We start from the raw sequence: 57,486 nt of genomic DNA on the forward strand, positions 1-57,486 counted from the left end.
AGAGGAGGGGGCGTTGTTCACTCAGCGGCTGCGCTCGCCGGAAGCGATAGCGGCGTTGTCGGGGTTTATCAACAGGCATTGATATGCGATGACCGGGCCGGCCCTTTCGCGGGCAAGTCGGATCGCCGCACCGCTCGCTCCTACAGGGTATTTGTCGTGTTCGGTATTTGCGAATGCACATATCCTGTAGGAGCGAGCGGTGCGGCGATCCGACTTGCCCGCGAAGAGGCCAATCGAGACAACACATGTTCCAGATCAGAAACCAAAAAGCCCCGCCATTCATATGGCGGGGCTTTCTTTTTTCAGCAACTGATCACTCAGACGATCGGATCGCCAGCATGCAGGATCTTCATGCTGTTGCTGCCACCGATGGTGTGGTGTTCAGGAAGCGGGCGATGAGCGCTGCGTAGCTGACGCCGCTACCCCAATCGCCTAGTACCAGCACCTGCCCGTCTTTTTGCAAGGTCATAGTGTTAGCGACCGTGGAATGATTTTCGAATCGGGTTGAGCTCCAGCCTTTTCCGCGGCCAAAATCGGTATCCAATTTGCCGTTAATCAGGTAGCGCACCACCACGAACTCGGGGGTGTTGTCTTCTTGCCAAAACCTGCCTGATGCAATGATTTTTCCATCAACCAGTCCAACACCAAAAAACATCACCCCTTCTCCGAGGGATTGAAGCAGCACCTTTGCGTTATTGAATGTGGATTCAAACTCACCGTTTTCGGTGAGGCAGGCCAGCACGCCATGGCGTGGAGTTAACCCCCAACCTGCAACAAGAACACTTTTATCGGAGTACGGGGTGAGCTTTTCGAACGCGACGCCAAGGTTGTCGAATACTTTGAAACCCTTGTCTGCAAAGATCTGGTCGAAAGAGCCATCCTCATTCACACGAGCCACCATGCCATGACCTGCCAGTGTTCCGCACACGGTGATTTTTCCGTTGCGCACCAGAAAGTCGCTGATGGTGCTGTTGCCCCAGTGTTGATTGGTCACGGCGACATAGCCACTCTTGTTGAAGCCGGTATCATACGAGCCATCAGGGTTGAGCCGGATCAGTAACGCGACCCTGGCAATCCAGATCGGCATGTACATTTCCATGACCACATAGATTTTCCCCTCCGCCACCGTGCAAGGCCCCGAGGCGCCGCTGCTGGTTGTCGTCAGCGGTGTAGAGCCCAGACCAAGGCTCTCGGAAAGGTTGGCGGGCAGTTTGACCGTTAGCAGACCTTTCACACCGAAGCGTTCATCCACACGCCCGTCGAGATGAAGGCGAGCAAGTACCACCTCGCCTTTTTTCGTATCGATACCGGACAGCAGGATTCTTGTTTCACCCCCGACCGTCACAAACAGGATTTGCCGCAGATGGGTGTCCTGCATAGGGCCAAAACGTACGATTACGTACCCTTTGTTGCCAAAATCGACGTTCGGAGTGCCATCTTTGTGCAGGCAGGCAATACCTAACTTGTGAATGATGTCATCGCCGTCTGCATCGACGGCGCCGCCGACATAGATGTTGCCGTCGGGGCCTTCGACAATGCATTCGCCTGAAGTATCTCGGGCATCGAGGAAACGTAGAATCTTCTTACCGTCTTTATCGTCGCCAAATGTCGGGTCGAGATCACCGTCGGCGCGAGCGGTCAGGGCTGTGTACTGGCTCATCGTTCTATTCCTTTACTTGGAGTTTCCGGAGTGAGTTATCCATAGAGAACTGCCAATGACAGGCCGCAACAGCCAAGCGTGAGAAAACCTTGATGACAGCGATAGCAGGTGGACGGAGTCGATTAAAGGGGCTGAACGCAAGGGCGTCTACTGTCAGATCTGACAGGTAAGAAGCGGTAAACCATCTATCAGACTGCTTTTAAACAAAAAAAAGCTCCGCCATGTAAATGGCGGGGCTTTTTGCTTCAAACGGTTTCATTGGGGTCTGCCCGTTCATCGACACTGTCAACTTTGACAGTAGCGTCTCCATGTCGGTGAGGGTAATGAGAGGGAAGTTGTTTTCTGGTGCCGCTATTTTACAGCAGTGTCACTGCTACAAAATGGATTGATAACGCTGATGCTCAATGCCATGCATACCTCACTGGATTCATTCACTCCGAAGGTATTATCAGTTGATCCTCGTGGATTGGCAGTCAGGATGATTGACCACCATCGTGCGCAAACAGGCTCGCCAGCAATGTCTAGAGTCACTCGGCAGAAGCATGACTGGCATGGCCGCTTGAGCGCCTCTATCGACCCTCGACTCGGGCGTCAAGCAGAGTCGGACCCGGCAGTGAAGGATAATTTTTGCAGCCATTTCAGCTTGTCCTCGGCGACGGTTTTTTCTGAAAGTGTTGATGCAGGTTGGCGCTTGATACTGTTCAACGAAGCCGGCGAATCAATAGTTTCCTGGGACAGTCGAGGGAATTTTCGACAGCTAACACATGACACGATGAACAGGCTTGTCGCTATGACAGAAACCATGCCGAATCAACCATCGGCAGTGGTTGAGCGTTTGAGCTACGGACACTCCGATGGCGAGTCGGCCAATCGAAATCAATGCGGACGACTCATTCGGCATGACGACACCGTTGGTAGCGAATTTACATCGGAGTTCGGAATGCTGGGCGCTCCTTTGGTGCAAGCACGACGGTTCACTGATTCCGTGCTCTCCCCGGACTGGCCTTTGGATGAAGAAGAGCGAGAGACGTTGCTTGAGCAGCAGCGTTTCATAACACGTTGGGACTTGAGTGCGCTGGGTGAAACACTTCGACAGATCGACTCCCGACAAAATATCCAGCGCAATATCTTTGACCTGACGGGAAACCTGAAACAAGCGCATCTACAGATCAACAGCGCAATCGAAAAGCCTGTAGTCGAGTTCATTGGCTACAACGCAGATAACAGGATTGTGCGCGAAGTCGCTGGTAATGGCGTCATTACCACTTGCGAGTACGATGATTGTAGTGGGCGGCTTGTTCATTTGCATTGCGCAGCCAATGTTCAACGGCCATTGCAAAGTTTGCGCTATGCATACGATCCGGTCGGTAATGTGGTGGAAATAAATGACGAGGTCACGGCGCCGGTTTACTTTCGCAATCAGCGAGTCGACCACCGTTGCACCTATGGCTATGACTCACTCTACCAATTGATTTGGAGTACGGGATTCGAAGCGCTCAATGCCCGGGACTCAGCGCAGGTGGCCAACTTTCGTGAAGACTATGAATATGATGAAGCCGGAAACCTGCACACGCTGGTGCATGCCGGTGGCAACCAGTACACCCGGCGAATGGTCACTGCGACTTACAGTAATCGCAGCCTTGCGGTTTACGACGATGATGTGCCTGGCGAGCCGGAAATTACCGCTGGTTTTGACCCTAATGGCAACAGCCAAGCCTTGTTGCGCGGACAGGTGCTGGAGTGGGATGGCAGGAATCAGTTACAGCGTGTGACACCAGTGTTCAGGTCCGATGAAGAAGACGATAGCGAAGTATATGGCTATGACAGTCAAGGGCAGCGTCTGCGTAAATCCAATACCCGTCTGAGCAAGTTCGGGAGTGTGATCCGGGAGGTTCGTTACTTACCAGGCATCGAGCTGCATACGGACTCAAATACTGGCAAGGCGCACCAGAGGGTCATGTTAGTGGCAGGGCTAACCAGGGTCAGCGTGATGCATTGGGAATCGGAACCGCCCTCGGGGATGGAGTCAGAGCATTGGGGTTACAGCCTGTCAAACCACCAGGGATCCAGCACTTTTGTATTGAGTGAGACAGCGCAGGTGCTGAGTCAGGAGTGTTATTTACCTTATGGAGGAACAGCGTGGTGGGTGGATAATGGGAGCGCTCATTCCAGTTACAAGACCATTCGCTATTCAGGAAAAGAACGCGATGCCAGTGGGCTTTATTACTACGGTTTGCGCTACTACGCACACTGGTTACAACGTTGGATCAGCCCTGATCCAGCAGGAGTTATTGATGGGCCTAATCTCTATCGCTTCGTCAGAAATAATCCCGTCACTCTGTTGGATACCAATGGCCTGGCTCCTGTCAGTCTGTTGTATGGATTTGAACACGCTAGGACTAGGGTACTGCCCAACCTTGTGGCAGCGTCCCCACAGCAGAGGTTTGTACGCATAGATGAAATTAATGATGCCCTGCAAATAAATATGGAAAACGCAGCTAAGGATTTTGAGGGGCTCAATGAAATGGTCAGGGACGGAGTCGAGATTGATGATGACAACATTGATTACTTCTTAAAAACCACCCCGAGTTATGGGGCGGCGCGTGGCGATGCCAAAAAAATTCTGCAAGGTTGGTCCGACTATTTGAAAACGCATTCCGCAGCGTTTGATATCAAGCGCAAACTTCAAACCTACGAAAACACTAATGAAAAGGATGTCTCCCAATTCTGGAAAAAAAACCTTCGTGAGTCAGTGAGTGAGCAGGAGGTTCAAGACTTCACTGCGGTGCTGCGAAAGGATCCAGGGCAGTTATTTTCTCAGCGAGATACCAGTTCTATCAGGGCAGGAGATGCAGTTATCAACTGGCAATTCAGGCAATTTTCAAAACTCGCACTGGACTGGGCGACCGGTACTGCAGATCTTGGTGAGGAGGCAGGGGTGGTGTTTCTTGATATTGTTGCCCGCTCCCCCCATTTTGTTTTCAAAGAGTTCTCTGAAAGCGTTTTTATGGCCAAGAGTTACAAGGAGTCAGGAGCTGAACTGGGCAAATCCTTCAATCCAATAACGCATTCCGAACGACGCCATCTACAGCGCAATACACTGACGCTCGACTCAAATTATGCGAAACGAGTCAGGTTCGTAAATCTTGCTCAAATCAGGAAGATGGAAAATAACTAATACGCAACAAACTGCAGGTGTAAAAAAGCCCCGCCATTCACATGGCGGGGCTTTTTGTTTTCAACAACCGATCACTCAGACCATTGGATCGCCAACGTGCAGGATTTTCATCCCGTTGGTGCCGCCGGTGGTGTGGTAGCTGTCGCCCTTGGTCAGGATGACCCAGTCGCCTTTTTCCACTACGCCACGCTTGACCAGTTCGTCGATTGCCGCCTGGCTGACTTCGTTTGGAGCCAGCGAAGCCGGGTCGAACGGAATAGTGTACACGCCACGGAACATTGCGGCGCGCGCCTGAGCTTCGCGGTGTGGGGTGAACGCGTAGATCGGCACCGAGGAACGGATGCGCGACATGATCAGCGGGGTGTAGCCGCTTTCGGTCAACGCGATGATGGCCTTCACGCCCGGGAAGTGGTTGGCGGTGTACATGGTCGCCAGCGCAATGCTCTCGTCACAGCGCTGGAACTCTTTGCCGATGCGGTGGCTGGAGGTCTTGCTGGTCGGGTGCTTTTCAGCGCCGACGCAAATGCGCGCCATCGCTTGCACCGCTTCCAGCGGGTACAGACCGGCAGCACTTTCCGCCGAGAGCATCACGGCGTCGGTGTAGTCGAGCACGGCGTTGGCTACGTCGGACACTTCGGCGCGGGTAGGCATCGGGTTCTGGATCATCGACTCCATCATCTGGGTCGCCACGATCACGGCCTTGTTGTGGCGGCGAGCGTGCAGAATGATCTTCTTCTGAATGCCCACCAGCTCGGCATCGCCGATTTCCACGCCCAGGTCACCACGGGCCACCATCACGGCGTCGGACGCATTGATCAGGCCATCGAGAGTTTCGTCGTCGGCCACGGCTTCGGCGCGTTCGATCTTCGCCACCAGCCAGGCAGTACCGCCGGCCTCGTCGCGCAGCTTACGGGCGTATTCCATGTCGGCGGCATCGCGCGGGAAGGACACGGCGAGGTAGTCGACTTCCATCTCGGCAGCGAGCTTGATGTCGGCCTTGTCTTTCTCGGTCAGGGCTGGAGCGGTCAGGCCGCCGCCGCGACGGTTGATGCCTTTATGGTCGGACAGCGGGCCGCCGATGGTCACGGTGCAGTTCAGTTCGGTGGCGGTGGCGGTATCGACGCGCATCACCACGCGGCCGTCGTCGAGCAGCAGCTCGTCGCCCACGCCGCAGTCTTTGACCAGGTCCGGGTAGTCGATGCCGACCACTTGCTGGTTGCCTTCGGTCAGAGGATGGCTGGTGGAGAAGGTGAATTGATCACCGATCTTCAGCTCGATCTTCTTGTTGGCGAATTTGGCGATACGGATTTTCGGACCTTGCAGGTCACCCAGCAGGGCAACGAAGCGGCCGTGCTTGGCAGCGAGGTCACGCACCAGCTTGGCACGAGCCTTGTGCTCGTCGGGGGTGCCGTGGGAGAAGTTCAGGCGGGCGACGTCCAGGCCAGCCAGAATCAGCTGTTCGAGAACTTCCGGCGAGTTACTGGCCGGGCCAAGGGTAGCGACGATTTTGGTACGACGGACGGACATGCAAAGACTCCTGAGTTCAAGCGCTGAGTGAGGCTACTATGCTCCGTGGGTGTAGTCATTGTTCATATGCACTACTTATTCGTTTTTATCTTTAAATGAACATTCCTGAAGATTTTCGCCCACGGGTCGATACAGAGCTCAAGACAGGAGAACCCTCATGCGATTCGTGCTCATAGCCGCCCTTGCCCTCAGTGTCGTGGGCTGCACCCGTTTTTCGATGAACCATCATTTGAATAATGCCTACAGCGCTTATGACCGTGGCAATTGCGAGCAAGTGACGCTCGAACTGTCCAAAGTCGAACGCGCCAGCCGCGCGCGGCCTTATGTGTGGCCAGAAGTGTCAATGCTGCGCGGCTTGTGCCTGGAACGGCAGAAAATGTTCGTGGATGCGGCGCAAACCTACCAGTTCATTCAGGCGTCGTACCCGCAAAGCGAGTACGCCTACCGCGCCCGCGCCCGTCTGGAAACCTTGCAGTCGCTGGGTCACTACCCGCTGCGCAGTGCGGCAGCGGTGCGCCCTACGCGGTTCTGATTGCAGCGGTCATTCAACCACTGGCTCACCGGCGGTGGTGAGCTATAGTCGAATAAACCGGTTTAGAGCCTGGTTTCTAAATCGACGTAACACCTGTGATCGGCAGGCGTAAGTGGCAGCGGTTTCATGGACTGCCGCACCGGGATCGGGGAGAGCGCGTTCATTGCCTGGCCCTTGTTTGATAACGGCAGGCAGGCCCGTTCCGAAGCATTAGTGCGGCCCTGCTTAAGGGCCTTGCGTAGCGAAATCAGCATGTTCACTGACCGCCGGATCGAGCGGCATCAACTGCCGTATTTTCTGAAAGTGTTCAACAGTGTCACCGACAAACCGATTGGTTTCCTGGGCAACGTCTCTGAAGACGGGCTGATGCTCATCAGCCAGTTACCGATGATGATCGGCGCCGATTTTGATCTGCGCCTGAAAATCCCCATGGCCGATGGCTGCCAGCAGGTCATCGACCTCAAGGCCTGCTGCCTGTGGTGCCACGAAGATGCGACACCTCACCACTATGACGCCGGGTTCAGCCTGCAATGGGCACCGCCGGAGTTTGGGCAATTGGTGGAGGCGTTGAAGCAGTACTTCAGTTTTCAGCCGTTGCCGGCGTCTGCGTGAAACTTGCGGTGCATTTGTGATCGCTTTCGCGAGCAGGCCTGGCACATCCCGAACTCGGAGACTTCAAAACGCGCTGTCGGCCAGATGGAACAGAAGGGAATTGTGGGAACAAAAGTCTTACTGGCAAGTGGGTCTTACGGATCGGTGAACAGTGCTGGTCATTGATCAAAACCGACAGGCGGTAGCTATTTCTCAGGGTGTCGAGTATCTACCTGTTATTTCTGACAGTAGCCAGATGCTTTAGTAAGGAGGCTAAATAGCAACAACAATGGTGCGCTGCATTTGTTCCCGGAGCACCGCCTGCAAAAAGGAGAAACCCATGGTAACCCCTCTCGTCATGCCACCTAATGAATTCAACTTGGCGAAACCGTTTCCCTACCCGCGCGATTCATTACCTCAACCAAATACGATTGTAGCCAATCCGCTTAGACTTAGTGGATATACTCATTATGCTGGGTATCCGAATGCAGTTGCCGCAGCATTTCCCCATTATGAAGATCCAAGACAAAGCACCGTCTATCTTGTGGGTGCGCCTTATGATGTTTCGGTATTAGTAGATCCGGGTCCTATGCGGATGCATCTTTTATTCACGTGGATTCACGACCATGAGAATATAGGGGGTAAAGTGGAATTTTTTGTCGATGATATATATGTTTTGACGCCTCCATCCTAGTTTCATTCCCGCAAACTTTTCTTTCAGATATCTGCGGAACAATTGAATCTCCAGAAACATTATTTTGCGGAGTAGCCCGTAAGGAATTTTATCGCGCGTCGAGTTAGCAATACCGTTCGTCGTGACTGTCAGTTTTAACAGGTAGAAGTCGCGGTATACACAGCGTAAAAAACAACTCAAGACGACAACAGATTTGCCTTTCGCATTCCGTTCCTCCCAGCCTCGCTCGCAGGAGAAGTTCAATGAGTAATAGCCATTCCAACCCTGCCCTTGAGCAGCTTTTCAGACTTACTCTTGACACTGACGAACCCTCGGTAATGAGTCGGTGCCAGGGTTTCATTCAGGAAGGCGGGACGGTATTCGACCTATTGGACATGGGGCCACAGGGCATTGTAAAAAAGTTCGATGTGCACCTAAAGGACGTCCATGGATTCCTGAAACAGGCCACTGTCCTGGCGGTCCATGCTGCTCGCGAATTCAGTGAGTATCAGTTGGTTCTTCAAGGCCCACCCAATCCGCTCCACCATACGGGGATCAAGCCGCCAGGAGACTCGCCGACATTCGATGATCTGTTCAAGCCTGACTGGGAAAACTGCACCCCTTCGCAAAGTCCGGATGCACATAATGGCCCGTGCGCTTATCTGGTCAGGTTGTATGAGTTGGCCCGTCAGCTGGAAGCCGATGCGGGTGGCGCTCCAATTAAAATCAGCAGTCGCAGGCCTGATATCGGCACTATGTGTCTCGACCCGACAAGCCTGTATCAGGTCAAACGAACGATCTCGATCGTCAACGAAGTCATGGAATCAATCATTGAAGCCTCTGTTCCGCTTCAAGCTGATCATGTGGTTGATGATTTGATGCTGGAGTCGCGGTACCCGTTCCCCAGTATGCCGTTCGAGTGGTACTTCGTGCAGTGGAGTCAGGTACTCCAGCAATTCAATATATTGTTGGGTGAGGTGGTACGGACCATTGATCCTTCAGCTCCGTATTTCAAACAGAAAGGCGCGCACGGGGCGTCTTCCGATGTGGCGCTGCGTCAATCCAGTTGCGTGGGCCCTGTGGGGCAGCTATTGCTGACAGAGAATTTCAAGTTTCCCCAGACTAACCCTGCCGGGAACGATGATGCAGCGCCTGACGATGGCAAGCAGCGAATGATAACGCTGGGTACACCGTATGAGGATTTCATAAAAGAGAATTTCGACACAACCCCTTCAGCCATACTGGACTCAGTGCACTTTTGTCATAAAACGTCCATTGATGCCGAGGCGTTGACTGCCTTCTTTTCAATCGAAAACTACGCAACCAATCGATCAAAAAATCAGACAATTCTGAGCAATCCATCCTTCGGGCCCGCGCAATTTGGTTCTGTCTTCATCAACGATGGCCAGGATCCTGCCTTGGGTTTGAGTCCTGCAGTAAAAGGTTCGACCCGTCAGTTGACCAATACCCGCGAAAATCGCCTGGAGCGCATCAACCGAATGTTGCGTCTGGCACGTTGGCTGAAGTTGTCCCACCAACAGTGCGATCAACTGGTAGTTGCCGCCAACAGGGCCGAGCAACGACTGGACTTGCAAAGTAACGCTGATCCGAAACCCAAGCCATTGCGGATTACCAACAATACGCTGCGAGCGATTGGACTGTTTCAGGAGTTCCATAAGGAGTTCAAATGTACGGCTGAAGAATTCGCCGCGATGATTGACGAAGTGTCCCTGTTTGGTGCTGGAAAGGAACCAGCTCAGTTCGACCTTATTTTTAACGAAAAGGCTTACTTTGATGCTCCGTTGATAGTTGACGATGGTGCTTTTTTTATCGATGCGCAGACGCGTGCGGACAGGCGCACCGTCGATCAAATATGCAGTGCTTTGGGGCTGAACCAGGAAGCCTGGCGGTACTTGGCTCGAGTGGTTGCCAAAGGGCACAATTTGACCACGCAGTTGAAGCGCAGTCTGCCCATTCTTTCGTCGCTCTATCGCATCGTGAAGTTGGCTTCCTTGCTGCAAGTGACCCCAATTGAAATGGTCGCGTTGCTCGAAACCCTCAGTGATCGTGGTGCGGGCGGGGTACTTCAGAAAGTCACCGGAGAGGCGCGCATCTCGGTAAGTGGGATCACGGGAGATGGTGACATTTTAAGCGTGATGCGAGCCGCAGCAGATTGTGTTCAATGGTGCCGGGAGAATGATCTGAGCGTGCTCTTCGTCGTTCAGATGGTGTCACCTCTGACACCACCGCAATTGCCTACCGCAGCTGAAACAAGTTTGCTTGAGACATTACATAAACGTTTGCAGCCAGTGTTGTTCACAGAAGACAAGTTGCTGGAAGCCGGTGTCCCACCTAGCCAGAATTTCGAATATACGGGTTGGCTGGATTTACTGAAAGAGTTGGTCGACTCCCGCGGAATGGTGATGGCTTCTGCCGCTAATGACGGGGAGGAGTACGAGAGGCTTGCCCGCGCAGAAATCGAATTCGCGGTGAGTGAAGAAGAACTTCATCGAGATGAAGCCGAACGTGTGGTGTCGATCATTTTGGCCATACTGCTGCAAATCCAGGCTGCCCAAAGTGCCGTGGTACAGGAAACGTTGTCCGTCTATCTGGATTGTTCTCAGGATTTGACGTTGCCACTGCTCAAGTGGGTGAGTCAGGGTGGCGTTCCGCTCTTGCTCACGGAGGCAGCACGAGCCTTGAATGCCGTGACTTCAGGTGCCGATAAAGTCAGGATCGGTGACGAGGTATTGTCGTTGCTGGCGCATTTGGTGCGCCGCGCGGCAGTTGTAAAAAAACTGGACTTGAGCTCGGCGATGCTGGTCACGCTGACCACCCGTGACAACTGGAAATGGTTCGGTCTCCTGCAAGCCAAGGACCTGACGCTGCACACGATGTACAAACTGACGTTGTATCGGCGTGCAGTGATTCATACCGAGCAACCCGCCGAACGATTGCTGGACTATTTAAAGCTGGTCAACAGTTTGCCGAGCATTTTGACCGCCGAGGATCTGCGGCTGATTCGCGACTCTGCTGCGACTCAGCTGGCCCATGTGTTGAGGTGGGGGGTAAGGGAAGTTCTCGAATGTATCCTGTTTCTTCTTCCTGCCAGACCGGTTGTTCAGAGTTTTGATGTTTTGGATACGTTGCTGCGTATTCGCGGTCTGGCTGCGCGCAGCGGCCTCGATGCGAAGGCCATCATCAAGCTGGGCGAGCTAACGCCTGACAGTGGCAAGACTGCTTATCGCGCTGCGGCAGAACACATGATGGAGTCCTTGTCCGAAACCTCGGTCAAGGGGGACGACCAGTCGTTTGGCGAGTTGGGGCAAAGCAATACTGCAGAGATCAACTGTATCGGTACTCCGCTTATTGCCAATGCCGGTGAACAGGTAGCCTTGATCGAGTTGAAAGTGCGTGACTTGACCGATAAACCTTATGTAAATCTCACCGTGAGATGGAGCTGCGATCGGCCAGGTTTGCTCGATGAAGAATCCTTTACTGATCAAGACGGACGTGCCGTGGCGCGGTTCAAGGCTGGCAGCTGGATGGGAGTCGCGCATGTGAAAGCCGTCTATGGCTTGCAACAGGTAGCGATTGCCGAAGTCGTGATCGATTGTGATGAGCGATCGCTAGGGTTTGATCTGGACAGCCTTCGCGTTGACACCAGAGACTATCTGGCGGGTGGCGTTGACTTCATCCCTGTCGAAGTGAAGTTGGTAGATGATCACCATAATCCCGGTGTCGGTCGTACTGTGGAGTTTGGCGGTCTGGGCATCCTCGCCGATAAGTTGTCGGCGACAACGAATGACAAAGGGATTGCCGGGGTGCGCGTCACAAGTATGGAACCTATTGAGAAGGCGACGTTGCTTGTTCGTTACAGCACGCTCAGCCCGAAACTGATACGCAATCTAACGTTCGTTGGTCAGCCTTCCATCAGATTGTTGGTGGCCGAGAGTATGGCCGTAAAAGGGATGGAACTGATCCTGCGATGCCATGTGATTTTGTTAAGTGGAGCCGTCGCTCCCGACGTCGATGTAACGCTCAAGTACGGGGACAAGACTCTTGGCCCATTCAAGACTGATGCAAACGGAGTTGTTCGGTTCACCGTGCCCGGGTTTGAGGCATCAGGCATGCAAACATTCACCGCCGCGGTCGGAGCAAGTGAACAAGCCTTGAAACTCTACGTGGCCGATGGCGCAGTAATACACGGCCAGGCGACGGATTATCTCTATCCGGTAGCCGGAAAAGAGTCCTCTACTTTGCTGTGGGTGAAAGTGCTTGAGAAAGCGGATAATCAGGCCCGTCCTGTGCCCAATTGTTCAATTGCATGGACGGTAGAACCGATCAATGAGCCTGAAGCTGGGCGTTGGGCCTCTACCATTATCTTGACGGATGAGAATGGGCGCTCTGCCTATCCGTTCGAAGCCATGGAACCGGGAAAATACAAGGTCACCGCGCAGCGCACGGACAAAGTTGAAGAAACCGTTTCGTTCTTGCTGGATGTAGTGCCCGCCATTGATTGGCGTTATGAGTGGGTCGATCTGAGTCTGCCTGACAAACCTTGCCTGGAAGCGCCTCTGTTGTTTGTCAGAGGTCATGAATATCGCCTTGATGTTCACTTGCCAAAAGACGTGGATCTTGGAAATGCCCGCGCGATGCTGAGTTGGACAGGCGATTTTTCCGCCAAGGCACTGGGCTTGAATTTCACGCCGCTGACAGGCGCATACGTACAGATCAAATCCGATGACCTGAAGCTCAGCTGGATGATCAAGTGTGCTGATGAACGTAACGGCAGTTTCAAACTGACGTTCTTCTGCAATCGCCTTAACCAGCGCCTGGAATTACCGGGACGCCTGGATGCTCCGCCTCCTGTCCTGACCTATCCAGAAGATGGGGACCAGAAGGTTGAAGTCCAGCCACTGCTGACCGGCTTTGGTAGTGCCTACGCGGAAATAAGTGTGTTTGAAGGACGGAACAGTAAGACGCGTCTCGCTCAAACCAGTGTGAATGCCCAGGGTGATTGGTCGGTGAGGCTGGCAGAACCGGTACCTCTTGATTCCCATGTGTTCTCGGTCATGCAACGTCATTTCGATGGCAGTACAGCTTGGGCGCCGGACGCGCATGTCAAGGTGACGAATTTCATCGATAAACCACACATTATCAGTCCGCTGATGAACGCTAGGGTAGGGCCTTCGTCCTGGGTTGATGGGGTGGGTTTGCCTGGGGCGGAAATCCGATTGTTGAATAATGTGGATGACGTTGAAATTGCCAAAGGCATAGTTGCTAAGGACGGTCACTTCAGGGTGCAGTTTTCTCCACCACTCGCGAGTGGGACCTTAACGTTCAAAGCGGTATTGCGTGTGAATGATGTAACTTCTGACGCCTTGGAAAACTATCTCGTAGAGGTGGTTGATCGAGGTTGATCAAGCTGCTGCGATATTGTGTGGCCTGAATTAGGGTAATTGACTAATAGTATTTAACTGAATGCTGCGGTAGCGTTTTTTTCAAATTCCGAAGAAGGTATTTCGAAAGGGATTATAAAATGGAAAAGTCCATTATTGGTGTGCTTGATGAGTATCGCAGCGAAGCGCTGGCCGACTTTTATCGTGCAAAGGTGGCCCCCGCAAAATCTGGAATTCCAGAGCTGTCTTCGCTGGAAGATCTGTTTCAATACTTGTTGCTGGATACTCAAGTCAGCTCATTGGTGGACTCGTCCCGAGTGGCTGAAGCCATTGCTGCAATGCAGGTCTATATTGGCGCGATTTACTGCGGTATGGAGCCCGGCCACCAAAGGGACTTTTCCAAGGAAGAGTTGGAAGCCTGGCATAAGCGTTATTGCAATATTAGTGATTGGGCGGGTTATTCAACTCTTGAGTATTATGCAGAGAACTATATAAATCCGAAGATGCGCCTGAACAAAACGGCTTCCTTCAAAGCTCTGGAAGACGATCTTGCACAAGCCAGTGTGAGTAATACGGCTGTGCAGAAGGCCCTTTATGAACACCTTAAAAGGTTTGTGGAGACCTGCAATCTCGATCTGATATCTGCTTATATAGATGAAACCGAAGATGGCAGCGAGCAGTTCAAGAACGCGGTGTATTATTTTTTAGGTCGTCGTCGGGAAGAACCCTGTGGTTATTATTGGCGTAAGGCAACTGTTGAGCTAAAACAGGAAAGCAAGTATCTGCATCCGGCATGCTGGAGTGAATGGCTGCCTATTGATCTACCGCTAGGCCCTGACGTATTGGCCATCCGGCCTGTTTATTTTGCTGGACGGTTGATGGTCGTGTATGTCGAGGGCATTCGTGACCCGGATCTGCACTTTGAGAACGGTACAGTCGATCCGGGTCAGTGGCATCTGGAAATGAAACTGGCCCAGCTGGCGATCAATGGCCGTTGGTCACTTCCCACCAGTCTCGGAAAAAAGGACTTCTCGGTTGTATCCAAGGATTCCGCGCGTCTGCTGGCGGTCACTTTTGGAGGGGCGAGCAAATACGTGGATGATGTATTGGCCGTTTGCTTTACGACAACGGATGTACCTATCGAGTCGTCGAAGGACGCCATGTGGAGGGCTGACGAAGAGAAGCCAGGGTGGATGTTTGCCTCTTTGAACTCAAGGTTCGAGCCGCAAGATGCTCAGGAGGAAAGTCTCGAAGTATTGATCAATGGGCGATTTTCGAATCCCATGGCATTGCAACATCAGCTGCACATAAACGAGCGTTCCCTCGTACGCCAGTCGCTTGTTCCGGCATCGGTGTCCACAACAGGTGACTCCACACAGGAAGGATTAATCAGTAAGTACATATCGACCAATATAAGTTTAAAAAGTCGATTGGATATAGTCGGTGGGGAGGAGGTGATTACTAATGTGTTGCAGGTCCAGGGTGTGTGTGAAGTTGATAGGCCTGACTATACGTTGAATCATTTGGTGTTTGCTAATAGTGCACATGTCCTATCATTTATGACCTATTTTGAGCTTTCAAAAGTCGGGGCGAAAGGCATCAAGCTGACTTGCCATCATCAGGGTAAGATAGGCTTTGGTTTTTCTTTGTATTTAGAAAATGAAGGTGCGGAGACTGCCGATGTACTGGTATCGATTACCGAGGCTGATTTTGTCAGTACGGCGTTTGGCGTTAAGTTGATAAAAGATATTACGCTGACTCATGCTCAACTGGAAAGACTATGGATGCTGTCATCCAGTAGCGTTCGTAGCGGCGCTGGCTTTTTCATCGCTCATGGTTCGTCCAGCGCTGCCAATGAGGTGTTTTTAGGCAATTCCGTTAATAGGTTGGAGGTGCAAAAAAAACCAGAGACAGTGCAGATGGAGCTGAAAATAATTGATGGAGGCATTGTTGCGGCGGATACCTGGAAAGGCACCGTTGAATTGAATGGTTGGCGGCAGTCTGGTTGGATTGAACATAGCTGGACAGGTAATCCTGTCAACAAGAGCTTCGATATAGTATGGGGTCAAAGCAGCGACGGAGAGTATGGTCGCAATCGTTATAAGCTGGAAGTGTTGCAAGTGCCAAATACCAGTCCCGTGCCATTGATCAGCAAGCAGGGTTCCGGAGGGCAGTTTCTGGACCTGCGGCCATTGGGTACCGATCTGAAATGGGTCCAGCTTAACTCTACCTTTGGCGATAAACTTGTCGCTAAAGCGGCGATTTCCATTGACGAAGTATTGTCCAGATCCACCCAGTTTACTCACGAGCCCGCGCCTTGGGAGTCCGATCAGGCACCGAATCCATTGACCATTCCTATGGACTTCAACAGTGCCCATGGCATGTTTTATTGGGAGTTGTTTTTTCACCTGCCGTTTTTGATCGCCTATCGACTGGCTGAAGAGCGCAACTATCGAGAGTCACAAAACTGGTATCACTACATTTTTAATCCACAGCTGCGGGAGAACCGTCCTGGCGCAATGGTTAACAATGAGCGTTATTGGCTCTGTCGGCCTTTGCTGGAACCGGGAGATATCAGTTTTGTTGCCAAAGACCTGGTGGACCCCGATGCCATCGCCTTTGCAAAACGCATTCATTACCGTAAAGCGATTTTTATCGCTTATGTGCGGTGCATCATTGCCCATGCCGATTCGCTTTATCGGCATTTGACCCGCGACAGTCTGGCGGCGGCAAAACTGCAGTACGTCCGTGCTCTGTTTCTGATGGGGGATGCTCCCAAAGCGAAGGCTATGAGCCATTGGGAGCCGACTAGTGTGGACATGATTCTTGCCGGTCGTCAGGCCGGCACTCACAGTGCATTGGACAACTTCAGTCGTACCCTGGACGTACAGGTGGCAAATTTGCCGGCACGAATTTCCGGGTTAACTGATTTTTCGATTATCAGAAAAGATGTTTTCCGCCCCATAGCCAATGAAGATGTACTGGGTATCTGGAAGTACATCGACAACTGCCTTAGCAATATGCGCAATAACTTGACGATCGATGGCAAGCAGTCGTCCATCCCTCTATTTGCTGCACCGACAGACCCGAAGAAGTTGCTTCAAGCTCAGGCAGGTGGATCGTCCGGTGCATCCCGCAGTGCGGGGGGCTGGCGCAATATTCCGCACTATCGGTTCCGGGTCATGTTGAGCACGGCCCAAAACGCAGTGCAAACACTTATCAGCTTTGGCCGCGAAGTCCGACAATGCATGGAAGCGCGTGATCGAAGTTTGCTCGAGGAGCAGTTGCAAAAGCAGCAAATTGAACTGGGAGCCTACACCAGGGCGATCCAACAGGAGTCGCTGAAACAACAGGAGGAGTCGCTGAAGTCGCTGCAGGAAAGCAAGAACGTGATTGATGGGCGCATCGATCATTATCGCCAGTTGCTTGATCAGAGGGTGTCTGTGGGGGAAAGCGCGGCGCTTGAGGACCAGATGGCAGCCAGGACTGAAATGAGCGATGCGAGCCAGGCTTACATCGCAGAAGGCTACGCTAACAATGTGCCGAATATGGTGATCATGGGTGTAGCTGCGGGTACCGGCGGCGTCGTACTCGGTGGCTCATTTCGAGCAATGGGACTCATGCTGGGAGGCGCGGCGGAAAAAGAACTGATTGCCGCGGACAGGTCAGCGACCAACTCTCACTATGGACGCAGATCGGAAGAGTGGGGACTGTCGCTCACTCAAGGTGAGCGTGAAATGGAAGTGTTGGAGGTGCAAATAGAAGCACAGATGCATGCGGTCAATGCTGCGCGAGCCAGCCTGGAACATGCGGAAAAAGCCAACGCTCATGCTCAGGATGTGTACTCGTTCTATAAAACCCGTTCAACCAATGTCGAATTGTACCGCTGGCTATTGAGCCAGATGGCTGTGCTGTACTTCCAGGCATACGATGCAGTCGCCGGATTGTGCGTGAGTGCCGAAACCAGTTTTCAGTACGAAATGGGCGACTTCGATTCGCAGATCATTCGCCCCAATATGTGGATGGATAACTACTACGGCTTGTGCGCTGGCGAGTCCATGCTGTTTGACTTGATGTCGCTTGAGAAGGAGTTCCTCAGTCGAAACGAGCGTCGCCTGGAATTGATCAAGACAGTTTCTCTGCGTCAGCTGTTTGAAGCGGGCGAATTTATTAAGCCGAAAAAAGACTGGGATAACGTACTTAAAGGAATAAAAGAGACAGGGAAATTCGACTTTGAATTTACCCAGCAATTATTTGACTGCGATTATCCAGGGCACTACTGTCGCCAGATTGTCAGCGTTTCGATAACTCTCCCGGTTGTACTTGGCCCTTACAGGGATGTATGCGCAACACTGACGCAAACCGCCAGTACCACGGTGCTTAAACCAGACATTGGGATACTCGATTACTTTTATGGCGACAAGGATCAAATGCCGCCACCGTATGTTCTTTTAAATCTGCGCAGCCATCAACAAATAGGCGTCAGCCGCGGAATTGAGGATGCCGGTTTGCATCAAATGATGTTTGGTGATGAGCGCTATTTGCCCTTTGAGGGGACGGGTGCGGTATCCAGATGGCAACTGCACTTTACACGGCACGACACGCGACAGAAGGCCTTGATTGACAGCTTGACAGATATCATTGTCGAGGTTCGTTATCTGGCGAAGGCGGGAGGAAACGACTACACAAATGCAGTGATGGACCTGTTGCCCGGCTGAGTGGCCCTATCAAATTCGAAGCGTTTCGAATACTACAACAGCAGTTAACAGAGAAAGGTGAGCATCATGAGTGCAGAAAAAATCCGTGGTCGTAATCTGGTACAAAGCGGGAGGTTTCCTAGTGGCTGGGACACGAATTGGCAGCGCGTTGGTAGCGGCGGTGGGGAGGGGTGGTATGAAAGTATTTTGTACGGAAACTTTTTGATGTTGAACGGGAAAAGAGTCTACTCGCAGTCTGTTCCAACGGAATCCTTTACGGATTCGCAATTTGCGCAAGTTGAGTATTTGTTGGGCTTTCAATATGAAAACAAGGGCGATGGTCCAGGCTCGAAGGTTATTCTAAGGTTCAGTAACGGTACGGAGGATTCGATTGATTTAAGTGGGAAGAAAAAAGACTTGGTGGAGGACGAAAGCTGGAATCCTTATCTAAGGCATACCCTCACTGTGCTTCAGACTGATCAATCTTTTGCTCTTCAAATTCATGGTGCCGACATTACGGGTGCAAGAGGATTGCGGACTACCGATTTTGATATTCAGATCGAGCTGCCTCCATTTAAGTTAAAGAAACTCACCGTAGATGGCTTTGAGCATCGAAGACCGGATTGATGTGTCGATATGAGTGATATCCACCCATTCGTCCAAGTGAAAAAGCAGTCAAGGAGCTCCACTGCGTTTCCAGGCCAGGTACTGTGTCACCAATTCTGGTCCCAGCTCTCTGGGGCGGACATCTTTTACCGGAATTCCATGGGCGACCAAGCGTTCATGGAGTTCTGCTCGTGAGTTCAAATAGTCAACTGTTCCGCTGTAGTTCAGTGCTTCCGACAAGGTTTGCACCGTCATTTGTCGTGTGGTGTCGAGGACCTCTTCGCGCATGCTTGCTATCAATACGCGATGTTGCTTGCTCAGCCGTTGAACAGCGCTTATCAGTTCCTCATTGTCTTCATCCCGCAGGTTAGTGATCAATATCACCAATCCTCGGCGCTTCTGTCGGGCCATTAATTGGCTGATGGCAGCCTGATAATCAGAGGGGCGCTGGCTGCTGTCCAAATCGTAAACAGCATTGAGTAGCACGTTGAGCTGACCGGCACCTTTAACCGGAGCGAGATAGCGCGGTTGATCGCTGGCAAAGGTGCTCAGGCCCACCGCATCACCCTGGCGCAATGCCACGTAACTCAACAGCAGGCACGCATTCAGCGCATGATCGAAATGCGCCAGTTCGCCGTCGTGACTGCGCATGTGTCTTCCGCAATCGAGCATGAAAATGATCTGTTGGTCGCGCTCATCCTGATACTCCCGGGCAATCGGTGTGCGCTGCCGGGCGGTGGCTTTCCAGTCGATCTGGCGCAGGCTGTCGCCTTCGCGAAATTCCCGTAGCTGATGAAACTCCATACCCAGGCCACGTCGTTGCCGTTGGCGTACGCCGAGCTGGCTGAGCCAGTTGTCCACCGCCAGCAGTTGGCCGCCGTAGAGGCGGGCGAAGTCGGGGTAGACGCGGGTGTGGTCGGTGACGCTCAGAAGCCGTTTGCCGGACCACAGGCCCAATGGGCTGGGCAGGTTGATTTCGCAGTGATCGAAGCTGAAGTGGCCACGTTTGAGCGGACGCAGGCGATAGCCGACCTGGCTGTGCTGACCGGGCTGAAGTTCGACTGACAAAGGGAGGTTTTCGAAGTTCAGGCCGTCAGGGACGTGGTCGAAAATCTGGACCGTCAGTGGTTGGGGAAAGTTGTGCTCGACTTCCAGTCGCACTTCGCTCCAGCGACCGAGGGCCAGGCTGCCGGGCATTTGTCGTGTTATCCGGGGCGAGTGCAGGCGCGTGAGGCGCAAAGCATCGAGTATTGCCAGGGCCAGTAGCGCCAGCAATAAACCCCACTGGATCGACAACAGGCTTGAGGGCAGCGCAATGTCGAGTGCGCGCAAGGTGCCCAGCACGATGCCGATGGCCAGCAGGATTGCGAGCCAGATCAGCAGCAAACGCGAGGGTTTCACAGGCGTGGCGCCGGCACTTGATCGAGCAGTTGCCGCAGCACGTGATCGACCTCCAGCCCTTCGATATCCAGCTCCGGTGCGATGCGTACGCGATGGCGCAACACGGCAAGCGCGCAGCCCTTGATGTCATCCGGAATCACGAATTCGCCGCCGCGCAACAAGGCGCGTGCTCGTGCGCAGCGCACCAGTGCGATGGACGCCCGAGGCCCGGCGCCGAGGGTCAGGCCGGGCCAACTGCGGGTGGTGCGGGCCAGGCGCACGGCGTAGTCGAGGACCTGATCGTCCAGCGGCAAATCACTGGCGATGCGTTGCAAGGCCAGCACGTCCTTGGCTTGCAACACGGTGCGCAGTGGTTGCACATCGAGCATGTCGGCCCGGGTCGAACGGCTGACCTGACGCACCATGTTCAGCTCTTGTTCGGCGTCGGGGTAATCCATGCGCACCTTGAGCATGAAGCGGTCGAGCTCGGCTTCGGGCAGCGGGTAAGTGCCTTCCTGTTCGATGGGGTTTTGCGTGGCGAGCACCATGAACGGTTGCGCGATGGGCAGGGCGCGGCCTTCGAGGGTGACTTGCCGTTCCTGCATGGCTTCGAGCAGCGCCGCCTGGGTTTTCGCCGGGGCGCGGTTGATTTCGTCGGCGAGCAACAGGTTGGTGAACAACGGCCCTTTGCGCAGTTTGAATTGCTCGGTTTGCAGGTCGTACACCGCGTGGCCGGTGACGTCGCTGGGCATCAGGTCCGGGGTGAACTGAATGCGCGCGAATTCGCCACCGAAGCAGCGGGCGAGGGCGCGCACCAACAAGGTCTTGCCCAGCCCCGGCACGCCTTCGAGCAGCACATGACCGCCGGCAATCAACGCGGTGAGTACGTCATCGATCACCGTGTTCTGGCCGATCACGGCTTTTTGCAATTCAACTCTTATCGCTTGGGCCAGATAACTGGCGCGCTGGCGTTGCTGCTCGGCATGGCTCGGTGCGCCGGGCTCGATCTGTTCACTCATACCTTCCGGAGCCTCCCTAACTGTTAGTAACGAATTATCTTCCATAAATCAATCGCTTACCTGATCTAACGGTTTTGTATGACCTTCTGGCCAATACGCATTCCTGGTACCGGAGGCGAGAACCAACCTGGTGCGGGTATCGCAACTAAAAGCATCGGCCACATCTTGAAAGCGACCGATGCTCTAATCGACCTAGAAGGGCGATTCCTCTCCAAAAAGAATCTTGATCGCATCGGTATGACCTGGAAGGGCCTGCCTGATGTTGCTTCGAAGCTTCTCGTCAACCTCTTTGTGAAGCCGGATTTTACCAATGGCCAACGCAGTTATGAATTCCATGGAAGCATCACCCCGTTCGAAACCATGGCCCTGAACAACGCGCAAAATGATGTCGGCCATAGACGCGCTGTGCGTTTCATGGGCGCTGTAATCAAGCTCAGTGGGCAGCGCAGCTCTGAGGAACGCCCCTTGAATGATCCCATCGTCGTAGCGAGAGAATATCTCGGGAGAGAGCAGTACCTGTTGAAGTTCACCCGACTCCAGTCGCTTCGATTGATCAATTTTGGCGCTTTTTCGAGCGTTCTGCAGGATCCACACAATCGTCAGGAAAATATCTGTACATGCGGCCACAGTGACATCGTTAGCTCCGCTGACAAAGGCGAAGCCTTTTGTAAGCTTCATCTGACCCGGTTGGTAGCTGCTCGGCCAGAACGCAGCCTCGGAAAGCCCGTCAGTAGTAGCCTTATCGAAAGCCTCGATACGCGCTTTTACAACGTCAGATACGCTCTCCTCTCCAAATGAAAGCAACCGGTTGAGCAACTTCTGTTCCTGGTGCCAGTGATTGTTGCAAGCGAGGCTGGCAACCGGAATTTCGATGAAGGATTTGAAGACATACTTGCGACTTCCTTTCGGTGGCTGCGTGAGGTTCGAAGCAAGCTCATCCATCAGCTCATGCGAGCGGCCCAGTAGGGCACCTACGAGGTAAATGCGAGTACCAGCCTCTTGGGCAGACCTGAGGCGGCGACTGATGCTCAGGAGCAATGTGCCTCGTTCTGCTGCAGCGGCAACGATGATCACTGACCCGTTGAATTTGGTCTTAGGGTCGAAGGCTGAGGCGCTTACCACTTCACAGTTAAGGCCCCTTGCCTTGAGGAACGCCAAAGCATCCATGGCCATCTTCTGACTGGCACTGTCATCGTCATGGATGATGAGCGACGTTGAGGCAGGAGACTCCTCCATGAGCATTTTCTCGAACCATTTCTCGAAATCCCCAGTGCGCACAAGCTTGTCCTTGTCGACCTGCACGGTTCTGTAGCGTTCTCTTTGGGGTATTTGGCTAAAGCACGTGAACAAACCTTTGCCCATAAACGAGAAAAACTTGGTCTGAAGCCCTTCTGGTAGATGACCCATGCCAATGTTGAGCACCCGAGTTTCGGTGTGCTGTGCAACAAATCGTTCGCCATGGATGCGAATGAGCTTACGACCTTCGGTTGACTCACGCTCGGCTACGGTTTCGAAGTCTTCGGGCTTCTCAATGGCATGCAGCACGGTGCACGAATCAGATTGACTGACGAAAGACAGGAAGGTCGCGACTCGGGTGGGTGGAGCGCCGTTGACCTTCACCCACTCCTTGGCGAGACCACAGTTGGTGGAGGCCGAGATCAGACATAGTGATGCGGCTGCATCGACCAAGCTACCATCGCTCAAACCGTCGTGTGAGTGAAACGACTTGATGCTGGAGATTGTTTGGTTGCCGAATTTCGTTTGGAATAGCTGGATCGAGAGCGCCACTGGCAGGAACGCCATGGTGTCCAGGTAAATTGTCTCAGGCTCGCTCATGCCGTCGCTGGAGGCATTTTTGATTACTTTGAGGCAGGAGAACGCCAAGAAGTGCGAATGGAGCGTTTCAGTAAGCAGGTTCTCAGCGCGGATGAAATAGTTGGACGCGCGTGAGGAGGGTTTCGAGAACAAAAAACCAGCAGGCGCTTTAGTCAGCACGGATGTGCATTTGACGAGCTTTCGCATTCCAGCCTGGACAAAATTCTCGGTGGCTCGGGTTATGAGCTTGCCGATACCCTTTTCGGCGCCGGCGACTTTTACATACTTAGAAATTTCTCCGTGCTCGTTGAAAAAAGAGAATCCATAAGATGGTGACCCGCCGTTGGAGCGTCGCTCCAGAGCAATCGCAATGGCTGACGACTTGTCAGCACACTGATCCTTGATCCATGCGCGATGACAATCGGGTACTAAAAAGGTGACATGATCCGGCAGGATGTATTCGTTTAGCCGATTCTGCAGGGCTTCGGTGATATGAGCGTCTGTGATTCGCTCTGGGCCGTTGAAAAAAACCACCACTTGCGCTGGTTCAGCGGTAGGGGAAGGGGTCAGGGTTACTTCAAAGTCGAACAACTCAGGCATCTCAGTTCACCGGAATGCAGATGGTGAATACAGTGCCTTCAGCTGCAACCAGCTCACGGTCACCGCTCCAATTTTTGGGGTTAAACTCTACGACTTGATCTTGGCCTTGGAATGCCTGATACAAGCAAACCCTCCCAGTGCGGAGACGTACGTAGGCCTTCAGCTTGTTGAGCGCCTGGACTGCGTTGTGCAGGCCCATACCAGAGGTCACTGAATCTTTGGTCGTGACATGTTTTTTGAAGCATTCCAGGGTTGCCTCAAGCTCCACTGCTAAGGGGAGATCGTTGAGAGATTCGACTGGAGCGCCTTGTTTCGCCGAGAGCCAGCGTCGTGCTAGGCCGGGGCCGCTGTCGATGACTGAAATCTCAATAAATTCGAGATAATCCGCGTCCTTAAGCATGTTTCGCATCACAAACAAGGCGAACTGCGGCTCTTTGTCCGAAACTAGGTGGATGTCTTCCTTCTTTATCCTCCCGGATTTCACTGAAGTGCCTCTGAGACCCTTCTTGTACTTCACCCCATGTACATCCGTGACTGAGTGCTGATCTGCGTTGGCGATCAACTCGGCAAGCACGCTGCCCAGGGCAGGTAAACCGCCCCTGTGAAGTGATTTCTTGTCCTGCTTGCTATGCATCAGCGCGGATGACATTTCCAACAGGCTTGCGAAGGAGGAGTGGGAGTGGATCTGAGGGCTCGTCCCTCCGTAGTAGAAGGGCTTGATGAACTCCATCTTCGCGAAGTTAATGCTGAAGAGGTTAATGGTGGTAGGGCGCGCTCCTCGTTCGCTCGAGGTATTACGAAGATCGCCGTCATACATCGCTTCGATCAAGGGCCTGATCACAGTAAGTGCGGCACGCTTTTCTATCGTTTCATGCGCCTCGGTCTTGATGCGAGAAGACATGATCAGAGCCGCGAGGCCAGCTGCAGTCTGGCCGAGTTGCAGAATCCGATCTGGAGCGTTTTCAGCACCCGCATACAGATGTAGGACACTTTGCTCGTGTGCGCGGGCCCAACTGATCACCAACTGTGCAAGCGCCGCATCGACCCCAAATAAGCCACCGTGACTCATGGTTTTTGGGAGACGCAAAGACGCATCCTCCTGGCAAAGCGGGTATAGGTCTTCGATTTCGTATGTGTTCAGAGTCTTGGCAATTTTCATCAGCACCTCAAACAGTCCATCGTTCCGAGTGCTGAACCAGATTTTTGGACACACCCGATCAAATCATATCGCCAGCCGTCCTTGGCGCGATAGATGGATTAGGCTTTTGATGCCAAAGCATATGCCGGGGATGTCTACGTTTCCGGGGGCAGTCCACTCACATCCTAGGCAATTGGGCTTGGTACGCTCACGCCTGGTTCCCACGTGAAACAGGCTGTCGAAACAGGAATTCCGGACGGTTAGGCCACTGAGCAGTTTGTCGACTTCGTACTGGTCAACAGGGTGTGCGTAAGGCTAATACGGGCCTGGCAATGATGAGTAACGTGAAAGTTTCGTATCTGGGCTGGGCATATTTAGCATGGGGTTTATGGAGCGCTTACGATTCAACGTCCTTCATCTCCTCCTCAGTTATCGTTATTGCGTAATTAAGATCAATACGGAGAAAGAGGCCGCCGTAGGTGCGTTGTTGCATGGCGTATTGAGAGGGGCGCATAGAAGGCATCAGATGTCACCTCTGATCACAAGATCATATTTAGAGCCCGGCTTTTCATCGCACGATGACACGCCAAGCCAGTTTATAGATCCGCCCGCTTTGAGGAAGGGCGTTACCTTTTGATCGTGGAAATATTCTAAGCACCTACAAGCGGATATCTATAAATTAATAAATATTACATCTTAAGATCTAGCTGAGATTTAGAGTGTTCCGAACATCAAACATCTTTACTATATCCCGATGTAACTTGCTGTGAAGGTTGGAAAGTATATCCTCTTTCTTCTGCACTAATCCAAAATCAGCAAGTGCTTGAATCAGCATTTCATGTTCGCTGGCATTGAGCGCGGATTCGCGGAGTAAATGACTACGCTTGCTTAAAATATCAATAAGCCTTGGTGTACGCGCTAGCCGGGTGCTTCCTTCGTAGCGCGACTCGAGCTGAAGCACACTCACAAGCTGATCGGGAAAATCTGTTTTATTCTTAAGCTTTACTTTGCTAATTGGATCATTAGATAGAATTGAATGATTAAACTCAAACGTGTATATAGAATCGAAACATAGATGGTATGGATGGATATGAGTATCAATATCGAACGGATTACTTCCTTTATAGGTCTGATTGCAAGTCTTGCAGGATGGTATGTGGTTATAAAAGGATAGCGCCAAAAAGGGGAACATATGCTTAGGATAAAAATGATCAATATCGTAAAGCATTACTACATCCTGTTTTGGCAGCTTGTTTGTTTTCAGGATTCTGACTGAGTTTTCATTGCAGTAGGGGCAGGTGGCCTCAGTAAACCTTAATGCTTCGTAACGCTCATGGCAATGTTTACTGGCTCGATAACTTTCATAGTTGAAAAGCTTAAGTAAGAGCTGGCCAAACGGCTGCATTTCTACCTTCTCGTCAACCTTGAGACATATATCGCCGTCCTCCAAGTAGATTCTTGATGTGCCAATGATATCCTTCAATTCTGCAGGCTTCGCAGTAATTATACTTTTAAGGTTCTGCGGCACTTCCAGGTATTCAGCATACTTCAAGTGCCGAGCCGAGGCCTCCACCCCTACCTTGCCTATGTATTCCTCCCCTTTAATTATCGCACTTAATGCATTAGCTCTTGCAGTTAATGCTCGCCGCATAGGTTGGCCAAAGCGATTAACGGGGTTAAGGTCTAACCACATCTTCTCTACCACTTCATTGAGAAATTGCGGTACGTTCTCGTGTATCGTTGTCAGGTGGTTGCTGATACTAATCACTGTACGTCCACCCGTGATTTGATATGGTATTTAATGATCTCGTCATCAATAACTGATATAGCGAGTTTCAGCTCGTGGGCTTCACTATCGCTTAGTATCTTTTTGTCGAGCAGGCTATATATTTTCTTTAGATATCGAGATGATAAATTACCACTTCTTTTGTGCTGGAGCCCGAAAGAATACTGGTAGATATCATACAGGTTCGCGGCGAACGTTTTGGGCACTTCAATGCTGTCAGTATCACATGCAGCTGAGCTATCTCCGTGCCGATTTAACAGAACAATACATTGGCGAGGCAAATCACTTATAAGAATTGGAGAGTGCGTTGTAATTACAACTTGAATTTTTCCTCCGGAAATTTTAGGGAGGCTTTTGATCAGTCTATCAATAAACTCAATTTGCCATTGTGGGTGCAAATACAGATCACCCTCATCGATGCATATAAGCGTCCCCTGCCTTTTTACAGGCGCAAGGCGCTGATTTTGCATCCCATTCCAAATAGAGCTGAATAAGTTGAAATAAGCCCGCTGCCCCGAACTAATCCCCGCCCAAGTAATTGAGCTATACCTTACCCCTTGGAGAATGCAGGCTAAATGTCGATAATAAAAGCTTTCTGAATCCTCATAATTTATAGTGAAAGTATAGCGTGACCCCTTGACTGTATCATCAATGCGGAGGTGCATTTCGTCGAAAAAGCTTTCCAGCTTTAAAAGCACTGTTAATGATTCGAACATGGAAAAATTATTGTCCCAGGGGACGGGTGCATTGGTAGCTAAATACATATCTCTAAAGGTTATTATGAAAGCCTTTAAGTCGAATTCGCCCTCGCTCGCCAAGATTGAATTCATAACAGGAGTGAACTTTTCTTTATGAGGCACGTTGATTAACAATGCTTTTAGAAATTCTATTTGGATCGTCTGGGCTACGACTGCAACCTTATCTCTATTCTTATTGCCTCGTCTGACCTCAGCGAAATATCTGAGGACAGGCATCGCTTCATCCTCGTCTAAATTACGATCATGCCTAGAGATGAATCTATCGATTTTTATCTCTACCCTTGGTGGTGGCTGCAGCTCAATACTGGCAAACTCGGGTGAATGCAGAAAATCCAGATCATTAAGGAAGTCCGACTCCATAACATGTCTTTGACGAGCAAGGGTGCGCGGATTGTTTTTATTATTTACAGATACATCTACGACGCCGCCGCCAAAATCTATATAGTTTTTATCAAAGACATTAGAGAAGTAGATGGTGTGAAAGTTATCTAAGTGGTCTTCGGTGCCGGCTGCGATTTCAAATCCGGAGTTAATTTTTTCTTTTATGTTTGTTGAATAGAATAAAGCGCCTTCAACGCTATAGATTAAGATGTAATCGTTTTTTAGTTTTTCTGGAGACTTCAATGCGCGACAAATTAATTCCAGAGAGTTCGTTTTCCCTGAGCCATTGACGCCTAGAATCCCTGTTATGCTGGTAATCTGCTCTCCAAACAAGCTCGGCATCGGGTCTTTTTCTGACTGGCTTAGGATTCGAGTAGTAGCCTCAAAATGAAACTCAAGTTCATTGGAAAAATTCAGACCTACGCCTTGTAAATTTTTGAAATCTTTGACCCACACGAAGCATAGATTCATTTAACAGTCCTTTATTGTTTGCACTACTCTAGCCAGAAAAGAGTATTAGAAGCCGCCAGTATCGTTTGCACGCCTAAGTCATGCTGCCCAATAACTCCATTAGATATCAAAAAGGTATCCGGTCATCGAAGGATGTTGATGGCCTTCGCGGCACATGCGGTGCGACCAAGGGCGACACTACGAACAGTGTTGACGATGTCCTCCCTGTCCGTAAAGAAAATCTGCCTTCGTTTGGATTGATTAAGCTTGCCCCAATCCAATTTTTAGCGGCATTGTTGATTTGCCGTCCGGCAACATTTGAATACACATGTACCCATCCTATAAATTGTCAAGCTCAAGGCTCGTCTGGTGGTGCCCGAGCCCTCTACATCGATGAGGAGGGTCAGGTCGATCAGGTGAGTGCGGTCAAAGCGCCGGATGTACTTTGGCAAGCTTCGCAACGTACCAGGTAGGCAAAGGATGGCGGTGCAACCTAGCTGAGATCGCAATCAGCACTTCCCAGGTGGTGTTGTGCCAAGCAAAGTCCTCTGGGGAGGCGGCCTGGCTCGGCACCTTCACAGAAGCCTCAACTTCATCAGCTGGCGTCTGCCGAAAACCAGTCAGGGCACGTGATATGCCAATGGCATTCACATAGGCATCGGAACCCGTCAGCATCTGCAGTGCCTTTTGGGGGAACCACCTTTCCATGGTCACCCTTTCAAGATTTGGAACAATCTCTGCAGTCAGTTGATCGAGGGCTTCCTGGTCGCCCAGCAGAGCAGCCATGGTTCCCAGAAGCGGCACCAAAGTCGTGGTTTTGAAGAATCGACCTCTTTGGGTTTCTTTCCCGGAGAACAGGGCCATGGCATCTTCAAGATCATCTGTATCCACGGGCATGATCCTGTTCCGATGCAGAGCGGCATCAAAGCGATCAATGCACTCACGCACCATGAGTTGGGTGCTAGCTGTATCACCCACGGCCATGATCGCGGTCATGGCTATCGAAAGGTCAATGGTTTGTCCGTCATAGACGGGCAGCAAGCATCCGTTGTGCGCGTTGATCAAGGACACCAGGCTCCCGTGCATGGATCGGAGAGTTGCGGTATCGACCATCAGGGAATGAAGCAACAGCAATGTGGTGCCCAACCGGCCAAGCTCATCGCAAATCAAGTCGATGTAGAGCACCTGATCGGGGCGGTAGCGGAGCATGCGTCTGCGGTTTAGGAGTGAGGGCATCACGCGCTCGTAGTACCGTAACAAGGCGTTCGCATGGAGCTGAGCAAGCGTTTCGAAACGTTTGAGGAACTGAGTGTCGGTCTGCAGGCCAAGCGTTATCGATTCGCTCCAGAGCCGTAGCAAAAGGTACTCACCTGCGAGCACGCCTGGTTTCTGATTGCCCTCACTTTCGCCCCAGACGAGAAGAACAGCCCATCCCATTCCCGCCGCCGCTGCTCGCTTGTGGAAGCGGTTCGCACGCGTATTTTCTGATACGTCTTTGTCATCCTCAAGCGCGGCCATGCAGTCATCAACAAACCGAACGAACCTGGAGAATGAAGCCTGCGTATCCTCAAGCCCGGCCAAGGCTGCCCTCAGGTTGGATTTTCCTTTTCCGAGCAGCAAGGCATCGTCAAAGAGGTACTCCTCGATATAGGGACTCAACTGATCCATGCCCCAGAAATCCAGCGAGCATAGAGGAGAGAATTCGGCCACCTCTTTCGAGATTGCCGAGTAATCTGACTGTGCGTCTTGCTTGAGGATCCCGTTTGAAACAAGGACGATTCGTTTTTTTAGGCCCCGCAGAGGCTCTTGCAGCCGATTCCGGACGTACTCGGTGTACGCTTGGCGGATGGAGGGCGAGATCGCCTGCTGAGTGCCGTAGAAGTCGTTCCGGTTCACATTGCCAAATTTGATGATGAACAGGAAAACTTCCGTCTGCCCCTGAGCATCTTCCTTGGTGGACGTGACGTCGACACCACCCTGATTCACTCCAATCTGAGCACGACTGTGCACCGAGTGCCCCATCGCTTGGAGAAGCTCTGGAAGGAGTGCATCCAGCTCATCGCGCTCGCGAAGCCCTGAAAGGTAGTGTGAGAGAACCAGTTGGATGCTCATTGGTCAGCTTCCTTCCATAGGCTCATGATCTTCTGGTCATACAGCAACGGGTCGGCAATCCAGGTCTGAGGCAATTCCATACTCATTTCCTGCGTGAACATGGGGATCATCGCCTCGACGGTCTCGTGATCGTTCTGATACTCCACTGATACTTGGTTGGAATACTTGAAATGCTGCGCGGTCATGAACATCTCAAACAGGGATTCGCCGTGAGCCTTCTCCGTCACCGCCCGATTCTCATTCCGGCGAAGGTAGTTGAAGCTCCGCCGCATTTCCGATGACATCTGTAGCTCAGTGAGGTGGGGCAGGGCGTCCAAGGCACTGCATTCGGCGGACAACCTTTCGCTTAAGTGCTTGGCGGGAGTTGACTGAGTAAGCCGTGAGGGCTCTGCTTCAAGGAGACGTTTGCAGGTGGCTGGGTACTCTGTCGCCAAAAAATCGATGACTACACAGGTCGTTTCAGAAATCAGAGGGCTTGGGGGTAGGTCTTCGTTCAAGCTCAACACCCAGCCAAGTGATACTGGTACTGCAACGTTCAGGGCACACAATCTGCGGGCCACGGCGCTGGTGGATGCCTCTGTGGCCCCGGACAGCGCGAATCTCACCAACTTGGGATGTTGGAGGTACTGGACGCTGACTTCGTGCACCAACGCTTTGCTCAACCTGTGGTGGCCTTTGTCACCGATCCATTTGCAGGCAGCCAGGACAAACAAGTCAGCAGACGCAATTCGATGGAGGCAGTCCTTTGCTTCATCTACCAGGGTATCGGCCTCAACTCCGGAGGTTTCCGCCTCGCGCCAGAGGGCATAGAACTCGCCCAGCAAGGCTTGACCATCCTGCTCAAGGTTGGCTCTGTAGAGGCGGAGGTAAAAATCGTTGAACCGGATCATGTCCATGTGAGTTGGCTCCGAGGGCGTCGGTAGGTACGCATTAGGATGATATTACGGCGCCCCGTGGCTGCCCCAACGCTGATTCGCCAGTATAGCAATGACCGGTAGAGAATCGTGGGGCAACCAATGACTACAATCGGCCCTTTGAATCGTCCCGGGTTTCTTAAATAGTGAACGTCCGCTTTTGGCGTAAGCAGCCAATCACGGCGCCCCGCTTAAGTAGAGTGCCGTCTGCGCATGCGGGCCTGCTACCGAGCTTTAACCGTCCACAACTGATCTACCTTCGTCGTGTAACTCTGGCTCATCAATTCTCGGCGCATCGCCCAAGCAGGCGCTGTCGGCACACTGGCTACCCGCAGAACTCCCTTCCCCCAGCGGCCATTGATCTCATCCAAAACACTCATCACCTTGTCAGCCATCGCTGGCTGCGAATGCGCAAACAGGTCATCGGTAAACTCACCAGGCTGTCGCAGATCCATCAGCAAAACTTCCGCTTTGCTGTACCTGAAGCCTGGTCTGAAAATACGATTGACGGCTTCGGTTAATCGTTCACTTCACTCAGTCATTACTTGAATAAGTCATCTAATGGCACGAATGCAGCACCTGTTTCTGCGGCTGCCGTCACCTTGCGGTCGATGACCTCAGCGATGGGTATCCGCTGGCCTAGGGCCTTGTAGATGTCCTCTTCAGACATGCAAATCACTTTGAGTCCCTTTCCAAACGCATTAAGGCCCTCTTGAGTAAATCTGCCGTAACTAATGATTAGAGATTAGGGGCACGGGCCGGGCTCGGTAACGATTTCTAGACACCTGTCCATACCCAAAAAATTAAATCGGATTCCTTGCTCGAAGGTAGATGGCTGTTCGGTCGACACTGGCCTCGCAGTCCCAACTAACCGAAACGCAGAGGCATTCCATGATCAAGAAAACCCTTTCCTTCGCCTGGGCAGCAGGCAGTGACTCCTACCACCTGCAGAAGGCTCGCCAGAGCTTCTCTGAGCGCGACTATCTCAATGCACTGGCAGAGGCGATACATGACGTAAGACCTGACGCCTGCTTCGGCGAGGCTATGCGCCATGCCATATCTGTAGACGAGTACACTGTTGGCGTGCTGGGTGGCCAGGAGCTGGGCAGGCGGACTAGGGCAATCCTCGAAGCTCAACCTTCCGCTGTTCCTGCCCAATAATCAGAAATGGAAGAGAACATGAACGACAAAGGACAAGAGAGGCTTGGCGAAGGATTTCTGGCTCGTAAAGATCGAGCTGTTCAAAGCATCCAGGAAATTCTAGGGCTCGACAAGCAAACGTATCAAGACTGGCTCGATAGCATGACTCCGGAAGAACTTTCTACCCACGACAGTGAGGTCGGACGTTACATGGAACTCTGCACGATCATGTATGCCGAGCACATTCAGTGGTCGAGCCAGCTTCTACTGACCGCACCAGAGGTAACATCTGGGAAGGATCAATCCAGCTACATTGGCCCGTTGGGTAAATTTTTGCTAGGGGCCATCAAGGATGGAAAACCTCTCGCTCAGCATCTACGCGATGCGGCTGATCAAATTTCTAAACTGAACGGCGCTAGGCGGCGCTTCCTCGTTGAGTTGTTTGATCAGCTTCGCCCGGAGGAGCAGCGGGATTACGGCGACCTGCTAGGTGATTGCGAGGCTATGATGAGCGCCCTGCCTAACATCAAGCTCTGGGACACCCTGGAGCGGCTAGATCTGTGCTGGAAAATTCGCTACGAGGAGATAAATAAGCTCCTAGAACACGTGCCGGTCTTTAATTCCGTAGCGGAAACCAAATGGCGCCACCAACGGGTCACAGTCCAAAGCAACCATGCTGTTCGCCATATTCTTGAGGACGTCAACGAGAGTAAGGACTCGCTTGCAGCAAAGCTGTTGCTGGCAGCCATGGTTAATCGCTACCACTGGGAATTTTTAGAGCTGGAGCGTTATGAAGATATCGCTGTGCCAAGCCTGCTGAGCTTGGTCGAGAGTCTTCAAGTGGCAGGAATTGATCGAGTACCAGCCGACCTCGATGAAGATGCTTTCAGAGCCTGGCTGATGGATAGCCTTTCAGGCCCTAGCTTCGGAAAGGAGCAGACTTGGCGTCCACTGAAGACTGTGCATTTAGATCGAGTTTATGCTCAAGTAAAGTGGATTCTGAGCTGGGAGAAAATCGACTTCATAGAGCACAAGGCAAGCGAGAACGAGCTTCACAACATGTGCGCCTTGAACCTCGCTTGGAGCTACTGCACTCGCGAAAAGCATGACATCAGAATTGCTGGCATCAAGGACTACGACCTGGTGAATATGCGAGAGATCCAGAGCGGCGAGCAGGTACCGCTGACTAGGATCAAGTACCAGCAGAGACAGTTGAACACAATGCTTCGTAGCCGGCAGCATGAAGCGCTGGATTCCGAAAAGCTCAGGATGCAGACTGAAAGCAATAGGGATTTGCGCTCGCACCGGATGCAGTTCGTTCGCTCAAACTTCAAGGACACTACCTTGAGCCAGTGGAAAGCGTTGACTACCGGTGTTTTCAAAATTATTTACCCACAGCTTTGCAGGTTTTGAGTCTTATCCTGCTTCAGATTGCTTTAGCTGGGATTCGCCGGAGGCTGCCATTGAGCGGCATGGATGCAGGCCCCCTCAGGTCTGGCGCTTGACGGTTCTGCTGGCTGAAGCCCCCTCCGAGGTTACCGCGCCGGGTAATTCGCTAGGGCTCGAGACCCCGTAGGGTCAGCGCTTCTCACTGCCTGAAGGCAGCGCATTGAACCCACAATGTGGGGGGGCAAAAAACAAATCGGAAACCTTGCCTGATAGGCGGAAAAACTGCTGTTTAAATACGGTTGCCCTCGAAAAAGGAGGTGGGCAGCTGATGACTAAAAAAGAACTGAAAAAAACGCTTCTAAGCCTGGCCGTGGGGATTTTGAGTGGATACATCGTCACGCTGCTCCCGCAGCCGAGCAACCAACCGACGACCGAGCCCGACATGCATCCGCAGCTGTTGTACGTTCAGCACCAGGAGCCGGTGAATCCCGATGACCGAGTCTCGGTGACGATGCGGTGGTAGACGGTGGATGAAAATTCGGATTGGCTCCAAGCACAGCGCGAGTTCAGGCGGATCAATCTTTGTGAGGCATCCACTTTGGCTTGACTACTCGCGCACCGAAAACGAACCGTCCCATCAAGACTGTCTTGGCGCCGAGTTCCAGTGATGAGTGGTCGAATACTGGCGATAGCTCACTATGCGCCAGGATCATTTCCTCGTGCCCAGGTTGCTGGGCAATCACAGCGCCATAGCCGAAGCGACAGGTCTGGGCGTTTACAGAGCGTACCCATTCAACGTCTGGGATCTCACCATGCATTAGCCCCTCCGAGCTGTAGCGCTCACGGTATTCTTTAACTCCAAACAACATCATTTCGGGGCTTATAGGAAACTGGATCGCTATCGGCCCACCAGGGGAAATAGCATAAGGATTTTGCTTTTCAAATGGGACAGATGGGTCGTACCAAGCGACTGGATTATCGCTTGTCAGAAACGGTACGTCTGAAGTGTTGTGAATGATGGCCAAGCCAACCGTATTGAAAAGCTCCCCAATCTTGGTGATCAAGCCAGGCATCGCGTGGATGCTTTGATGAGGGTCGATGGACACGTCAATCTTGTCGAGGATGTCTTCGGAGCCAGAGGGTGGTGCAGGGATTTTTCCAATCCTCACCAGCATTTTCATAGTGTCCTTAACGGTTGCCGCCAATACTGCCTCAACTGCATCTCGTGCCGCAGGCACACGGGCTCGCTGCAGAGCCACAAATTGGATGAAGTGATCTATCTCATCGTCTATGGATTCTTTCCGAGCCAGTCTTGCGACGAGAGAGGGCCACGCGGACTCTACTTCACTAAAGATGTCCTCAAGGGTGTTATTGTCCTGGCCGCCTTCGGGCAACGGTTGCGAATAGTAATAGCGCTCAAACTGCGTTGTATCGGGCTTGGCAGGGAGCGCACGTCCAGGACTGTCCTTACGGTAAACGAGAACCTGGCCATCCTTATTCGCGAAGGCTTTTAGATATGCTTTAGGGACAAAGTGGTGGCGTTTTTTTTGCTGGATACAGTTCACTCCTCATCTGGATATCAATAAAGAACACGACACGAACGGAATGTCCCGACTGCTCAATAGCCAAGAATCAGAGTTCCTCATCTGCACCACGAACTCAGTGGTGATCAGGAACGACCAGGGTTCCGATCATGCCATCCGTTTGCTTTCTCAGGATTTCTTCGTGCTGAGAAATTGCCAGTGCGATCATCTGGATTGCAGATCTTGCTACCCGAAGCGCACGCAGTGCCTCAGCGATAAAATCTGAGTGGTTGAGATGCTCGATTTCTGGAGCTTGCCTCGCTCGCGAGGGATCTCCAAAGTCATGAAGCACTACGAATCGGTGCGTACCCGAATTCCGCAGATCCTTTTGTGAGCGGAGAATCCCATCGCTGCCATCGTAGTCATCTGCCAGTTCGGCCAAGCCGTACATCGCGTACACGCCTGCACGAATCAGTACCTCTACTTTTTTTGTGAGCGGAGTGCCTGTTTTCTTGTCTGCGGAATCTCTCCATAGCCTCCCGAAACTTACTTTGTTAGGAGCTAATCCCAGCTCGAAATAGTGGTTTGCCATTACGGCTACTTTGTCGAGCAGGTCAAGGGCAGTTCGATGTGCAAGTATGAGCGCCGAGGTATCAGGGCCGTACAGTGCATAGTCCAGAGTGTCTGCAAATTGTCCTGTCTTTGGCCATACGCTTTCGTCACTTGCACGCCATGCTAAATCTCGTGCAAGGGCAAAATCGCTCTTCAGCATATTGAACATGGCGAACAATGGCGGCGGCCTGCTGCCCACTTCTGGTTCACGCTCGAGAATTCCTGGAAGGGTAAGCCAATCGAGCTTGCCCAAGGATGGATCGACGAGTTCGACAACTGGGGCAAGTGTGAGACGTTCCTCTTCCACCCATCTGATGAATGGATTGGTGTGATGAGACCGGGATGGCGAATCGCTTAACTCACTGGCTAGTGCTTCAACCTTGGCCGCTACGCGTGCGCCGGCGTACTGAACAATTCGCTCCTTATTTCGAAGTGCCTGCTTGGCTAGCATCACTGCTTCCATGCGCGTTAACTCTGAGCAACCACCTCTTTTAAAAAGCCACATCAGATCCAATGCTGCACAGAACGCGGCGACGCCGTTCGTTGGATCAACCTTTAACGCGGAAAGGCGTGCATCATGGGCCTCAGAAAGCCGGTAGGTTTTTGCGAACAAATTAGCGATGTTCGTCCAAGCCTGTGTGCGTAAATCAGGATCGGCATCCCCGTCTTGCAAAACCCTCCAATAGCATCGTCGGGCTTCAGCTCTGTAGGCGCGGGTTTGTTCCTGATGATCTACCCACTCGGAATTATCCGCCCCACAATTTGCTGCTGCCACGAGCCCGTTTGCTAAGTTGTAGGTGATATCAGCCATCGGATATAGGCCATGAAGCTCGCGGTATAGCTCAAGGCCCTCCCCAATGGCGTCCTGGTTCCCAAGCAACGCGCCGGCATTAACCAGAGTGGCTGCACGCAGAGACATCAAATTAAAGCGATTCGGCCCATCTACAACGATTTCACGAGCTTCTCGTACTGCAAGGTTAGGGTCACAATCCACCAAGGCATTAAGGTGTGAGGAGAGCTCGCTCAACATGTGTAGTGCTTCCTTCCAAAGTGAGTAATTCGGTGATGCTGGTATGTCTCACTCATTCGCAAATGCTTCTAGGGCAGCGAGCAGCTTGGCTAGCTCACTAAGGTTGGCTGCCGTCACGATGTCATATTCTCCTCGACTACTCAGCCGATAATACGCCCGCCATCGCTAGGCGGCTGGGTTCCGACAGCCGTTCCATGTAGGTGCCACAATCAATGATCCTAGCGGGCGCACGTCCAGCCGCCTAGCCAGGTCATCTGAGACGCCTACATCGATTTAACCGATACCACTTCCACATATTTGTACTTCTTCCTGGCAGCCTTCACAGCCTCTTGCTCGGCAAGCAACGAGCTCAACGTGTCGGCCTCGTGAGTCAACTCCTGCATCTTCCCCTCAAATTCGTTCCCAACCCGGAGCGTGACCCTAAGCCTGGGCGTAAACGCTTTCGCCGCTTTCTTCTTTGCTACGGGAGCAGCTACCGGCTTCGTAAAGACAACCTCTGGCACAGGCTCCTCTACTACAGGAGCAGACACCTGCTCTTCGGGCTGAGGCGTACCGAACAGGGCACGACGCATTTCTTCTTCAGTTAATTCAGAGTTCATACAACATCTCAAAGGGCGGAGCTTAGCTCGACAATTTCTAATAGGATTGAAGCACACCCTCTGAGCCCAGATGCTCGAGAGCCATCTCTCATGGGTGACCTTCCTGCGCCATATGGAGGCGAGCCCTAGTCATCACGGAGTTCTAACAGCATGAGGCTCTTTCTTGATTGCGAGTTTACCCGGCTCTCAGCGTCAGCGAAGCTTATATCGCTGGCATTGGTGGCCGAGGATGGGCGCGAATTCTATGTGGAATTACTCGACACGTGGCTAGAAGCAGAATGCAGCGACTTCGTCGTAGAGATCGTCCTTCCGCAGCTCTGGGGCGGAAGCTATGTACTATCGATCATTGGGGCAAGGTCAGCGTTGCTCGAGTTTCTCGCGTCGTTCGACGAAGCCTTGGAGATTGTCACAGACGCTCCACAGTACGACTGGGAGCTTTTCTGCGAACTCGCATATGCCGATGGGAAATGGCCAAGGAATGTCCGGAATTACCCCACTGACGCAACCACTCTAGATGCCATAAGCGACGGGATTCCACTTCCACATCACGCTCTCCTGGATGCCCGTATCATAGCTAGCATGTTCGCCCGAGGGAGTCCAAAGAAAGGGCTGCCCTGCTAAGGCGCATGGAACCGAAGTCTGTATTGGCCAGCCACACATGCCTGTGTTGTTGCTTCGCTGATCAACGTCTTTTACCAGCACTTCTGTACAGGATATGCAAAATGAGCATCGATTGGATCAACTTCACACCCTGGACGTCATTAGGCGGAGGCGCCTTGATAGGGCTGGCGGCTAGCTTGTTCGTTCTCGCTAATGGTCGCATCGCCGGCATCAGCGGCTTGCTTGGAAGCGTGATGCAATTTGATAGTGAAGGCTGGAGCGAGAAGGCGTTGTTTCTTCTTGGCCTTTTACTTGCGCCCTTGTTGTGGGGAGCGTTGACCGTTTTGCCGGAAATAGAGATCAAGACAGAGTGGCCGGCCCTGATCATTGCGGGTCTGCTCGTCGGCGTGGGAACCCGTTACGGTTCGGGCTGTACAAGTGGTCATGGTGTTTGTGGGATCTCTCGGATGTCTCCTCGCTCCATAGTTGCGACGGTGTGTTTTATGACCGCCGGCTTTGCAACGGTGTACGTCATTCGTCATGTGCTGGGAGCTTGAAGATGATCAAGTTGACCGCATTTTTCGCAGGACTGATCTTTGGCCTGGGTCTACTCCTGGCAGGCATGGCAAACCCTGCAAAGGTATTGGCTTTTCTTGATGTCGCCGGGGCCTGGGATCCGTCACTTGCTCTGGTGATGGGAGGGGCCATCGCAGTGGCGGTTATCCCCCTGAGTTGGGCGCGCAAGAACAAGCAATCCTTGCTGGGTGCCCGCATGCAGTTACCCGTAAAGCGGGAGCTAGACCCCCGCTTGATTGGCGGCAGTCTAGTGTTCGGTGTTGGTTGGGGAATTGCGGGTATTTGTCCTGGGCCGGCTGTAGCTATTCTGCTAACAGGTCGCTGGCAAATAATCATTTTCGTATTGGCTATGTTGGCTGGTATGTATCTGTTCTCTGTACTAGAAAGCCGACGCATGTGATCAGATGATAACCATGGACGCAAATGACGGAAACACTGTCCGATACCTGCAGCCCCTGAATGGAGCATGAAGTGTGAGCTGCTGAATCCTAGCTATAGTCGTCATGCCGAGATAAAGGAAAACTAGGACATTTGCGTGGCAAGCAGTTGCTCCATAAAGGTTTACGTGCAATCCACCTCAATTCCTCGTTCATGGCTGTCCTCCACGGACAATCCGCGCACGCCAATCACGTCCTCTCTAGCCCGCCGTTCACCGGCAGGCTGTAGGGTAAATTGAAGCTGGAATTTGAGGGTGATGCCAGCGGCGGTCAGTGCGCTGTATAAGGACAGAGGCGCAGCGCAAGCGAGTCGTGCGACTCGAAACTGACAATGCATAATAATCGAGTAGTGCCATGAAAAAAAAACATCACCATGAGCATCACCTTCAACTCCGGGTAAGCGAACTTGCACAGTTGTTTAACTCGATGGATCCGACACCTTTCCTTAACAAGGATCTTGATCGCGAGGCTGAAGCGTTCATCGAGACCTGGGCAGCAGAGTTTCCGTCGGACAGCCTGCTTCGTATCACAATCCACCTTGAGCACCTGCCAGCAGAAGGCGATCCAAGTGCGATCATGGTCGATGCAATCCACAACTACTTTGATCATAAAGCAGGTCTCGTACGCAGTGAGTTGAAACGCCTCCTTCGAGAGGGCCGCATTAGCCTGTTGATCGGCATCGGTTTTGTTACCCTTTGCCTTATCGCAGTCGATGTCATCGGCCAACTTAGTGCTAGCGCCGTAGTCGGCATAGCGCGCGAAAGTCTGATGATCGTTGGCTGGGTGGCAATGTGGCGACCGCTGCAGATTTTTCTATATGACTGGTGGCCGCTTTTAAGATCGAGTCGTGTCTACAAAGCTATAAGCCATGCACATGTTCGAGTAGTGCAGGGCAAATAATGCCTACCGCAAGCCGCAATAGGTGTGGGCCCTATGGGACGTTCTCAATTGAGCCAAGTCGGCGGTATAGGCACTTGCGTCTGCAAGCGATGGAGAGACTCCCAGCCGAGCGAGCCCATGACCACCAGCAAAGTTACGACATGGATAAAGCTGGCGAGGATCGAGCCACGCCGCGAGCCGTAGATATGCCGCTCATTCGGTAGTAGTCGGGTACTGCCAGTGTAGCCAGGCCAGAAGCGGCAAGAAGCTCGCAGCGACTTGCGAATCTCCTCCCTCGCTTCATCAGCGCTCTCCCATCGGCCCATTTCACCCGCTTACCCGGCTCCAGCATCCTCAACATATGAGCTAGATCAGTTGGATTTAAACCTGAGTCGCTATACTCGCCGTCCAGCACCGACCTAAGGTTTCCCCGTGACTCATTCGCTCAGTGGCCAGCTAGATGTAGTCATTATCGGTGGGGGGCAGTCAGCCTTGGCGGTAGCGTATTTCCTACGCCGAACCCAACTTTCATTCGTTATCCTCGATGCGGAGGAAGAACCCGGTGGTGCGTGGCGGCACGGCTGGAACTCGTTACGTTTATTCTCGCCGTCCACCTGGAGTTCGATCCCTGGCTGGATGATGCCGCCCGCGCAAGAGGGTTACCCCACACGAAATCATGTGGTCGACTATCTCAACCAATATGAGCAGCGTTACCAATTTTCGGTTGAACGCCCGGTTCGGGTCGTTTCTGTGGAACGTCTAGAGTCTGGCTTACGAGTACGTTCTGACGACAGGTATTGGGATGCCAGGTTTGTAATCAGCGCTACCGGCACCTGGAGCAATCCGTATATCCCTCGCTACCCTGATGCCGAGTTATTCGCCGGTCGGCAATTGCACTCCGCGAACTATGTCGATGCACAAGCGTTTGCTGGCAAGAAGGTTTTGGTGGTGGGTGGCGGTAATTCAGGGGCACAGATTCTGGCCGAGGTGTCCAAAGTCGCCGAGACCACTTGGGTAACCCCTACTGAACCGGTGTTTTTGCCTGACGAAGTGGATGGACGGGTACTATTCGAGCGTGCCACTCAGCGCTTGAAAGCTCAGCAGGACGGGCGTGTCATTGACCAGCCCGTCGGCGGGTTGGGGGACATTGTAATGGTGCCGCCAGTTGTAGAAGCCCGTGAGCGTGCAGCTCTCAAATCTGTACGCCCTTTTGAACGTTTCACTCGCGATGGCGTGATTTGGGCCGATGGATCTGAATCTGCCGTGGATGTGGTGATCTGGTGTACCGGATTCAGACCAGCCCTACAGCATCTGGATTCACTGGGGGTGATCAACACCGAGGGCCGCGTTGAGGTCGAAGGTACACACTCGACCGAAGAGCCAAGACTATGGCTGGTCGGTTACGGCGAGTGGACAGGTTCGGCTTCCGCCACTTTGATCGGTGTAACACGAACAGCAAGGAGCACAGTCAGTGAGATCGTGGCCTTTCTCGCTGATCAGTCCACCTGAGGCGGACTACAGTCGGCCTTGGTATATACCGCTGACTGTTGAGGGGGGGGCCTTGCTGGATACCTTCCGCTGAAGCATATAGCTGGATACTGACCATGCAGTCGTTTAGAGGATCACTCCGTCCTGCCTGACGGCTTCATATCGCCTGGACATGCCTGGGTAAGGCGATAGAGATCAGGGCAGCCAGCAACACGAAGGCCGAGGAAACCCACAAACAAGCCTCCAATCCGTAACTCTGATAAATCCAGCCGGACAGCACGGTTCCGAGCAATCGGCCCAAGGCGTTGGACATGTAGTAGAAACCCACATCCAGCGATACCCCGTCTTCTTTGGCATACGAGACGATGAGATAGCTGTGCAGCGAGGAATTCACCGCGAACAGCACGCCGAACACCATTAACCCACCCAGCAGCACAACGTGAGGCGACCCACCCGCCGAGAGACCGAGAGCGATTGCAGCAGGCAGACCTGCCAGCAATGCCGCCCAAACAAAGGCAGCCCGCCCATCCGGGACGTGGCCGCGCTTCTTTCCGGTGATGTTCGGGGCCAACGACTGGACGATGCCATAACCGATGACCCAGGCCGCCAAGAAGCCACCAACCATCCAGAAGTCCCAACCAAACACCGTGCTCAGGTAGACCGGCAACGCCACTACGAACCACACGTCTCGGGCACCAAAGAGGAACATTCGCGCCGCCGAGAGGATGTTGATCGCCTTGCTCTTGGAGAGGATGTCGCGGAACTTCGGTTTAGCCTTGGCTTTGCCCAGATCCTTCTTCAGCAGGAACAGGCTGGCTATCCATATCAGCGCCAGAGTTGCGGCCATCGCCAGCACGGCAACCGTGAAGCCCAGCAATGCCAGCAGCGCACCGCCCAGGAAGAAACCCACGCCTTTGAGCGCGTTCTTCGAGCCGGTGAGAATTGCCACCCACTGGTAAAGGGTGCCTTGCTGGTTGTCGGGCACCAGCAGCTTGATGGAGCTCTTCGCACTCATCTTGTTGAGGTCTTTGGCAATACCCGACAGCGCCTGGGCCCCCATCACCCAAGGGATGGTCAGCCAGGCGGCGGGCACAGTCAGCATCAACAAGGCTGCCACCTGTAAGCCCAAACCAATGTTCATGGTGCGATTCAGGCCTAGACGGGCCCCCAGGTAACCGCCCACTAAATTGGTAATGACGCCGAAGATTTCGTAGAACAGAAACAGGAACGCAATCTGTAACGGGCTGTAGCCCAACGCATGGAAGTGCAACACAACCAACATGCGTAGCGCACCGTCGGTGAGGGTAAAGGCCCAGTAATTGCCGGTCACCAACAGGTACTGGCGCACTTGCGGAGAAAGAGCTGACAACGCGTTCATGACCTCTCCCTGTTAATCGGCCAAACTGACCAGTTTGGCCAACTCAACAGCGCGGTTGGCGTAACCCCATTCGTTGTCGTACCAGGCATAGATCTTCACTTGAGTGCCATTGATCACCATCGTCGACAGCGCATCGATGATCGATGAGCGCGGGTCGGTGCGGTAGTCGATGGACACCAGTGGGCGAACTTCATAGCCCAGGATATTTTTCAGTGGGCCTTCTGCCGCCGCCTTGAGCAACGCATTAACCTCGTCCACTGAGGTGGCGCGCTCCACTTCGAACACACAATCGGTGAGCGAGGCGTTGGCCAGCGGGACGCGCACCGCGTGACCATTCAGGCGGCCACGCAGTTCGGGGAAGATTTCCGCAATGGCGGTGGCCGAGCCGGTGCTGGTCGGGATGAGGCTCATGCCCGAGGCACGGGCACGGCGAAGATCCTTGTGCGGCTGATCGAGGATGCTCTGGGTGTTGGTCAGGTCGTGAATCGTGGTGATCGAGCCGTGGCGAATGCCCAGATTCTCGTGGATCACTTTGACGACCGGGGCCAGGCAATTGGTGGTGCAGGAGGCAGCGGTCACAATACGGTGCTGCGCCGGGTCGAATAGGTGTTGGTTAACGCCCATCACCACGTTCAAGGCGCCTTGCTCCTTAACCGGCGCACAGACCACCACACGCTTAACGCCTTGATCCAGGTAGGCCTGCAACACTGCCACAGTCTTCATCTTGCCGCTGGCCTCGATCACCAAATCGCAACCCGACCAGTCGGTGTCGGCAATCGCTTTGTTCGCGCTGACCTTGATGCGCTTGCCGCCAATCACTACATGATCGCCTTCTGCGCTGGCTTCGCTGTGCCAACGACCATGCACAGAGTCGAAGTTGATCAGGTGCGCATGGGTTACTGCATCGCCTGCCGGGTCGTTGATTTGCACGAACTCGAACTCTGGCCAGCTCCAGGCTGCACGCAGGGCGAGACGACCGATGCGACCGAAACCGTTAATACCAACTTTGATAGTCATGTTGTTTTGCTCTGTATCTGTCGTCAGTGGGAGTTCGACTCAGAGTCAAACTGGCCGATGTATTCAATATGGGCAGGATGCTGGATAGCGCGAGGACGCAACGACTGAACGTCACGGATGGCATCGTTGAATGGCACACCGCTCTCGATTAACAGTTGCGCCGCAATCAAGCCGGTACGGCCCGAACCACCCTTGCAATGGATGGCAATGGTTTTCCCTTCGTTCAGCAGCTGCTTAAGTCGTGAATTGTGCTGTTCCCATGCGGTTTTGAATGCTTCGCCAGGAGCTTGATCATCGTCCACTGGCAGGTGAAACCACTCGATGCCGAGCATTTGGCACTCTTCGGGCAGCAGGTCGATCTCGTTCTGAAGCAACTCCTCGGTCGGCATCAGAGTCAGCAGCGCCGATGCACCTGCTGCCTTAAGGGTTTGCAGCGCCTCGAAAGGTAGGGTGCCCTTGGTGCCGGGGCACGGGGTGAAGATCAATTGGCCACTGAACTGTGCCAGGGGTAGTACGGAATATGGGTGTTGTTGCACGGCGAAATACCCTCAAATGGAGCGCTGATTAACACGTTTCATGAGTTCTTCCGCCGATTCCTTACGCTCGGAATAGCGGTCGACCAGATAGTCCTGCCGCTCACGCAGCAGCAAAGTGAATTTCACCAGCTCTTCCATCACGTCCACGACACGGTCGTAGAATGCGGAGGGCTTCATCCGCCCGGCCTCATCGAACTCCAGGTAGGCCTTCGGCACCGAGGACTGGTTGGGAATGGTGAACATACGCATCCAGCGACCCAGCACACGCAGCTGGTTGACCACGTTGAAGGATTGCGAGCCACCACAGACCTGCATCACCGCCAGCGTCTTACCCTGGGTTGGGCGCACCGCGCCCATGGTCAACGGAATCCAGTCGATCTGCGCTTTGAACACCGCGCTCATCGAGCCGTGGCGCTCTGGGGAACACCAGACCTGACCTTCTGACCAGAGCACCAGTTCGCGTAGTTCTTGCACTTTGGGGTGGCTGTCCGGCACGACATCTGGTAACGGCAGCTCAGATGGATTGAAGATGCGTGTTTCTGCGCCGAAGTGCTGCAGCAGGCGCGCAGCTTCTTCAGTCAGCAGGCGGCTGAACGAACGCTCGCGAGTCGAACCGTAGAGCAGCAGGATGCGCGGCTTGTGCGTGGCCGACAACGTACTGCCGAGCTTATCGAGTTTCGGCAGATCAACCAGTTCGGCATCGAGGTTGGGGATCAGTTCTTCAGTCATAGATTTATTCCTGTGTGAGGGCGCCTTTGGGTTGATCGAACCAGCGGCGTTTCAGCCAGAGGGCCACGCCAACCAGGGAGATCAACACCGGCACTTCCACCAGTGGGCCAATCACCGTGGCGAAGGCCACCGGTGAGGCGAGACCGAAAGTCGCGATGGCCACGGCTATGGCCAGCTCGAAGTTGTTGCTGGCAGCGGTAAAGGCCAGCGCGGTAGTGCGTGGATAGTCAGCGCGGAGCAGCTTGCCCATCCAAAAGCTGATGAAGAACATCACCACGAAGTAGATAGTCAGCGGGATAGCGATACGCAGCACATCCAGCGGAAGCTGCAACACCATGTCGCCCTTGAGGCTGAACATCGCCACGATGGTCAGGAGCAGCGCGACCAGCGTCAGGGGGCTGATACGCGGAATGAAGCGTTGGCTGTACCAGGTCTCGCCTTTGCGACTGATGAGGATCTTGCGCGTAAGGAAACCAGCCAGGAATGGGATGCCCAGGTAGATCAGCACGGACTCGGCGATGCTGACAAAGTTGGTGTCAATTACGCTGCCCTGTAGACCGAACAATGGCGGCAGCAGACCAAGGAAGATCCATGCATACACACTGAAGAACAGGATCTGGAAGATGCTGTTGAAGGCAACCAACCCAGCGACGTATTGGTTGTTGCCACCCGCGATCTGATTCCACACCAGCACCATGGCGATGCAGCGAGCCAAACCGATGAGGATCAGGCCGGTCATGTACTCCGGCCTGTCAGCGAGAAAGACGATGGCCAGTACGAACATCAGCACTGGGCCAATCACCCAGTTTTGGATCAACGATAGCGCCAAGATGCGCTTGTCCTTGAACACCTCCGGCAGCTCTTCGTACCTGACCTTGGCCAACGGCGGATACATCATCACAATCAGGCCGATGGCAATCGGGATGTTGGTCGAACCCACCGAAAGACTGTTAAGCCAGGCCGGCAGCCCCTCGAACAGACTGCCCAAGCTGACACCAATCGCCATGGCGAGAAAGATCCAGACCGTCAGATAGCGATCCAAAAAAGAAAGACGGCTTTTACTCATCGTCATGTCTCCAGTGTCAGAGGGTGCCGATCAGGGCCAGCTCGGCCTTGAGTTGTTCGGCACTTAACCGCTTGAGCGGTAAAGCGAGGAAGGCTTCGATTCGGGTTCTGATCTGCTCCAGAGTGGCTTCGAAAGCCGCCTCGATCTCTTCTTGAGTCCCTTGATATTCCGAAGGGTCTGCCAAGCCCCAATGGGCCTTGGTGGCCGGCCCGAAAAACACCGGGCAGGCTTCGCCGGCAGCCTTGTCACACACCGTGATGACGAAATCAGGCGCCAGGTTCTCGTAGACATCACTGGACTTGCTATAGAGCCCTGCGGGCGAGATTTCAGCCTTATCCAACGTTTTCAGACTCAGCGGGTGCACTTCACCCTTCGGCTGGCTGCCGGCGCTGTAGGCGTGCATATCCGTCGGAGCCAAATGATTGAACATGGCTTCACAAAGAATGCTGCGGCAGCTGTTTGCGGTGCACAGAAACAGAATCTTCATCAGGCTATCTCGTAAAGACCGAGCGCTGCTCGGGCAGGCGTTAACTCAGCAGCAAGCGGCTAGGCGCTGAGGGCGATCCCCCATCACGTCGAGGCGTTTGGCGTCGGTACTGAGCCAATGCTGATTGGCGTCAAGAGTGGTTTTCAGTACGGCGATCACCCAGTCCGGCAGACTGGGATGCAGGCGGTAATACACCCACTGACCTTGCCGACGATCCTCCAGCAAACCGCAATTGCGCAGTTGCGCCAGGTGGCGGGAAACCTTCGGCTGGCTCTCATCGAGTGCGCAGGTCAGTTCGCAAACACACAGCTCTTCCTCACGGGTGATGAGCAACATCAGGCGAATGCGGGTTTCGTCGGCCAGGCATTTGAATACGGTGGTCGGTGTCAGATGGTCAGCCATAGGGGTCTCAACGTTTGTTTTTCACCAACACGAACATCTTGATGCGTTCATGGATCTCGTGAAGGGTGTGACGAAATGCATCATGTTTGGTGCTAGTGACCGGGTCTTCAAAGTTCCAGGCCAGCACCTCTCCGGCGCCTGGAAGGGCATGACATTCCAGAGACGATTTATCGCACAGCGTGATGACGTAATCGAAACGCTCTCCCGCAAACTCATCGATAGACTTGCTGTGCAACCCTTCGGTACTTACACCCAGGTGCTGAAGTGATCCCAAGGTGCGGGGATCAATCTCGCCGGGCGCAGTACCTGCACTGAAGGCTTCGAATTGCTCTGAATCAGTGTGGCGCAGCAGCGCTTCAGCAAGCTGCGAGCGGGCAGCATTAGCCACACAAACAAACAGCACGCGGGTCTTATCGGTCATCGCCAAGTCTCGAATTGGATATGGTTTTACGAATATACGATTTTCCGAATATTCAGTAAAGCAGCAAGACTGGTGACTCCACAAAATAGCCAATTTCAGACCAGAGACGCCCATAAGCCTCAGTCTGATCGCATTCAATGGCTTGTCTCCGGCTATTTAACATCTGATTACTCGCATATCCGTATTTGGTAATTAATCTGTCATCGTTGTCGCGTTAGGCTCTCCCGCACCGCAACCTCAAACATGAGCCTTGCGCTGAACAAACTGACCCTGCCTATTCTCGGCTGAAGGGGCAACGCCATCCTTCAAACGGGACTTTACATGTGCATCAACATGCACATATATTCTCGGTATGAACGTCACCACCAACCGATCACAAGCCATTGAGTCTGCCATTGAGTCTCTCGATGGTGCATTTTTCAAAGCCCTCTGCGAGCCGCCAAGAGTCGCGGTGCTAAAGCGCGTGATGCAATTGGGCCGAGCAGATGTGACCGCGATTGCGGCGGATCTACCCCAGGAGCGTTCGGTGGTATCTCGTCATCTTCAGGTGCTGCTGGATGCCGGGATCGTGCGCGCCACTAAGGTGGGACGTCAGATGTTCTATGAGGTGGACGGCCCAGCCATCGTCAAGCGACTGGAGGACATCCTCCATCACACCAAGAGCATTGCTTTATTGTGCTGCCCAGGTGGGTCTCGCTGATTTTTTCTTACCTTAAAATGTGTATAGGTGCGCACACATGAACGCAATAGATCACCCATTCGATGTTGTCGTAGTAGGCGCAGGGCAGGCAGGACTGGCCTGTGGCTGGCATTTGAAACAGCAGGGACTCGATTTCCTGATCCTGGATGAACAGCAGCAACCAGGTGGCAACTGGCGTAATTACTACGACAGCCTCGAACTGTTCTCTCCGGCAGCCTACTCCTCTCTACCGGGACTGCCGTTTCCTGGAGAACCGGGGCGCTACCCCTCCCGCGATGAAGTAGTGCGCTACCTGGAGCAGTACGCCAGCTTCTTCCAGTTGCCGATTCTTTCGGGGATACAGGTCATAAAGGTGGATGAGGAAGCTGGGGGGTTCCAGATAGTGGCTGCCAATGGGCAGCGCTTCTTTACCAGGGCGCTGATCGTGGCATCGGGGGCATTCAGTCGTCCCTATACACCGGACATTCCTGGGCTCGAAAGCTTCCAAGGTGTTCGCCTTCACAGTGCCGAGTATCGGAATGTGGAAATGCTCCGTGGTCAACGCATTGTAGTGATTGGAGCGGCGAACTCGGCGGTGCAGATTGCTTACGAGCTAGCCAAGGTGGCCGAGGTCACGCTTGCCACGCGCGAGGCGATTCGATTCTTTCCGCAGAAGCTGCTCGGCGCAGATTTCCACGCCTGGCTGAAATGGACAGGCCTGGAAAGAACCCGCTGGCTCAATGACCAGAGCACTCCGGTACTGGATGACGGTACTTACAAAAAGGCACTGAAGTCAGGACTTTTCAACCAGCGGTCGATGTTCGGGCAAGTAACCCCAACCGGAGTTGTTTGGACGGATGGTCACCACGAAGCCGTTGATTGCCTAATCTTCGCCACTGGTTTCCGCCCAAATATTTCCTTTCTAGAAGACCTCGCGGTGACGGATGATCGAGGGCGATTAATGCAGCGCGATGGACGAGCACTGCACATCCCAGGCCTGTACTTTATGGGGTTACCAAAGCAGCGCAATTTCGCCTCAGCAACTCTCAGAGGTGTAGGGCCTGACGCTGAAGTCATCCTTCCACATTTGCTACGCCATCTGCGCATCACGGGTAAAAAAATGTTGATAGTCGCGCAGCGATGAGCAACTAAAGCAATGATGCACGCCTACCTGGTCGGCGCCACATCCTTAGCCTTATCCGCAACGGTGCAACAACTTGATTCGCAGCAACCAGGTCTTGCCGCTCGGTCGCAGCACTCAGAATCATCGAACTGCGTGCTACACACACCTGTCTCTGGCAAGACCAATTCAACTCGCTTGGCCGCATCCCAATCACCGGCCAGCGCCGCTACCACCGAACGCACCTGTTCATAGCCTGTCAGGAGGAGGAAGGTCGGGGCGCGGCCATAGCTCTTCATTCCTACGATGAAGATCCCTTCATCAGGATGAGCCAGCTCGACGGCACCATGTGGACGAACAGTGCCGCAACTATGCTCATTCGGATCAATCAGCGGAGCAAGATGAATGGGGCTTTGAGTCGCTGAATCTAGCGCCAAGCGCAGTTCGGCAAGTAGTCCCAATTCAGGTCGGAAACCCGTTGCGACCACGATTTCATCCGCAACCGGGAGAGCATGGCCGTCCGCCTCGACAACGATGCCATTGATAGATGCACTAACCTTGTCGATGGCGATGTCAGTGAACAGCTCAATGGCCCCATCGTTCAACAGTTGGCGAACCCTCTGTCCTAACTTTCCTCGTTCCTCCAGCTTGTCGTTTGCCCCACCACCCAATATGCGATCCAAAGATGCGCCACGAATCACCCAATAGATCTTCGTGCGGGGCTCCTGCTGGGCAAGCCGAGTCAAATCTTGCAAGACATTGAACGCCGAATGGCCGCTGCCAACCACCATGACTCGCCGATTTGCATAGCGTTGCCGCTCACTATGAAGCACTTCGGGAATGCCGTAAGCGATGCGATCAGCCAGGCCCTTCTCGCCCAAGGCAGGAATACCATGTGCCCCCATCCAATTTGGCGAGCGGAACGTACCGGATGCATCTATGACTGCACTGGCGAGCACATCCTTTTCGCCCTCTTGTGTCCTGACCCGTAGCAGAAATGATGCGGCTGCACGGTTCTTCGTCTTCATGACGTCCTGGCCGAACCGAGTCACCGCCAGGACTTCGGTGTTCAGGCACAGGTACCTATTCACGGATGGCAGCGCTGCAAGTGGATATACGTACTCATCCAGCAGTTCACGTCCGGTGGGATAAACGTCTTCAGCGGGCGCCACCCATCCTTGGGCCGTGAGCAGCGTGGCAGCCTGCTTGTCGACGTTGAACCCCCATGGAGAGAACATCCGCACGTGCGCCCAGTTTTCGATGCTAGCCCCTGCGCTGGGCCCCGCTTCAAAGATCAAAGGTGTCAGCCCCCTCGCGATGAGATGGCAGGCAGCAGCCAGCCCCACAGGGCCGGCACCAATGATGGCAACAGGAAGTTTACTGTCCATGACTGACTCCTCGCTTCAGTGCGGCTGATTAACAGGAATTAGGTGCTCAACGATCACACAATCAAGCCACTGACCTTCAAGGCATGCATGTTTTTCGTACACACCTACCTCCCGAAACCCACACGAACGACACAACGCCAAACTGGCCGTGTTAAAGGTGAAAATGCGTGATAGCACCTTCCAGAAACCTCGGGTTTTGGCCTCATCCAGTAGCGCTTGAAGCAAAACTTTTCCTAGTCCTTGGCCTCGAATGCTCCGATCCAGGTAGATCGAAAAATCTGCGATACCGTCGTAACAGGTACGGGAACGGTAACTACTCAAACCTGCCCAAGCGACCACCTCATCCGCATCGTTAACCATAACCAAGGTCGGATAGCGCTCCATCAAGGCAATGCGCTCAAGCATGTCATTTGGCCCGCGCAACGTGGTCTCGAATGTAGAGCTTCGCTCCGCAATACCCTGGTTGTAGATGCCAGCTATCGACGCAGCGTCCCTGACTTCGGCGAATCGAATGTGCATGCTTGAACCCATCCAGTTGGTAGTAACAACATTTCAGATAAAAAAGGGGTTTACCTTTTATTTCATTTCGGGCACCGACGGGCAGCAGCCACTGACCAGGCCACAGCGAATCTCAGTCGCCCTAGTGATCTGCTTCAGCAAGCTCAACGCGCCTTGCCGCGCTTCGGGTGACAACTGCTCGATCATTGCCCGCTCTTCAGCGATCAGGTCAGCGCGGATCTTCTGGTAAAGCTCATGACCAGATTCAGTAACCTCAACCTGCACTGCACGACGATCCTCACAGTCCTCCACCCGCGACACATAACCCTTGCGCTCAAGCGTATCGACCACCCGGCTTGCAGTGCTTTTATCCAGAAACATCTCTTCTGCCAGCGCTTGCAGGCGGAGTCGGCCCATTTTGACCAGAGTCTCGATGGCATAGCATTGCGTGACCGAAACGTCGTAGCAGCAGATGCGATCCCGGTCGCGGAACTGATACACCCGGACGAGCTGGTTCAAGGCTTCGTACAGATCTTCGGAATCCTGAGTCAGCTGGTCTTTTTTTCGCTTTGCCATGGCCATCACAAATTAGTTGTTAGGTGCAACGATAATCTTGGTTTCAGGAAACGGTCAACCACTTCTTCATTTTGGTTGACGATGCTGTACAGGCCTCGCTAATTTGTTGCATCTAACAACTAAAATAGGCTCGCACCTTGTGAGTTATCCAATCAGCAGACAGGGCACAGTCAATCGAGTTGGGCTGGTCTGGGCGATGGGCATCGCACAGATACTCGCGTGGAGTACAACGTACTACTTGCCCGCAGTCCTCGCGACGCCGATTGCACGAGAGATGGGATGGTCGATTACCAGCACCGTGGCCGGACTTTCATGGGGTTTGTTGGTTGCAGGGGCTTGTTCTCCCATGGTTGGGAGGCAGATAGATCGGCACGGTGGCCGCCCCGTCCTGGCAACCAGTTCGATATTGATGGCACTGGGGCTGCTGCTGATGGGTGTGGCTAGCAACCTGGTCATCTACTACGTGGCCTGGACATTCATTGGCGCCGCCATGGCTGCCGGCCTGTATGACGCCGCATTCTCGACTCTTGGACGTCTATTTGGGGACAGCGCGCGCACTTCGATGACCGGACTCACTCTTCTGGGTGGGTTCGCCAGCACTTTGGGCTGGCCACTGATCGCTGGCCTAGAACATCAGATTGGCTGGAGATATAGCTGCGTCACGTTAGCCGCAGCTCATCTGGTCGTAGGATTACCGATTCATCTCTTGTTGATTCCAAAGAGTGAGTGCATCCCTAGCAGGGCGGCAGTTCCTACACACGCCTCTTCCGCCGCCACCGCCCATGACACAAAATCGGGTAATCGCCTCTTTCTGCTGTTGGCAGCGCTACTGACACTCCAGTCGCTGGTGATCTCTTCAATTTCTGTCCATTTGCTTGATGTGCTGAAACTGCTCGGCATCGCTACAGCCACCGCACTGGCCATCGGCATGATGATAGGGCCATCTCAAGTCGTAGCCCGGCTTGCAGAGCTCTCCCTTGGGCGAAACTTGCATCCGACCACATCTGCCAAGGCGGCGATATTGCTAAGCGGGATAGGAATCGGGCTGCTGATACCGGCTATTCCATGGCTGGCATTCATTGCGATGGCGCTATACGGCGCTGGAAATGGGATTCTGACCATCGCCCGTGGGACATTACCACTGACTCTTTTTGGGCAAGATGGCTACGGTACTCGCATGGGCTTATTGGCCCGCCCAATGCTGGTCGCACAAGCAGTAGGCCCTGTAGCAGCGGCTGTGATTCTGGACAAACTAGGCTCAACACCTTTGCTCGTTGTGATGTGCACTCTAGCGACGGCAAGCCTTATCGCGAGCTTCGGTCTTCCTTCGAAATAGATGGTTGACTCCAGAGAAGGCCACGATCACATCGCAGTGCCCGGTATGGAAACTTCTCACAACCATCTAATTACCTGGTTAGGCGACTCGCTGAAGTACCTGGGTCGAAAAAATCTATTGGTTACCCGACCTACCCGACCTACCCGGCCACTCGGGACAGGTCGAGGCCAAGCTGAGCATGAATAGGAGTGAAATGGCCTGCTTGGGCCGGAGTACGGCATTCGATCTACATTCCCAGCTCAGCCTCAAGCCGGGCCCCCTTCAAACTGGGCGGAAGCTTTCCGACCGGCATGGCCTGCAATAACCCATGTGCAAGATGCTCGGCGTGAGCGGAATAGATCGCGATCCTGCCTGACTCAACCGGCCTGTAAGGCACTACCGCGCCGACAGCGATTTGAGCAATTCTCAGTAAATTCAGCACGTCACCACCGACGTAGTCGCTGTCCAGATACTCGACAGTAGTGCGGGCGGGTGGCCGGGTTATTGTCCATAGTTCGACCACCACTTGATGGAGATCTATGGGGCCAAGGTGTTCCAGAGCAGCCTTCCACAGCAGTCCCTCCTGTGACATTTTCAGTCGGGTGCTGGTCATTTAGAGGTCATTCGGAAATCACGGATGTTCGGGTGTGGTTGTTTTCAGATATCTGCGAACGGTAGTTTTCGACAGCCCCAATGCTTCCGAAATCTCGGCCACGGATACTCCTTCGTTGTTCAGACGATTAGCCTCTGCAGCCTTGTCCGCCGCCCCGGATCGAGGTGGTCGGCCAGGTGGTAGCTTCCCAGCACGTGACAACGACTCCATCTCAGAATCGACGCCATCTCTTTTAATCTTATTCAACTGCTTGTTTAGACGCTTCAGCCCTTCCCGGAATGGTTCATTGGACTGCAGAGAGGTCGCCATGAGGATCAACGAAGCCGCCTCTACCTCCAGTAGCGCTGCTAGCCGAATGAGGACGTCAATCGTGATATTTACTTCCCCACGCTCTATCTGGCCCCAGTAGGAACGGTCGATGCTGATCAGGTTTTCTTGAGATAGGCCTTTTCTTCTACGCACGGCGCGTACCACTACAGCTAGTGCTTCTGCCGCCTCCATGACTTTTCCTCAAGTAAATCGAGGATAAAGCCATATTGCGACGCACCATAACACGGGCTATGATCCGTATTACGGTGCGTGCCGAGGTCTAAGGTCGGCCTTCCATGATTTAGATCGTCGCAAATAGCGCAACGCAGCACGCGTGCGGGAGGCCTATCCGCACGACGGCGAACGGCAACAAACAGGATTGAATTGTCAATTTCCTGGTTATTAATCAAAGGACACCCTATGGCTAGCGTCGAAGAACCCGACTTTATGAAAGGGCCACGGACGCCTCTTGAAGGCCTGTCGAGCAGCTCAGAAGCACGAGCGCTGGTGAGCCAACGCTTCCCCGGAAAGCCGTACTGCTTGATCACGGACTGGACAATATTTCGCATCGAAGTCACTCCCGACGAACTCTCCAAGGTTCATGCAGCGGGTCAGCTCCCAATGATCGTGTTTGCTCACAATGTGGTCGAGGACAGTCAGGGACGTTTTCAGCAAGGCGACTGGGTTCGCTCAAGCATGTGCACCAATTTCAACGACGGTGTCGTGTTCGAAACCAGAAACACCATTTACGCCTTGATCGGCCCAGGTCATGAACAACCTGCGAGCCTGAAGACTATTTTTTCCTTCTTCTAATCTGCGCTCTGTAACGCGGCCTCTTGAGACCCAAGGACATACGATGTTTAGAACACACGACGACGACATGCTCGGTCTACCGGGCATGTTTGGCGAAGGTCAATGCCATTGGCAGAAGGTATCCAGAGTGCTACGAACCCATTGGTATCACGTGACCGTCCAAGCAAAGTACCAAGACAAAATCACCGAAGCGGCGCTGATGGTCGACAACGAAAATCGGCTACAGCAAATTTTGATTGCCCAAGACGCCGAGACCATCGTCACCGATGTTCAGGTAGTCACGCCGGCCCACATGAATGGCACAAAAGGTTGGCGCATGGAAACTCTGACCAAGGTGACACTTGGTGAAGACGAGAACGAGGGCGTGGTGTGTCTAGTGGAAGTAGAGACAGGCTCCACATACCACAGCTCCCACAACCCTGCTTTCCAAAGTAACTTGCTGACCAATCTCAGCCCGATTTTTCAAGCGGGCATGATCCGCGCAGCCTGAAATCCATCAGGTTTTCGGCACGGCATCAGCTTGGTTGATTCCGTGTCGAACTCCTAGTCGCGCCATACGAGCGGTCAAAGGAACGCAATTATGCCGAACACGATTGAAGTAAGTTTTCACGTAAAGCGCCATACAGATTTCGAACTTATGCGAATCATCAAAGCTCAGGGGCAAGGGTTTGACGAGCCCGTTACCGCCTACCTCTGCGGAGTCGCCATCAGGGCGCGCACTGGCATCGGTGTGGTTTTTGGCCACAAACGCGAAGACCAGTACGGTCGGTTCGGCGATGGTCATTTAATCCGAACTTCAGACGTTATTAAGGCTGAACGCGAGGGACGATTTTGGGTGCTGACAACAGTGAACTCACGGTACGTAGTTGCGACTTTTCAGCGAGGGAACGGTCGCTCAACCCTCCGTGAGTTCCTGCGTCTTTCACGGGGGCACCACCATTTGCCCCCCCACGTGCTGCAGTGATGGTCGTGTTTTTCTTCGCCATGGATGAAGCTTCCTGAGTAACTCCAAGGTGGTGTCATGATCGTCAAGGCAGGCGAAATCATCTGCATAGCCTCGGGCATTTTCGAAGGGTACGACCGCGCCGGGCCATTTGTCGCTACGCAGGACTTCGACCTCGATTCATTCGTTACAGAGGTAATGAAGCCGCTGACCGAGAGATGGGAGGTGTCGAGCTTGTTATCGGAAATACCAAGGATGCTTTTCGAATGCGGATTCATCACCAAGTTACCTTGTCGGAACATTCACCTGGGAGCGATGGGCGAAGTCGACATTCGGGAGGTGCAGGAAGACTTCTGATGACGACGCTTCAAGCATTTGACTAAAGCGTCATGATGGTAGCGATAGGGCTGAGATGGTTTGCACTACGCCAGTGATTTTGAGAACGCTGAAGAAGCAGGAGATTTCAGCGGACGCATCGGCTTCCAGGCTAAGGCGACTCAGGACTATCAGACACTGGCAGGGTTGGTTAACGTAAATTGCTAGGATAATCGGCGACTACTTGATCGGTACCCGTTAGGGTCTGACCTATGACCTGGTACGGCTGTTTGGTTTGGCCGTACTCCATTCCAGGCGAACCAGCGGGCATACCCGGCACCGCAACTCCGACGAGGTCGGGGTGGTTCTTCAGGTCGAGAATCTGCGCTACCGGTACATGGCCTTCGACAAATTTTCCGTCAATCATCGCGGTATGACAGGAGGCCAAGCGTGGAGCGACGCCGAGGCGCTGTTTGACTTCGCTCATGTTGGGCTCGACATGGTCGCGCACGCTGAAGCCATTAACTTCAAGATACTTTATCCAGTCCTTGCAGCAGCCGCAGTTAGGATCGCGGTAAACGTCGATGACTTCAGCGGCTTGTGCCGCTCCGGTCATGAGTAGTGTCGTGAACGCAGCAATTCGCAGACTGGCATTCATGGGAGTTCTCCTGTTTATAAATAATGCTTACCGACAGCAGCAACCGCCGCCGTTCCCGCCACAACCGGAGGATTTCTTACTTTCTACGCTTTCCACTGTCGCCAGCTGTGCTGGATAGCCCGCGTTCTCCAGGGCTGCAAGCAGCGCATGGCTGTCCGAATCGCCGCTGACCTTCACCTGTCCGGCTTGTAAATCCACCGCTACGTCACTCACGCCTTCAACTGGGCGCAGCGCTTCGGTGACATGTTTGACACATGAACCACAGCTCATGCCTTGGACTCGCAGTTCAACAGTTTTCATTGATGACTCCTCACAACAAAGTTGATCATGGAAAGACTGACGCATGAGGCTTTTCTGCGGCGTTGGCTTATCGTCAACCTTGCCGCCATGGCAAGGTCAAGCGGTCGTTTTCACTCAATCAAAGGACGCCTGGCGCAGACGCAAGGCGTTGAATACCACCGACGCCGAGCTCACGCTCATGGCCAGTGCGGCAATGAGCGGTGACAGAAGGTGACCGGTAAGTGGATAGAACAAGCCGGCAGCCAGTGGGATGCCCATAGCGTTGTAAAGGAAGGCGAAGGTCAGGTTCTGGTGCATATTTCTCACCGTTGCTACTGACAGGCTGCGAGCACGCAGGATACCGAGCAGATCGCCCTTGACCAGGGTGACCTGAGCGCTGTTCATCGCCACATCAGTGCCAGTGCCCATGGCGATACCTACATCAGCGCGAG

General features: G+C 53.3%; 52 protein-coding genes and 2 pseudogenes (1 of these 54 only partly in view). 23 read left to right on the top strand and 31 right to left on the bottom strand.

Annotated features, from left to right (window positions below; genetic code table 11):
* Positions 1-82, top strand: a pseudogene (locus tag KGA82_RS08945) (enoyl-CoA hydratase); the annotation flags it as partial.
* A 267-nt stretch (positions 83-349) separates the two neighbouring features.
* Here the strand turns inward: KGA82_RS08945 and KGA82_RS08950 are convergent.
* Positions 350-1,660, bottom strand: coding sequence for a delta-60 repeat domain-containing protein (locus tag KGA82_RS08950; protein WP_223450138.1), 1,311 nt, complete (start codon positions 1,658-1,660; stop codon positions 350-352).
* Positions 1,661-2,057: 397 nt separating this feature from the next.
* Here KGA82_RS08950 and KGA82_RS08955 point away from each other — a divergent pair, with 397 nt between their 5' ends.
* Positions 2,058-4,838, top strand: a complete 2,781-nt coding sequence (locus tag KGA82_RS08955; protein WP_223450139.1) for an RHS repeat domain-containing protein — start codon at positions 2,058-2,060, stop codon at positions 4,836-4,838.
* 75 nt (positions 4,839-4,913) lie between these two features.
* On the opposite strand, the gene pyk is transcribed toward KGA82_RS08955, so the two are convergent.
* Entirely contained in the window at positions 4,914-6,365 is a 1,452-nt protein-coding gene (gene pyk / locus KGA82_RS08960; protein WP_008031711.1) for a pyruvate kinase, read from the bottom strand.
* A gap of 157 nt (positions 6,366-6,522) precedes the next feature.
* Between pyk and KGA82_RS08965 the strand changes: the two genes are divergently transcribed.
* From KGA82_RS08965 to KGA82_RS08990, 6 genes are all read left to right on the top strand, one after another.
* The gene (locus tag KGA82_RS08965) at positions 6,523-6,897 is read left to right on the top strand and encodes a tetratricopeptide repeat protein (RefSeq protein ID WP_008031709.1); all 375 of its coding nucleotides are present in this window, start codon (positions 6,523-6,525) and stop codon (positions 6,895-6,897) included.
* Between the two features lie 252 nt (positions 6,898-7,149).
* Complete coding sequence (locus KGA82_RS08970; RefSeq protein WP_032828936.1) at positions 7,150-7,509, top strand: PilZ domain-containing protein; 360 nt, start codon at positions 7,150-7,152, stop codon at positions 7,507-7,509.
* A gap of 319 nt (positions 7,510-7,828) precedes the next feature.
* Positions 7,829-8,182, top strand: coding sequence for a hypothetical protein (locus KGA82_RS08975; protein WP_223450140.1), 354 nt, complete (start codon positions 7,829-7,831; stop codon positions 8,180-8,182).
* Positions 8,183-8,424: 242 nt separating this feature from the next.
* Positions 8,425-13,584, top strand: coding sequence for a Tc toxin subunit A (locus tag KGA82_RS08980; protein ID WP_223450141.1), 5,160 nt, complete (start codon positions 8,425-8,427; stop codon positions 13,582-13,584).
* Positions 13,585-13,703: 119 nt separating this feature from the next.
* Positions 13,704-18,281 (top strand): neuraminidase-like domain-containing protein, encoded by a 4,578-nt coding sequence (locus tag KGA82_RS08985; RefSeq protein WP_223450142.1) that lies wholly within the window; start codon positions 13,704-13,706, stop codon positions 18,279-18,281.
* A gap of 66 nt (positions 18,282-18,347) precedes the next feature.
* Positions 18,348-18,887, top strand: a complete 540-nt coding sequence (locus KGA82_RS08990; RefSeq protein ID WP_223450143.1) for a hypothetical protein — start codon at positions 18,348-18,350, stop codon at positions 18,885-18,887.
* Positions 18,888-18,935: 48 nt separating this feature from the next.
* Here the strand turns inward: KGA82_RS08990 and KGA82_RS08995 are convergent, their stop codons facing one another.
* The 10 genes and pseudogenes from KGA82_RS08995 to KGA82_RS29320 all read right to left on the bottom strand — a co-directional run bounded on the left by KGA82_RS08995 (position 18,936) and on the right by KGA82_RS29320 (position 31,889).
* Positions 18,936-20,267 carry a DUF58 domain-containing protein gene (locus tag KGA82_RS08995; protein ID WP_223437218.1) on the bottom strand — a complete coding sequence of 444 codons (1,332 nt, stop codon included), beginning with the start codon at positions 20,265-20,267 and terminating at the stop codon, positions 18,936-18,938.
* Positions 20,264-21,265, bottom strand: coding sequence for an AAA family ATPase (locus tag KGA82_RS09000; protein ID WP_008041951.1), 1,002 nt, complete (start codon positions 21,263-21,265; stop codon positions 20,264-20,266). Before KGA82_RS09000 ends, KGA82_RS08995 begins: the two co-directional genes overlap by 4 nt.
* Positions 21,266-21,457: 192 nt before the next feature.
* Complete coding sequence (locus KGA82_RS09005; protein WP_223450144.1) at positions 21,458-23,680, bottom strand: hypothetical protein; 2,223 nt, start codon at positions 23,678-23,680, stop codon at positions 21,458-21,460.
* A gap of 1 nt (position 23,681) precedes the next feature.
* On the bottom strand, positions 23,682-24,839 hold the full coding sequence (locus KGA82_RS09010) for an ATP-binding protein (protein WP_223450145.1): 1,158 nt from the start codon (positions 24,837-24,839) through the stop codon (positions 23,682-23,684).
* A 682-nt stretch (positions 24,840-25,521) separates the two neighbouring features.
* Positions 25,522-26,511 (bottom strand): hypothetical protein, encoded by a 990-nt coding sequence (locus KGA82_RS09015; protein WP_223450146.1) that lies wholly within the window; start codon positions 26,509-26,511, stop codon positions 25,522-25,524.
* 71 nt (positions 26,512-26,582) lie between these two features.
* Positions 26,583-28,214: an AAA family ATPase gene (locus KGA82_RS09020; RefSeq protein WP_223450147.1), complete on the bottom strand. Its 1,632-nt coding sequence runs from the start codon at positions 28,212-28,214 to the stop codon at positions 26,583-26,585.
* Positions 28,215-28,619: 405 nt separating this feature from the next.
* On the bottom strand, positions 28,620-30,305 hold the full coding sequence (locus KGA82_RS09025; protein WP_223450148.1) for a hypothetical protein: 1,686 nt from the start codon (positions 30,303-30,305) through the stop codon (positions 28,620-28,622).
* A complete protein-coding gene (locus KGA82_RS09030; protein ID WP_223450149.1) occupies positions 30,302-31,201 on the bottom strand; it encodes a hypothetical protein in 900 nt (299 codons plus the stop codon). The genes KGA82_RS09025 and KGA82_RS09030 overlap by 4 nt, the downstream gene beginning before the upstream one ends.
* A gap of 242 nt (positions 31,202-31,443) precedes the next feature.
* Positions 31,444-31,737: pseudogene (locus KGA82_RS09035) on the bottom strand (DUF4113 domain-containing protein); the annotation flags it as partial.
* 23 nt (positions 31,738-31,760) lie between these two features.
* Positions 31,761-31,889, bottom strand: coding sequence for a hypothetical protein (locus KGA82_RS29320; RefSeq protein ID WP_263287962.1), 129 nt, complete (start codon positions 31,887-31,889; stop codon positions 31,761-31,763).
* 221 nt (positions 31,890-32,110) lie between these two features.
* Here KGA82_RS29320 and KGA82_RS09040 point away from each other — a divergent pair, with 221 nt between their 5' ends.
* The 3 genes from KGA82_RS09040 to KGA82_RS09050 all read left to right on the top strand — a co-directional run bounded on the left by KGA82_RS09040 (position 32,111) and on the right by KGA82_RS09050 (position 34,271).
* Positions 32,111-32,380, top strand: a complete 270-nt coding sequence (locus KGA82_RS09040) for a hypothetical protein (RefSeq protein WP_223450150.1) — start codon at positions 32,111-32,113, stop codon at positions 32,378-32,380.
* 18 nt (positions 32,381-32,398) lie between these two features.
* Positions 32,399-33,772 (top strand): hypothetical protein, encoded by a 1,374-nt coding sequence (locus KGA82_RS09045; protein WP_223450151.1) that lies wholly within the window; start codon positions 32,399-32,401, stop codon positions 33,770-33,772.
* A gap of 304 nt (positions 33,773-34,076) precedes the next feature.
* Complete coding sequence (locus KGA82_RS09050) at positions 34,077-34,271, top strand: hypothetical protein (protein WP_223450152.1); 195 nt, start codon at positions 34,077-34,079, stop codon at positions 34,269-34,271.
* 52 nt (positions 34,272-34,323) lie between these two features.
* Here the strand turns inward: KGA82_RS09050 and KGA82_RS09055 are convergent, their stop codons facing one another.
* The 3 genes from KGA82_RS09055 to KGA82_RS09065 form a co-directional block, all read right to left on the bottom strand.
* On the bottom strand, positions 34,324-35,313 hold the full coding sequence (locus KGA82_RS09055) for a DUF4238 domain-containing protein (RefSeq protein WP_223450153.1): 990 nt from the start codon (positions 35,311-35,313) through the stop codon (positions 34,324-34,326).
* A 94-nt stretch (positions 35,314-35,407) separates the two neighbouring features.
* Complete coding sequence (locus KGA82_RS09060; RefSeq protein WP_223450154.1) at positions 35,408-36,913, bottom strand: LA2681 family HEPN domain-containing protein; 1,506 nt, start codon at positions 36,911-36,913, stop codon at positions 35,408-35,410.
* A gap of 263 nt (positions 36,914-37,176) precedes the next feature.
* Positions 37,177-37,512, bottom strand: coding sequence for a hypothetical protein (locus KGA82_RS09065; protein WP_223414758.1), 336 nt, complete (start codon positions 37,510-37,512; stop codon positions 37,177-37,179).
* A gap of 150 nt (positions 37,513-37,662) precedes the next feature.
* Here KGA82_RS09065 and KGA82_RS09070 point away from each other — a divergent pair, with 150 nt between their 5' ends.
* The 5 genes from KGA82_RS09070 (at position 37,663) to KGA82_RS09090 (ending at position 41,513) form a co-directional block, all read left to right on the top strand.
* A complete protein-coding gene (locus KGA82_RS09070; RefSeq protein WP_223414756.1) occupies positions 37,663-38,133 on the top strand; it encodes a 3'-5' exoribonuclease in 471 nt (156 codons plus the stop codon).
* Between the two features lie 101 nt (positions 38,134-38,234).
* Positions 38,235-38,669 carry a YeeE/YedE family protein gene (locus KGA82_RS09075; RefSeq protein WP_223414754.1) on the top strand — a complete coding sequence of 145 codons (435 nt, stop codon included), beginning with the start codon at positions 38,235-38,237 and terminating at the stop codon, positions 38,667-38,669.
* 2 nt (positions 38,670-38,671) lie between these two features.
* Positions 38,672-39,088, top strand: a complete 417-nt coding sequence (locus KGA82_RS09080; protein WP_223450155.1) for a DUF6691 family protein — start codon at positions 38,672-38,674, stop codon at positions 39,086-39,088.
* Positions 39,089-39,479: 391 nt separating this feature from the next.
* Positions 39,480-40,025 (top strand): hypothetical protein, encoded by a 546-nt coding sequence (locus KGA82_RS09085; protein WP_223450156.1) that lies wholly within the window; start codon positions 39,480-39,482, stop codon positions 40,023-40,025.
* Between the two features lie 411 nt (positions 40,026-40,436).
* Entirely contained in the window at positions 40,437-41,513 is a 1,077-nt protein-coding gene (locus KGA82_RS09090) for an ArsO family NAD(P)H-dependent flavin-containing monooxygenase (protein WP_223450157.1), read from the top strand.
* 136 nt (positions 41,514-41,649) lie between these two features.
* Here KGA82_RS09090 and arsJ read toward each other — a convergent pair whose 3' ends face one another.
* From arsJ to KGA82_RS09130, 8 genes are read right to left on the bottom strand one after another with little or no spacing between them, the layout of a single operon-like run.
* Positions 41,650-42,870: an organoarsenical effux MFS transporter ArsJ gene (arsJ, locus tag KGA82_RS09095; protein ID WP_223450158.1), complete on the bottom strand. Its 1,221-nt coding sequence runs from the start codon at positions 42,868-42,870 to the stop codon at positions 41,650-41,652.
* Between the two features lie 12 nt (positions 42,871-42,882).
* Positions 42,883-43,887, bottom strand: a complete 1,005-nt coding sequence (locus KGA82_RS09100) for an ArsJ-associated glyceraldehyde-3-phosphate dehydrogenase (RefSeq protein WP_223450159.1) — start codon at positions 43,885-43,887, stop codon at positions 42,883-42,885.
* A gap of 23 nt (positions 43,888-43,910) precedes the next feature.
* A complete protein-coding gene (locus KGA82_RS09105; RefSeq protein WP_223450160.1) occupies positions 43,911-44,423 on the bottom strand; it encodes a tyrosine-protein phosphatase in 513 nt (170 codons plus the stop codon).
* 12 nt (positions 44,424-44,435) lie between these two features.
* Positions 44,436-45,152, bottom strand: a complete 717-nt coding sequence (gene arsH / locus KGA82_RS09110) for an arsenical resistance protein ArsH (RefSeq protein ID WP_223450161.1) — start codon at positions 45,150-45,152, stop codon at positions 44,436-44,438.
* A gap of 4 nt (positions 45,153-45,156) precedes the next feature.
* Positions 45,157-46,218 (bottom strand): ACR3 family arsenite efflux transporter, encoded by a 1,062-nt coding sequence (gene arsB / locus KGA82_RS09115; RefSeq protein WP_223450162.1) that lies wholly within the window; start codon positions 46,216-46,218, stop codon positions 45,157-45,159.
* Between the two features lie 16 nt (positions 46,219-46,234).
* Positions 46,235-46,705, bottom strand: a complete 471-nt coding sequence (locus tag KGA82_RS09120; protein ID WP_223450163.1) for an arsenate reductase ArsC — start codon at positions 46,703-46,705, stop codon at positions 46,235-46,237.
* A gap of 45 nt (positions 46,706-46,750) precedes the next feature.
* Entirely contained in the window at positions 46,751-47,107 is a 357-nt protein-coding gene (locus KGA82_RS09125) for a metalloregulator ArsR/SmtB family transcription factor (protein ID WP_223450164.1), read from the bottom strand.
* A 7-nt stretch (positions 47,108-47,114) separates the two neighbouring features.
* Positions 47,115-47,528, bottom strand: a complete 414-nt coding sequence (locus KGA82_RS09130; protein ID WP_046819802.1) for an arsenate reductase ArsC — start codon at positions 47,526-47,528, stop codon at positions 47,115-47,117.
* A 352-nt stretch (positions 47,529-47,880) separates the two neighbouring features.
* On the opposite strand from KGA82_RS09130, the gene KGA82_RS09135 reads away from it, so the two are divergent.
* A complete protein-coding gene (locus KGA82_RS09135) occupies positions 47,881-48,228 on the top strand; it encodes an ArsR/SmtB family transcription factor (protein ID WP_223450165.1) in 348 nt (115 codons plus the stop codon).
* Positions 48,229-48,265: 37 nt separating this feature from the next.
* Complete coding sequence (locus tag KGA82_RS09140) at positions 48,266-49,351, top strand: flavin-containing monooxygenase (RefSeq protein ID WP_223450166.1); 1,086 nt, start codon at positions 48,266-48,268, stop codon at positions 49,349-49,351.
* A 23-nt stretch (positions 49,352-49,374) separates the two neighbouring features.
* On the opposite strand, the gene KGA82_RS09145 is transcribed toward KGA82_RS09140, so the two are convergent.
* Genes KGA82_RS09145 through KGA82_RS09155 form a run of 3 tightly spaced genes read right to left on the bottom strand, consistent with a single transcriptional unit; the run spans position 49,375 to position 51,789 of the window.
* Positions 49,375-50,715, bottom strand: coding sequence for an FAD-dependent oxidoreductase (locus tag KGA82_RS09145; protein ID WP_223450167.1), 1,341 nt, complete (start codon positions 50,713-50,715; stop codon positions 49,375-49,377).
* Positions 50,716-50,730: 15 nt separating this feature from the next.
* Entirely contained in the window at positions 50,731-51,234 is a 504-nt protein-coding gene (locus tag KGA82_RS09150; protein WP_223450168.1) for an arsinothricin resistance N-acetyltransferase ArsN1 family A, read from the bottom strand.
* A gap of 57 nt (positions 51,235-51,291) precedes the next feature.
* On the bottom strand, positions 51,292-51,789 hold the full coding sequence (locus tag KGA82_RS09155) for a MarR family winged helix-turn-helix transcriptional regulator (RefSeq protein WP_223450169.1): 498 nt from the start codon (positions 51,787-51,789) through the stop codon (positions 51,292-51,294).
* A gap of 196 nt (positions 51,790-51,985) precedes the next feature.
* Here KGA82_RS09155 and KGA82_RS09160 point away from each other — a divergent pair, with 196 nt between their 5' ends.
* A complete protein-coding gene (locus tag KGA82_RS09160; protein WP_223450170.1) occupies positions 51,986-53,125 on the top strand; it encodes an MFS transporter in 1,140 nt (379 codons plus the stop codon).
* A 226-nt stretch (positions 53,126-53,351) separates the two neighbouring features.
* Here KGA82_RS09160 and KGA82_RS09165 read toward each other — a convergent pair whose 3' ends face one another.
* Together KGA82_RS09165 and KGA82_RS09170 are read right to left on the bottom strand one after the other, a co-directional pair.
* Positions 53,352-53,717 (bottom strand): hypothetical protein, encoded by a 366-nt coding sequence (locus tag KGA82_RS09165; RefSeq protein WP_200667642.1) that lies wholly within the window; start codon positions 53,715-53,717, stop codon positions 53,352-53,354.
* A gap of 18 nt (positions 53,718-53,735) precedes the next feature.
* A complete protein-coding gene (locus KGA82_RS09170; protein WP_200667644.1) occupies positions 53,736-54,218 on the bottom strand; it encodes a helix-turn-helix domain-containing protein in 483 nt (160 codons plus the stop codon).
* A 228-nt stretch (positions 54,219-54,446) separates the two neighbouring features.
* Here KGA82_RS09170 and KGA82_RS09175 point away from each other — a divergent pair, with 228 nt between their 5' ends.
* From KGA82_RS09175 to KGA82_RS09190, 4 genes are all read left to right on the top strand, one after another.
* Entirely contained in the window at positions 54,447-54,839 is a 393-nt protein-coding gene (locus KGA82_RS09175; protein ID WP_223450171.1) for a DUF6957 family protein, read from the top strand.
* Between the two features lie 43 nt (positions 54,840-54,882).
* Positions 54,883-55,329 (top strand): hypothetical protein, encoded by a 447-nt coding sequence (locus KGA82_RS09180; RefSeq protein WP_223450172.1) that lies wholly within the window; start codon positions 54,883-54,885, stop codon positions 55,327-55,329.
* Between the two features lie 90 nt (positions 55,330-55,419).
* Positions 55,420-55,803: a hypothetical protein gene (locus KGA82_RS09185; RefSeq protein WP_223450173.1), complete on the top strand. Its 384-nt coding sequence runs from the start codon at positions 55,420-55,422 to the stop codon at positions 55,801-55,803.
* Between the two features lie 57 nt (positions 55,804-55,860).
* Positions 55,861-56,139, top strand: a complete 279-nt coding sequence (locus KGA82_RS09190) for a hypothetical protein (protein WP_223450174.1) — start codon at positions 55,861-55,863, stop codon at positions 56,137-56,139.
* Positions 56,140-56,308: 169 nt separating this feature from the next.
* Here the strand turns inward: KGA82_RS09190 and KGA82_RS09195 are convergent, their stop codons facing one another.
* From KGA82_RS09195 to KGA82_RS09205, 3 genes are all read right to left on the bottom strand, one after another.
* Positions 56,309-56,755 (bottom strand): DUF411 domain-containing protein, encoded by a 447-nt coding sequence (locus tag KGA82_RS09195; RefSeq protein ID WP_223450175.1) that lies wholly within the window; start codon positions 56,753-56,755, stop codon positions 56,309-56,311.
* Between the two features lie 27 nt (positions 56,756-56,782).
* Complete coding sequence (locus KGA82_RS09200; protein ID WP_223414717.1) at positions 56,783-57,055, bottom strand: heavy-metal-associated domain-containing protein; 273 nt, start codon at positions 57,053-57,055, stop codon at positions 56,783-56,785.
* A gap of 114 nt (positions 57,056-57,169) precedes the next feature.
* A protein-coding gene (locus tag KGA82_RS09205; RefSeq protein ID WP_223450204.1) for a heavy metal translocating P-type ATPase crosses the window boundary here: on the bottom strand, positions 57,170-57,486 show its end. The gene runs 1,954 nt beyond the window's last position; only the last 317 of its 2,271 coding nucleotides appear in the window; the start codon falls outside the window, past its right edge — the gene reads right to left on this strand; it ends in the stop codon at positions 57,170-57,172.

The sequence above is a fragment of the Pseudomonas sp. BF-RE-22 genome, from assembly GCF_019956155.1.
Classification (GTDB): domain Bacteria; phylum Pseudomonadota; class Gammaproteobacteria; order Pseudomonadales; family Pseudomonadaceae; genus Aquipseudomonas; species Aquipseudomonas migulae.

What these genes read in the sequence shown, in the direction of transcription:
- KGA82_RS08950 (WP_223450138.1), bottom strand. Translation starts at nt 1,660, where the DNA reads ATGAGCCAGTACACAGCCCTGACCGCTCGCGCCGACGGTGATCTCGAC.
- KGA82_RS08955 (WP_223450139.1), top strand. Translation starts at nt 2,058, where the DNA reads ATGCTCAATGCCATGCATACCTCACTGGATTCATTCACTCCGAAGGTA.
- pyk (WP_008031711.1), bottom strand. Translation starts at nt 6,365, where the DNA reads ATGTCCGTCCGTCGTACCAAAATCGTCGCTACCCTTGGCCCGGCCAGT.
- KGA82_RS08965 (WP_008031709.1), top strand. Translation starts at nt 6,523, where the DNA reads ATGCGATTCGTGCTCATAGCCGCCCTTGCCCTCAGTGTCGTGGGCTGC.
- KGA82_RS08970 (WP_032828936.1), top strand. Translation starts at nt 7,150, where the DNA reads ATGTTCACTGACCGCCGGATCGAGCGGCATCAACTGCCGTATTTTCTG.
- KGA82_RS08975 (WP_223450140.1), top strand. Translation starts at nt 7,829, where the DNA reads ATGGTAACCCCTCTCGTCATGCCACCTAATGAATTCAACTTGGCGAAA.
- KGA82_RS08980 (WP_223450141.1), top strand. Translation starts at nt 8,425, where the DNA reads ATGAGTAATAGCCATTCCAACCCTGCCCTTGAGCAGCTTTTCAGACTT.
- KGA82_RS08985 (WP_223450142.1), top strand. Translation starts at nt 13,704, where the DNA reads ATGGAAAAGTCCATTATTGGTGTGCTTGATGAGTATCGCAGCGAAGCG.
- KGA82_RS08990 (WP_223450143.1), top strand. Translation starts at nt 18,348, where the DNA reads ATGAGTGCAGAAAAAATCCGTGGTCGTAATCTGGTACAAAGCGGGAGG.
- KGA82_RS09000 (WP_008041951.1), bottom strand. Translation starts at nt 21,265, where the DNA reads ATGAGTGAACAGATCGAGCCCGGCGCACCGAGCCATGCCGAGCAGCAA.
- KGA82_RS09005 (WP_223450144.1), bottom strand. Translation starts at nt 23,680, where the DNA reads ATGCCTGAGTTGTTCGACTTTGAAGTAACCCTGACCCCTTCCCCTACC.
- KGA82_RS09010 (WP_223450145.1), bottom strand. Translation starts at nt 24,839, where the DNA reads ATGAAAATTGCCAAGACTCTGAACACATACGAAATCGAAGACCTATAC.
- KGA82_RS09015 (WP_223450146.1), bottom strand. Translation starts at nt 26,511, where the DNA reads ATGTGGTTAGACCTTAACCCCGTTAATCGCTTTGGCCAACCTATGCGG.
- KGA82_RS09020 (WP_223450147.1), bottom strand. Translation starts at nt 28,214, where the DNA reads ATGAATCTATGCTTCGTGTGGGTCAAAGATTTCAAAAATTTACAAGGC.
- KGA82_RS09025 (WP_223450148.1), bottom strand. Translation starts at nt 30,305, where the DNA reads ATGAGCATCCAACTGGTTCTCTCACACTACCTTTCAGGGCTTCGCGAG.
- KGA82_RS09030 (WP_223450149.1), bottom strand. Translation starts at nt 31,201, where the DNA reads ATGGACATGATCCGGTTCAACGATTTTTACCTCCGCCTCTACAGAGCC.
- KGA82_RS29320 (WP_263287962.1), bottom strand. Translation starts at nt 31,889, where the DNA reads ATGTCTGAAGAGGACATCTACAAGGCCCTAGGCCAGCGGATACCCATC.
- KGA82_RS09040 (WP_223450150.1), top strand. Translation starts at nt 32,111, where the DNA reads ATGATCAAGAAAACCCTTTCCTTCGCCTGGGCAGCAGGCAGTGACTCC.
- KGA82_RS09045 (WP_223450151.1), top strand. Translation starts at nt 32,399, where the DNA reads ATGAACGACAAAGGACAAGAGAGGCTTGGCGAAGGATTTCTGGCTCGT.
- KGA82_RS09050 (WP_223450152.1), top strand. Translation starts at nt 34,077, where the DNA reads ATGACTAAAAAAGAACTGAAAAAAACGCTTCTAAGCCTGGCCGTGGGG.
- KGA82_RS09060 (WP_223450154.1), bottom strand. Translation starts at nt 36,913, where the DNA reads ATGTTGAGCGAGCTCTCCTCACACCTTAATGCCTTGGTGGATTGTGAC.
- KGA82_RS09065 (WP_223414758.1), bottom strand. Translation starts at nt 37,512, where the DNA reads ATGAACTCTGAATTAACTGAAGAAGAAATGCGTCGTGCCCTGTTCGGT.
- KGA82_RS09070 (WP_223414756.1), top strand. Translation starts at nt 37,663, where the DNA reads ATGAGGCTCTTTCTTGATTGCGAGTTTACCCGGCTCTCAGCGTCAGCG.
- KGA82_RS09075 (WP_223414754.1), top strand. Translation starts at nt 38,235, where the DNA reads ATGAGCATCGATTGGATCAACTTCACACCCTGGACGTCATTAGGCGGA.
- KGA82_RS09080 (WP_223450155.1), top strand. Translation starts at nt 38,672, where the DNA reads ATGATCAAGTTGACCGCATTTTTCGCAGGACTGATCTTTGGCCTGGGT.
- KGA82_RS09085 (WP_223450156.1), top strand. Translation starts at nt 39,480, where the DNA reads ATGAAAAAAAAACATCACCATGAGCATCACCTTCAACTCCGGGTAAGC.
- arsJ (WP_223450158.1), bottom strand. Translation starts at nt 42,870, where the DNA reads ATGAACGCGTTGTCAGCTCTTTCTCCGCAAGTGCGCCAGTACCTGTTG.
- KGA82_RS09100 (WP_223450159.1), bottom strand. Translation starts at nt 43,887, where the DNA reads ATGACTATCAAAGTTGGTATTAACGGTTTCGGTCGCATCGGTCGTCTC.
- arsH (WP_223450161.1), bottom strand. Translation starts at nt 45,152, where the DNA reads ATGACTGAAGAACTGATCCCCAACCTCGATGCCGAACTGGTTGATCTG.
- arsB (WP_223450162.1), bottom strand. Translation starts at nt 46,218, where the DNA reads ATGAGTAAAAGCCGTCTTTCTTTTTTGGATCGCTATCTGACGGTCTGG.
- KGA82_RS09120 (WP_223450163.1), bottom strand. Translation starts at nt 46,705, where the DNA reads ATGAAGATTCTGTTTCTGTGCACCGCAAACAGCTGCCGCAGCATTCTT.
- KGA82_RS09125 (WP_223450164.1), bottom strand. Translation starts at nt 47,107, where the DNA reads ATGGCTGACCATCTGACACCGACCACCGTATTCAAATGCCTGGCCGAC.
- KGA82_RS09130 (WP_046819802.1), bottom strand. Translation starts at nt 47,528, where the DNA reads ATGACCGATAAGACCCGCGTGCTGTTTGTTTGTGTGGCTAATGCTGCC.
- KGA82_RS09135 (WP_223450165.1), top strand. Translation starts at nt 47,881, where the DNA reads ATGAACGTCACCACCAACCGATCACAAGCCATTGAGTCTGCCATTGAG.
- KGA82_RS09140 (WP_223450166.1), top strand. Translation starts at nt 48,266, where the DNA reads ATGAACGCAATAGATCACCCATTCGATGTTGTCGTAGTAGGCGCAGGG.
- KGA82_RS09145 (WP_223450167.1), bottom strand. Translation starts at nt 50,715, where the DNA reads ATGGACAGTAAACTTCCTGTTGCCATCATTGGTGCCGGCCCTGTGGGG.
- KGA82_RS09150 (WP_223450168.1), bottom strand. Translation starts at nt 51,234, where the DNA reads ATGCACATTCGATTCGCCGAAGTCAGGGACGCTGCGTCGATAGCTGGC.
- KGA82_RS09155 (WP_223450169.1), bottom strand. Translation starts at nt 51,789, where the DNA reads ATGGCAAAGCGAAAAAAAGACCAGCTGACTCAGGATTCCGAAGATCTG.
- KGA82_RS09160 (WP_223450170.1), top strand. Translation starts at nt 51,986, where the DNA reads ATGGGCATCGCACAGATACTCGCGTGGAGTACAACGTACTACTTGCCC.
- KGA82_RS09165 (WP_200667642.1), bottom strand. Translation starts at nt 53,717, where the DNA reads ATGACCAGCACCCGACTGAAAATGTCACAGGAGGGACTGCTGTGGAAG.
- KGA82_RS09170 (WP_200667644.1), bottom strand. Translation starts at nt 54,218, where the DNA reads ATGGAGGCGGCAGAAGCACTAGCTGTAGTGGTACGCGCCGTGCGTAGA.
- KGA82_RS09175 (WP_223450171.1), top strand. Translation starts at nt 54,447, where the DNA reads ATGGCTAGCGTCGAAGAACCCGACTTTATGAAAGGGCCACGGACGCCT.
- KGA82_RS09180 (WP_223450172.1), top strand. Translation starts at nt 54,883, where the DNA reads ATGTTTAGAACACACGACGACGACATGCTCGGTCTACCGGGCATGTTT.
- KGA82_RS09185 (WP_223450173.1), top strand. Translation starts at nt 55,420, where the DNA reads ATGCCGAACACGATTGAAGTAAGTTTTCACGTAAAGCGCCATACAGAT.
- KGA82_RS09190 (WP_223450174.1), top strand. Translation starts at nt 55,861, where the DNA reads ATGATCGTCAAGGCAGGCGAAATCATCTGCATAGCCTCGGGCATTTTC.
- KGA82_RS09195 (WP_223450175.1), bottom strand. Translation starts at nt 56,755, where the DNA reads ATGAATGCCAGTCTGCGAATTGCTGCGTTCACGACACTACTCATGACC.
- KGA82_RS09200 (WP_223414717.1), bottom strand. Translation starts at nt 57,055, where the DNA reads ATGAAAACTGTTGAACTGCGAGTCCAAGGCATGAGCTGTGGTTCATGT.